General features: G+C 66.6%; 38 protein-coding genes and 2 tRNA genes. 20 read left to right on the top strand and 20 right to left on the bottom strand.

All coding sequences use genetic code 11. The features are described from left to right. Positions 1-333 precede the first annotated feature (333 nt). Both ABE485_RS22970 and ABE485_RS22965 read left to right on the top strand, forming a co-directional pair. Positions 334-2,400 carry a type IV secretion protein Rhs gene (locus ABE485_RS22970; protein ID WP_346517559.1) on the top strand — a complete coding sequence of 689 codons (2,067 nt, stop codon included), beginning with the start codon at positions 334-336 and terminating at the stop codon, positions 2,398-2,400. 46 nt (positions 2,401-2,446) lie between these two features. Beyond that, on the top strand, positions 2,447-2,950 hold the full coding sequence (locus ABE485_RS22965; RefSeq protein WP_346517558.1) for a hypothetical protein: 504 nt from the start codon (positions 2,447-2,449) through the stop codon (positions 2,948-2,950). Between the two features lie 66 nt (positions 2,951-3,016). Here the strand turns inward: ABE485_RS22965 and ABE485_RS22960 are convergent, their stop codons facing one another. From ABE485_RS22960 to ABE485_RS22935, 6 genes are all read right to left on the bottom strand, one after another. Further along, positions 3,017-5,323, bottom strand: coding sequence for a phospholipase effector Tle1 domain-containing protein (locus tag ABE485_RS22960; RefSeq protein ID WP_346517557.1), 2,307 nt, complete (start codon positions 5,321-5,323; stop codon positions 3,017-3,019). Next, a complete protein-coding gene (locus tag ABE485_RS22955; protein WP_346517556.1) occupies positions 5,316-6,095 on the bottom strand; it encodes a hypothetical protein in 780 nt (259 codons plus the stop codon). The genes ABE485_RS22960 and ABE485_RS22955 overlap by 8 nt, the downstream gene beginning before the upstream one ends. Before the next feature lie 103 nt (positions 6,096-6,198). Next, complete coding sequence (locus ABE485_RS22950) at positions 6,199-6,354, bottom strand: hypothetical protein (RefSeq protein ID WP_346517555.1); 156 nt, start codon at positions 6,352-6,354, stop codon at positions 6,199-6,201. Positions 6,355-6,428: 74 nt separating this feature from the next. After that, the gene (locus ABE485_RS22945; protein WP_346517554.1) at positions 6,429-7,409 is read right to left on the bottom strand and encodes a DUF4123 domain-containing protein; all 981 of its coding nucleotides are present in this window, start codon (positions 7,407-7,409) and stop codon (positions 6,429-6,431) included. A 5-nt stretch (positions 7,410-7,414) separates the two neighbouring features. Further along, positions 7,415-10,297 carry a type VI secretion system Vgr family protein gene (locus ABE485_RS22940; RefSeq protein WP_346517553.1) on the bottom strand — a complete coding sequence of 961 codons (2,883 nt, stop codon included), beginning with the start codon at positions 10,295-10,297 and terminating at the stop codon, positions 7,415-7,417. A 57-nt stretch (positions 10,298-10,354) separates the two neighbouring features. Further along, the gene (locus ABE485_RS22935) at positions 10,355-11,245 is read right to left on the bottom strand and encodes a hypothetical protein (protein ID WP_346517552.1); all 891 of its coding nucleotides are present in this window, start codon (positions 11,243-11,245) and stop codon (positions 10,355-10,357) included. A gap of 192 nt (positions 11,246-11,437) precedes the next feature. Between ABE485_RS22935 and ABE485_RS22930 the strand changes: the two genes are divergently transcribed. The 5 genes from ABE485_RS22930 (at position 11,438) to ABE485_RS22910 (ending at position 19,260) form a co-directional block, all read left to right on the top strand. After that, entirely contained in the window at positions 11,438-12,289 is an 852-nt protein-coding gene (locus tag ABE485_RS22930; RefSeq protein ID WP_430795460.1) for a M15 family metallopeptidase, read from the top strand. Then, positions 12,289-13,650, top strand: a complete 1,362-nt coding sequence (locus ABE485_RS22925; protein ID WP_346517551.1) for a hypothetical protein — start codon at positions 12,289-12,291, stop codon at positions 13,648-13,650. The genes ABE485_RS22930 and ABE485_RS22925 overlap by 1 nt, the downstream gene beginning before the upstream one ends. Before the next feature lie 64 nt (positions 13,651-13,714). After that, complete coding sequence (gene tssM, locus ABE485_RS22920) at positions 13,715-17,482, top strand: type VI secretion system membrane subunit TssM (protein WP_346517550.1); 3,768 nt, start codon at positions 13,715-13,717, stop codon at positions 17,480-17,482. Next, positions 17,479-18,462, top strand: a complete 984-nt coding sequence (gene tagF, locus ABE485_RS22915; RefSeq protein ID WP_346517549.1) for a type VI secretion system-associated protein TagF — start codon at positions 17,479-17,481, stop codon at positions 18,460-18,462. The genes tssM and tagF overlap by 4 nt, the downstream gene beginning before the upstream one ends. A gap of 3 nt (positions 18,463-18,465) precedes the next feature. Next, positions 18,466-19,260, top strand: coding sequence for an OmpA family protein (locus ABE485_RS22910; RefSeq protein ID WP_346517548.1), 795 nt, complete (start codon positions 18,466-18,468; stop codon positions 19,258-19,260). A 102-nt stretch (positions 19,261-19,362) separates the two neighbouring features. Here the strand turns inward: ABE485_RS22910 and tssA are convergent, their stop codons facing one another. Then, complete coding sequence (tssA, locus tag ABE485_RS22905; protein WP_346517547.1) at positions 19,363-20,490, bottom strand: type VI secretion system protein TssA; 1,128 nt, start codon at positions 20,488-20,490, stop codon at positions 19,363-19,365. 130 nt (positions 20,491-20,620) lie between these two features. Here tssA and ABE485_RS22900 point away from each other — a divergent pair, with 130 nt between their 5' ends. The 3 genes from ABE485_RS22900 (at position 20,621) to ABE485_RS22890 (ending at position 21,737) form a co-directional block, all read left to right on the top strand. Continuing rightward, positions 20,621-20,875 (top strand): hypothetical protein, encoded by a 255-nt coding sequence (locus ABE485_RS22900; RefSeq protein WP_346517546.1) that lies wholly within the window; start codon positions 20,621-20,623, stop codon positions 20,873-20,875. Positions 20,876-20,895: 20 nt separating this feature from the next. Next, the gene (locus ABE485_RS22895; RefSeq protein WP_346517545.1) at positions 20,896-21,165 is read left to right on the top strand and encodes a PAAR domain-containing protein; all 270 of its coding nucleotides are present in this window, start codon (positions 20,896-20,898) and stop codon (positions 21,163-21,165) included. Positions 21,166-21,275: 110 nt separating this feature from the next. Beyond that, positions 21,276-21,737, top strand: coding sequence for a cell division protein (locus ABE485_RS22890; RefSeq protein WP_346517544.1), 462 nt, complete (start codon positions 21,276-21,278; stop codon positions 21,735-21,737). 362 nt (positions 21,738-22,099) lie between these two features. On the opposite strand, the gene ABE485_RS22885 is transcribed toward ABE485_RS22890, so the two are convergent. After that, a tRNA-Lys gene (locus tag ABE485_RS22885) sits at positions 22,100-22,175 on the bottom strand. A 151-nt stretch (positions 22,176-22,326) separates the two neighbouring features. Then, positions 22,327-23,073 carry a 3-oxoacyl-ACP reductase family protein gene (locus ABE485_RS22880; RefSeq protein WP_346517543.1) on the bottom strand — a complete coding sequence of 249 codons (747 nt, stop codon included), beginning with the start codon at positions 23,071-23,073 and terminating at the stop codon, positions 22,327-22,329. 116 nt (positions 23,074-23,189) lie between these two features. On the opposite strand from ABE485_RS22880, the gene ABE485_RS22875 reads away from it, so the two are divergent. Beyond that, positions 23,190-23,837 carry a TetR/AcrR family transcriptional regulator gene (locus ABE485_RS22875; RefSeq protein WP_346517542.1) on the top strand — a complete coding sequence of 216 codons (648 nt, stop codon included), beginning with the start codon at positions 23,190-23,192 and terminating at the stop codon, positions 23,835-23,837. An 11-nt stretch (positions 23,838-23,848) separates the two neighbouring features. Then, entirely contained in the window at positions 23,849-25,432 is a 1,584-nt protein-coding gene (locus ABE485_RS22870; RefSeq protein ID WP_346517541.1) for a sensor domain-containing diguanylate cyclase, read from the top strand. Between the two features lie 25 nt (positions 25,433-25,457). Here the strand turns inward: ABE485_RS22870 and ABE485_RS22865 are convergent, their stop codons facing one another. Further along, a complete protein-coding gene (locus tag ABE485_RS22865; protein ID WP_346517540.1) occupies positions 25,458-27,536 on the bottom strand; it encodes an AsmA family protein in 2,079 nt (692 codons plus the stop codon). Between the two features lie 348 nt (positions 27,537-27,884). Between ABE485_RS22865 and ABE485_RS22860 the strand changes: the two genes are divergently transcribed. Continuing rightward, complete coding sequence (locus ABE485_RS22860) at positions 27,885-29,795, top strand: LTA synthase family protein (protein ID WP_346517539.1); 1,911 nt, start codon at positions 27,885-27,887, stop codon at positions 29,793-29,795. 87 nt (positions 29,796-29,882) lie between these two features. On the opposite strand, the gene ABE485_RS22855 is transcribed toward ABE485_RS22860, so the two are convergent. Next, positions 29,883-30,491 carry a DNA-3-methyladenine glycosylase I gene (locus tag ABE485_RS22855; protein WP_346517538.1) on the bottom strand — a complete coding sequence of 203 codons (609 nt, stop codon included), beginning with the start codon at positions 30,489-30,491 and terminating at the stop codon, positions 29,883-29,885. Positions 30,492-30,710: 219 nt separating this feature from the next. Between ABE485_RS22855 and ABE485_RS22850 the strand changes: the two genes are divergently transcribed. Next, positions 30,711-31,172 (top strand): YkgJ family cysteine cluster protein, encoded by a 462-nt coding sequence (locus ABE485_RS22850; RefSeq protein WP_346517537.1) that lies wholly within the window; start codon positions 30,711-30,713, stop codon positions 31,170-31,172. 30 nt (positions 31,173-31,202) lie between these two features. On the opposite strand, the gene ABE485_RS22845 is transcribed toward ABE485_RS22850, so the two are convergent. Next, a complete protein-coding gene (locus tag ABE485_RS22845; RefSeq protein WP_346517536.1) occupies positions 31,203-31,985 on the bottom strand; it encodes a helix-turn-helix domain-containing protein in 783 nt (260 codons plus the stop codon). A 109-nt stretch (positions 31,986-32,094) separates the two neighbouring features. Between ABE485_RS22845 and ABE485_RS22840 the strand changes: the two genes are divergently transcribed. The 3 genes from ABE485_RS22840 (at position 32,095) to ABE485_RS22830 (ending at position 33,376) form a co-directional block, all read left to right on the top strand. Continuing rightward, positions 32,095-32,535: a Fur family transcriptional regulator gene (locus ABE485_RS22840; protein WP_346517535.1), complete on the top strand. Its 441-nt coding sequence runs from the start codon at positions 32,095-32,097 to the stop codon at positions 32,533-32,535. Next, entirely contained in the window at positions 32,532-32,951 is a 420-nt protein-coding gene (locus tag ABE485_RS22835) for a hypothetical protein (RefSeq protein WP_346517534.1), read from the top strand. The genes ABE485_RS22840 and ABE485_RS22835 overlap by 4 nt, the downstream gene beginning before the upstream one ends. A gap of 134 nt (positions 32,952-33,085) precedes the next feature. Continuing rightward, positions 33,086-33,376, top strand: coding sequence for an MSHA biogenesis protein MshH (locus tag ABE485_RS22830; protein WP_346517533.1), 291 nt, complete (start codon positions 33,086-33,088; stop codon positions 33,374-33,376). Positions 33,377-33,411: 35 nt separating this feature from the next. On the opposite strand, the gene ABE485_RS22825 is transcribed toward ABE485_RS22830, so the two are convergent. Beyond that, on the bottom strand, positions 33,412-34,863 hold the full coding sequence (locus ABE485_RS22825) for a GntP family permease (RefSeq protein WP_346517532.1): 1,452 nt from the start codon (positions 34,861-34,863) through the stop codon (positions 33,412-33,414). A 4-nt stretch (positions 34,864-34,867) separates the two neighbouring features. Then, positions 34,868-35,914 carry a patatin-like phospholipase family protein gene (locus ABE485_RS22820; protein WP_346517531.1) on the bottom strand — a complete coding sequence of 349 codons (1,047 nt, stop codon included), beginning with the start codon at positions 35,912-35,914 and terminating at the stop codon, positions 34,868-34,870. Positions 35,915-36,203: 289 nt separating this feature from the next. Here ABE485_RS22820 and ABE485_RS22815 point away from each other — a divergent pair, with 289 nt between their 5' ends. The 3 genes from ABE485_RS22815 (at position 36,204) to ABE485_RS22805 (ending at position 42,738) form a co-directional block, all read left to right on the top strand. Beyond that, on the top strand, positions 36,204-37,925 hold the full coding sequence (locus tag ABE485_RS22815; protein WP_346517530.1) for an Hsp70 family protein: 1,722 nt from the start codon (positions 36,204-36,206) through the stop codon (positions 37,923-37,925). A gap of 8 nt (positions 37,926-37,933) precedes the next feature. Further along, complete coding sequence (locus tag ABE485_RS22810) at positions 37,934-39,304, top strand: TonB family protein (protein WP_346517529.1); 1,371 nt, start codon at positions 37,934-37,936, stop codon at positions 39,302-39,304. A gap of 539 nt (positions 39,305-39,843) precedes the next feature. Further along, entirely contained in the window at positions 39,844-42,738 is a 2,895-nt protein-coding gene (locus tag ABE485_RS22805; protein WP_346517528.1) for an autotransporter domain-containing protein, read from the top strand. 264 nt (positions 42,739-43,002) lie between these two features. Here ABE485_RS22805 and ABE485_RS22800 read toward each other — a convergent pair. The 6 genes from ABE485_RS22800 to ABE485_RS22775 all read right to left on the bottom strand — a co-directional run. Beyond that, positions 43,003-43,078: transfer RNA gene (locus tag ABE485_RS22800), tRNA-Lys, on the bottom strand. A gap of 133 nt (positions 43,079-43,211) precedes the next feature. Further along, the gene (locus ABE485_RS22795) at positions 43,212-44,009 is read right to left on the bottom strand and encodes a MetQ/NlpA family ABC transporter substrate-binding protein (RefSeq protein WP_346517527.1); all 798 of its coding nucleotides are present in this window, start codon (positions 44,007-44,009) and stop codon (positions 43,212-43,214) included. 55 nt (positions 44,010-44,064) lie between these two features. Then, the gene (locus tag ABE485_RS22790; protein WP_346517526.1) at positions 44,065-44,718 is read right to left on the bottom strand and encodes a methionine ABC transporter permease; all 654 of its coding nucleotides are present in this window, start codon (positions 44,716-44,718) and stop codon (positions 44,065-44,067) included. Then, positions 44,675-45,763 carry a methionine ABC transporter ATP-binding protein gene (locus ABE485_RS22785; protein WP_346517525.1) on the bottom strand — a complete coding sequence of 363 codons (1,089 nt, stop codon included), beginning with the start codon at positions 45,761-45,763 and terminating at the stop codon, positions 44,675-44,677. Before ABE485_RS22785 ends, ABE485_RS22790 begins: the two co-directional genes overlap by 44 nt. A gap of 224 nt (positions 45,764-45,987) precedes the next feature. Beyond that, positions 45,988-48,213, bottom strand: a complete 2,226-nt coding sequence (locus ABE485_RS22780; RefSeq protein WP_346517524.1) for a glycoside hydrolase family 31 protein — start codon at positions 48,211-48,213, stop codon at positions 45,988-45,990. Positions 48,214-48,482: 269 nt separating this feature from the next. Then, on the bottom strand, positions 48,483-49,658 hold a 1,176-nt coding region (locus ABE485_RS22775; protein WP_430795459.1), incomplete at its 5' end, for an FAD-dependent oxidoreductase.

The following is a 49,658-nucleotide window of genomic DNA, read 5'->3' as shown; positions in this document are numbered from 1 at the left end:
GGAGTCACTAGCTCCGGACCTGCCGGGACCACTGCGGATGCGGGAGCAAGCCCCCGCGCTGGAGAAAGCGCAAGCGCTGGCGCCAATGCCAGTGCTGGCGCCAGCGCCAACACGAGCGCCACTGCAAATACCGGCGCCACACCCACCGCCAGCGCAGAGACCCGCGCCGCATCCCAGGCAGGTGCGAGCGCAAACGCCGGCACCGGCGCCGCGCCCGCTGGTGCGTCTCCGGCCGCCGCCCCGTCCGTGACGCCAGGCGCCTCGGCGCCCACATCCGCGCCGGCCGCGACGGCCCCTCCCACCGCAGTATCTCCAGCCGGCAACCCCGACACCGTGCTCGGCAGCACGACCGCGCGCGCGGCCGGGATGTCCGACAGCGTGCCGGCCACGAGCGCCACCGACCTGTCGGTCGCAGGCGGCGCAGCCACGACAGCGGGCGCGACCGCCGGCGCAGCAGGCGCGGCCACCGCGGCCAGCGGTTCCGGCGCCTCCGGCATTGCCGCCGTGGCGGCTGGCGGCGGTCTCGCCACCTTCGCGCAGCAGGCCAGCGCGGCGTCGACCGCCATGTCCGGCGCGTCGACCATCCTGTCCAGCGGCGTCAGCGCCAACGTCGGCGCCGCCATCGTGCCCGTCATGACGCAAGCGCTGAACGCCGCCGGCGACCGCGCCGCCGCCCTGGGATCCGCCGTCGACACCCTGTTCTCGCTGCCCGACGTCAAGCAAGCCAACATCCCCGCCGTCGCCGGCGCCATCCTCAGCATGCCGGGGCTGTCGTCCTCGTCGGTGCCGGGCGTGATCGGCGCCATCCTGCAATCGCCCACGCTGGCCACCGAGACGCTGCCCAAGGTGGCCGAGGTGCTGATGAAGATCCCGGGCGTGGCGGACTCGCCGCTGCCACAGATCGCCCGCGATGTGCTGGACACCATTGGCCTGGGCCCCGTGGCGCGCACGCAAGGCACCAACCTGCCTGGCGACACGCCCGCGGCGGGCGACTCCGGCCGCGTGGTGCCCGGCGTATCGACGTATCGCGGCCGCCAGGACGGCGCACGCCTGCAGTACGTGAACCTGGAACGCGTGGACGAACGCTGGAACGACGGCAACGCGCTGACGACCACCGAGCGGCAAACCCGGCGCCCGCGCATCCACGTGGAGTTCAACCGCGCTGGCGCGCACCGCTTCACCATCACCGTCAAGGCCGACCCCGGCAACATCGCCTACTCCAACCGCGAACGGGGCCGCCGCGCCAGCTACCAGGAGCCGCACGCCAACCCGCGCAGCTATATCACGAACGCCGACGGCACGCGCATCGTCGATGACATCGACCTGCCCGCCGCCGGCCGCAACGTCTATCTGTTCGAAGTGCGCGACGAACGCGGCCAGCTGATCAAGACGGAGCGCGTCGAGACCGCACGACGCCTCTACATCCAGGAAGTCATGTGCATGAGCACGCGTCCGGCGGGCCACCTGGCCGACGTGACGCCGGTCACGGCCGAGTTCGCGCTGCATGGCATCGACATGATCCAGCTGCCGCGCCTGCAGTTCCGCGGCCGCTCGGCGGTGGACGCGGCCGACAACGTCGACGCCCAGCAAGCCATCATGGATGCCGTGCGCCGCGTATATGCCAGCTCTCCCGGCAAGCAGCGCGAGCCCTACACGCTGGTGGTGTGCCACGTCGACCGGCTGGCCGCGCCCGGCACCAGCGGCGACATGCGCCTGCCCGTGCCGGCCGGCCCCGGCGGACGCGTCATGACCGTGCCCATCGTCAACGACGACCGGACCCTTGCCAGCCTCTGGTACGAGTTCGACGACAGCGACGACTGGCTGGTCCACGCCCGCTACATCTATACCGATGCCTCCGGTGCGGAACGATCGATCCCCATCCCGCGGCACCTGATGACGCCCGTCCGCGAAAGCTCCGGCGCCGTCTTCTCGGTAACCGTCGACCTGACGCAGATTTCCTCCACCCCCTTGCGCGGCGTGCTCAACATCCAGTTCAACACGGTGGCCGCCAGCTACGCCGGCCTGGCCATCACGGGCACCAACCTGCTGTTCGTGTCCACGCTGGACCCGTACGAGCCCAACTCGCAGGCGTACCTGACGGAAACGCTGGCCCACGAAATGGGCCACTTGCTTGGCATGGTGCCCAGCGGCCCCGATTGGCCCGGCCTGCGCAACGAGGATCCCTCGGCCGACGACTCCAAGCTGGATCCGCCGCAGCACTTCTACTACAACATGGGGGGGCACTGCTACTTTGGCCTGCCCAACCAGAATGGACAGTACAGCGATGAGATCGGGCAATGCGTGATGTATGGCATCACCTGCGCCAACATCCACTTCTGCCCCAGTTGCAGCAAGGCCGTGCGCAAGGTGGACTGCTCCGAAGGCTGGACATCATTCTGATGACGACCTGGCTCGCGAAAAACCTGACGCCTCACACGAAATCGACATGCCCATCATGACTACCGACTGGATTGAGCCCGCCACCTTTGCCTCGGTGCCCTCGCATTCGCAGAAAGAGCACGCCTGCATGCCGCCGCTGCAAGGCTACGACGCGCAGATGCGCATCGCCGCGCCCTCGCGCGTGAAGATACGCGACGGCAACACGCTCACGATTCCCATCTGCGCGCGCGGCATCCTGCCCGTGGTCGACAACCCGCAACTGCCGCGCTTCGTGGCGGTGGATACGCGCACCGGCAAGGTGTATCGCGGCATTGCGTTCAACTACGTGCGTCCCAAGCTGCCCAACGTGTCGGTGGATCCGAGGGAGGGCGGGCCGCGCCCGCCAAAGATGGCCTTGCCCCCGGGTATGACGGTGGAAACGCGCTTCACCACCGACATGGCTGGCGTGCTGCACCTGCCCGCCACACCCGCGACGTATGAGGTCTATATCGAGGCCGAGGACGTGAAATCGAACACGGTGACCATCGAGGTCGAAGACGGCCAGAAATAACGGCCGACCGAAAAAAAGACGGCCCTGGGCTCCAGGGCCGTCATGCCATCGCCGCCACGCCGCCGCTCAGGGCCGCGCGGGCGTCATCTGCCGGATGTTCTGCTCGTTGCGTGCGGCCATGGCGTCCACCCGTTCCGCATTGCGCATGTCCTTGGCGCGCAGTTCCATCTCGGCCTTGGCGTCGGTCTTGCCGAACACATCCTTGTCGCGCACGCGGAAGTACATCGTGGTGCTGGCCAGCAGATGGTCCGGCCAGCTGCTCAGCATGGCGTCATGCACCAGCCAGTCGAACAAGGTCATGACCTTGGTCGGAAGCTGCGTCTTGCCATCCCGAGCTTCGCGCCAGACGTTCAACAGACGTTTCTGCACGGCGCGTTCAGCCTTCATGTCGGCAAGAGGATCGGGGAGCTTATCCACATAATCCGGATCGCCCGGCTTTCTCCCGTAGCGCATGTTTTCCATGACGACCGCATCCGGCCCCCAGCTTTCAATCGTGCGAAGCTGCTCCGGGTTGTTGCGCTCCATATCCTGACGACGCCGTTCGGTGTCGGCGTCTCGCTGCTCAGCCTCTTCAAGGCTCTTGTACTCCGCTTCCAGACGCTCCCACAACGGCTTGAAGCGCTGCGGCGGCGCTTCGCCCCGGCTGGCATTGGCCCGTTCGCGGCGCTCGTTGGCCAAGGCTTCCAGTTCCCGCGCGCGCGCCATCGTCTCGGGCTTGGCACGCTGCTCTGGCGACAGCATGGACAGGCGGCGCCGCTCTTCCGCGAGTTCCTGTTCGGGGGTGAAGAAATCCCGATCTTTGATCCATTGCTCAGCAGGGTCCGACATCCCCGCGCGAAACACGGGGTCCTGATATCGCACTGCCAGCCAGCGCAGGAAGACTTCCATGTGCGGCACGAAATCGCAGCCTGGTTCATATTTGACGAGTTCGCGATAGGCGGTGACCAGCTCCTGCACGTGGTAGGTCTGGCCTTCGTCTTCTATTGGGGTGGCCAGGCTCATCAAGTTATAGGCGGCGGGCAGCGTCTTGGCCAGATACTCCATGCTGTGAATTGCGGCTCCCTGTGAAATTGCCAGGTTCATCATCTCCCGAAGTGGTACACGAGATAAAGACGCGCGCGCTCCGAGCGATCCAGGAGGGGCCTCTCCGGTGACGTCGCCACTTGAACCGGGATACAGATACTGCAAACCGCGCGTCTTTTCCAACGAGTCCATGCGTTGATTGCGCCGCAGTTCGTGGGCCGCGGCGAAATGCACGGTCTTCTCAACAGCGGCGGGCACGGTTAACGTGCGGTCCTTCTGGGTCTGTTTGATGAGATCGGCAATCGGCAGGAGACTCAGGAACGTATTCTCGTCCATGATCGATGCGACCGAATCGAACAGGCCCAAGAATCGTATGCGTATCTCGGCATCGGGCGCACCATCCTTACCGAGGATGACAAGGTCCTGATCGTGGCGGCGTTTGTACTTCTTGACGATGTCGTTGACGAACTGCTTTGCAAGAATTCCGCCTCGCTCCGCGCCGAAGACAGATATCTCGATACGCACGACCTTCTCTGTCCCAGCGTTTGCAGCTTCGTAAGCCACCTTGAATTGGCGCTTTGCCGCGTCCAAGCGCGTGTCCACCCCTGTCCCCAACAAGTACGCGACACCGGCGTTGTCCCGTATGATCGGGGTGCCTTCCATTATCGTGGCCTTGGCGGCCTCTTTGACAGTAGTCCAGGCGACCTTCAACGGATTTTTTTTGAACCCGGCCCAGGCGCCTCGAACCGTCGCCTTCGCACGATCGCCAATGCGCTCCACATCCAGGGCATTCCATATCCGAACGGTTTTTTCAGGTAGCGTTCTAACGTCTTTAACGACGTCTTTGTATGCTTTGACCATCGGTTGATAAGAACCATTTTTTATGGACTCTTTCACCGCTTTGCGTGCTCGCCCCACCCCATCGACATCGGGCACCTCGTCAATACGCGTAATGTTCTGGGCTGCGCCTTTCACATTGGAAACAGCCTTGTCGGCCAGCTTCCCGCCGGCAACCGCCATCGCATTGACAAACTCATCCACCTTCGCGCCCTGGTTGAGTTCGACCCCAATGCCGGAATAGTAGAACCGCAACCAATGCTGCTTTTTCGGTCGCTCGCTGTCTTCCTCAGCGAAATGCGCCATCCATAGCCTGCTCACATTCGACAAGAAGGATGGATCGTCCTCATCCAGATCTTTATTGCGCCCGAATCCATCGAAGAAAAAGCCCATCCGCAGCGTCAGACCACATTCGGTGCAAGAATCCTTGGGATAAGCAGCCTCATTTTCCGCGATCGCTTTCAACACGGAGGCTGGCGTACGGTCCTGCTCAGGCAACTGAAATTTAGACATTCTTATCTCCAGGGGGAGTTCCACCGGCCTTCAGTTGTGCAATTTTTTCCTTGCTAAAAGACGTAACGGCCCGGCCGAAATCGCCGGGTTCCCGCTTCGGATCATTCAAGAGAGCTGCAATTTCGGTATCCGCATCAAAATTGGAGGCAACGGTGAAGTAGAGATACATGTACGCTTTCATATCCTCGGCGTCTTCGATGCGATAGCGCACCCACGCCTGCTTCGCGATCTTGGCGAGGACATAACGCAGTTCGTGTATGTCTTCGTAGTTCGTCAGTTCCTCTCGATGGTGTTCGTAAAGCCACCTTGTCGTATCAGGGATTGGAATTCTGACTTGGCCCAGGAGCTTTCGGCTCAACGCCAACTCCATATGTTCGTCAGGGTAAATGTGCAATTCCAGGATAACTGGCCCGTCGCCAGGAGGAGACTCCTGGGGTGGCAGATGCACCTTTGCCTCTTTGGTGAAGATCACATCATCGAATTTTCCGTCGAACATGTGTTTACGCATCAAATCGGCATCACCGCCTTTCCACTTAACTGTGAAGTCAGTGCCTTTCAGGGTGTAGCAACACGAGACACTACCTTCGCCTCCTCCCGATCGAATCATGCCGCTTCCCGCCACACCGCCGAAGCCATCTGCTATTCGAACGGATGTGAGGTCCCAGGGGGTGTAGTTGTAGGTAATTACGCTGACCCCTTCATAAGTTGCGTCCGCATTGCAACCCGTCACCAGGCCAACCCACATCAAAATTCCGATTAGTGCTTTACGCATCCATCACTCCCGCGTTGTGCGACACCAAGAAAAAAATCCTGGCCTCCTCATCTTGTCTCCCGGTGGGGCCCCCGATTCCCCGACGCTATGCGCGTCAGCGGGGTCAGACATTTTTATCTCCCGGCAGGCTGCCAGACGCCTTCAACTGCGCCAGTTTCGCTATCGACAGCGCCGCGACCGCGAGGCCAAACTCTTTACCGCCCGACGCCTCGACAATATGCACCTGCTCCAAGTCCCAAGGTGTGTAGTTGTAGGTCACTACGCTGATCCCCGGATAAGTCGGCTCCCCATTGCAGCCCGCCGCCAGGCCCAAGCAAAGCGCCCGCCAGCACGTTACGCATCGGCGCCATCCCGCCCTGCCCGATGCAGCGCCTGCACCTCATCCCACACCGCATCCGGCACGCCTTCCAACGCCCGCGCCAGCCCGCCCTCGGCACCCGGCCGATAGGTGCGCAGTCCCTCGCGGATCAAGGCGTGTTCATCAAAGCGCGGCGAGATCGCCACGCCCCAGGCCACGTAGTCGAACGTGTCCTTGTCGCCCGCCACACCGTGCATACGCGCACGTTCCAGCTGCGCTTCCACGCGCGGGACCAGTTCGTCCTGGCCCGGGTCACCGGGCAACAGGCCGGGATACAGGCGGCGCAGTTGCACCGCCAGCTTGTCCGGGTAGTCCAGATCGAACAGCATCTGATGCTGCTCGGGTGTGAATGGCTCGATACTGGCCGCACGCGCAGCAGGCAGCCTGCCGGCGCCCGGCAGTTCCGCCAGCGTGCCATCGCGCAGCGCATAGCGCAGCGTGACGAACGGTCCGGCGAAGCGCGCGCGCTGCTCGGGGTTCCAGACCTGCAACGCGCGCGCCAGGATGCGGCTGTCGTACCAATGCAGGAAGAACTCGCTGGCGTCCGGCAAGGCGTAGTCGCAGAAGGGGCCGAAGTGCGCAATCAGCTTCTCCAGCGGCACGGCCGACGCGAAACTCATCATCGCGTAGCGGCCGCCGGAACGTTCATGCAGCGCTTCCAGCACGCGCACCAGCACGGTATTGAAGCCCTCGTAGCGCGGCCCGCGCAGCACGCCTTGCGACGCGCCGTCGACTTCGATCAGCAGGGGCGCCACATCGCCGTAGATGTCCAGGCCGGTCTGCGCCCACACCGATCCGAAGCTCAGATCTTCCGTCGCGGTCAATCGCGCCAGCAGGTCGGGATGGCCACGGAAATCCACGATCACATACGCGCGCGCGGCCTCGCCGTAGGGCCCGCGGTGATGGGGCAATTCGGCGAACGTGGACAGCAGCGCGTCCTGCCAGGAGTAAGCCATCGCCGTCACGCCTTTTCGGTGATGGACTGCACGCTCTCCTGGGCGTCCAGAATGCAGGTCTTGCAGACCGTGAACTGCGGGAACGGGTACGGCATCTGCGTCGGCCCGGCGAATTGCTTGTTGCCCGTCTTGACGTCGATGCGGCCAGGGGCCGTCACGGTGATGTTGCCGCCTTCGATCACGATGCTGGCGCCCGCCGCGTTGGCGATGCGGATGCGCTGGGGCGAGGCGTATTCGATGCCCGCATTGGCGCTGACCATGCGCAGGTCCTGCTGCGCCTGCATCGTCAGCACGTCATGCTGCGAGATCACATCCACGTCGCCGGTGCCGGCGATCAGGTCCAGGCCGGATTCCGCGCCGCCCTTCTGCACGCCGGCCACGATGCCCAGCGCCTGGCCGGTATGCACGCGCAGCGAGCCGATGACGGCCAGATTGTGGTCCTGCCCCGAGGACCAATGCACCAGTTCGCCGGCCGCAACCTGTACGTTGCGCCCCGCCGCCTGCGTCAGCCCCGCGCGGCCCGCCATCAACACCAGCGGATCGGTCAGGTGCGGCACCTTGCCGTCGACCACTTCGGTGTGCTTGGCCGATGCGTCGCTGGCGGCGCCGCCCAGCGCATCGCCCGCCACCGTGCCCGACACCGCGTGCGCCATGGCGGCCAGCGGCGAACGTTCGCCATCCAACCGGCTCGCGCCTGCCGAAGCCGTGCCGCGCGCCGAGGCCAGCCGAACTCCCTGGTGCGCGCCGATCACGCCATCGAACGACTGCGCCATGATGTCGGCCTGCCCGGCCAGCGCCAGCGTCGCCGTCGCATCGCCCGCGGGCTCGCTGCCGCCGGCCGAATACGTGGTCAGCAGCACGCCGCCCCCGCCGCGCACCGCGCCGAACGCGTCCGTGCGCAGCTCCGCGCCCACGCCGCGCACATTGCCGCGATAGTTGCCGCTCTGGTGGATCAGGTGGCCCAGGTTCAATTCGCTGGCCGCCTGCGAGGACTTGATCTGCATGCGCAGCTGGCCGTCGCTGTCATCAAAGACGATCTGGTTGTAGCCGTCGCCGCCGAATTCCTTGCTCTTGAAGCCGCTCAACGCGGCCGCGTTGCGATGCTGATCGTCGCCGCTTGCCGCGCCGTGCCACGCGGGCGCGTTGCCGCTGGCCAGGTTGGCCTGTGCGCTGGGCTTGCCGTCGGCGGCAGCCGCGTACACCTCGGTGTTCATCGGTTCGCCCGCCTTGCCGCCAGGCGTGGAAGGAATGCCGCCTTCGCCGCGCCCGTTGTAGAGCGCGCCCACGACCAGGGGCTGATCGATGTCCTCATCCAGGAATCTCACCAGCACTTCCTGACCGATGCGCGGCACGAAGCTCATCCCCATGCCCGCGCCCGCCTGGCGCTGCGCCACGCGCGCCCAGCGGCTCTTGGCCAGCCCCTCGCCATCGGATTGCCAATGGAAGCGCACTCGCACATCGCCGCGCGCATTGCGGTGGATCTCGTCTTCGCCGCTGGCCTCGGTCGCACCCTCGGCGTTGGTGACGATGGCCGTGTGGACGCCGACGGCGGACGGCGCGCCCGCCAGCCTGGCGCCGCGCGCCGCCGCAGGCAAGGCGCGCCAGGGGCGGTCGCAGCGCACCGCGCGAAACCGGTTGGCATAGCCCACATCGTGCGCGCGCGCCATCACGGCCGCCTCGGGGCGTCCCTCGCCAATCGCGGCGTCGTCCTGATCCAGTGGCTGTCCGTCGCCCTGAACCACCTCGTCTTCAAAGCAGAGAAAGTCGTCCAGGGCGCCCAGCCGGTCCGCCAGGCTCGCGTCGTTCTGGCCAGGCAGATTATTGATGCCCGCATGTTCCACGCGATCCAGCGCAAACACGGGTTCGAAGCCCGACTCCCCCGATGGCCCCAGCGGCGACATATCCTGCAGCGTAAAGCGCGTGCCCGAACGGAAGGTGCGCACATTGCCGCGCCCGACAAAGGTCTCGGCGCTGGCCTGCACGGCCTGCATCAGCAAGGTCGCCTGGAACTGGGCATGCGCCTGGTTCATCAGCCCGCCGTGTCCCAACGGTTCAAACCATTCCAGCCCGCCGCTCTCGTCCTCGGAACCGCTGGCGGGGCCGGCCAGCGCCTGGCCCGTGATGGCATGCTTGCCGCTTTCATGCCATGCCAACACCGTCACTCTTTCCACCGCGCGGCGCAGTTGGCGCGCGATGACCTGAACACCATCGCGCGATTCCGTCGCGTGGGCGCGCTGGAACCGCACGCCCGCACCCGCGGATTCGGCGTCTTCGGCCAGATCGCGGCTGTCGGCAAAGATCAAAACGGCGTGGCGCGCGGGTGTGCTGTCGTCTTCGACAGTCGTCCAACCCAGTCCGGCTTCGGCCAGCAGGCGCGAGAGGAAGGCGTAATCGGTTTCGCGGTATTGCGTGGTGTAGGTCCGCGCCGGCAGGTCGGCCAGGTGGTTCTCGACCTCGGCGGACACCTTGTAGGTGTAGCCCTCGTAGCCGTCCAGCACATGGCGCACGATGTCCAGGACCGGCTGGTTCTCGTAGATGCGGCTGTCGCGGCGCTGCGTGGCGAGCCACAGCCACGGCGCCAGGGTCACGCGATAGCGCGCCATGCCCGCATTGCCGCCCAGCAGTTCGGCCGCGCGCACCACGCCGCTGCGGCCGATCTCGGTGCCATCGGCGCGCGTGCTCCACAGCGTGGCGGGCCGCGACACCATGTCATTCAAGTCCAGCGCGGCGTCTTCGGCCAGCGCCACCACGCGCATCTCGCCCAGCGTGGACAGGCCCTCGCGCGCGACCCAGCCTTCGACTTGCAAGGACGACACCGCGCCCTCGCCGTCGAGCCGGTAAAGACGGGACTCGGCGCTGAAACTGCCGTTGCTTGCGTTGACAGCCATGGAACAAAAACCTCGTGGGGACGTGGGCAATACCGGCCGATTCCGGCCGGGAAGAATTCAGGGTTCGATGTTGGCCTGCGGCGTGGGGCATTCCGCTGCGGTGCCCCACTGGCCCGCGCACACGCGCAGGCGGCATTGCTCGCTCTCGATAAAGCTCAGCCTGCGGCATTCCTTCAGTCGCTCGGACAGCGGCGAACCCGGCATCTCGCGCATGAAGATGCCATCTGTCTTGTAGACGCGCGTCCCCGGCGGCGATGCGGGCGGCAAGCCATAGTTCATCAGCGCCGACAACAGCGCGGCATCGGTATCGGCCGGCTTGGCGGTCTTGCGCGGCGCCGTGGCGGCGGGCTTGGCCGCGCGCGGCGCACTGGCATGCTGCGCAAGTTGTTGCGCGGCCTGGCGCGTGGGACCGGGCGCAGGCGCGGCGGCGGCCGGCGACGGCGTCATCGCCAGCACGGATAAGGGATTGGTCGGCTCGCCTTGCGGATCGGGTTCGCCACGGCCCACGTCCGCATCGCGCGCGGGCGGCGCTTCATCAACGATGGAGGCCACCGCGGGCGGCTGTTGCAGGGCGCTGAGCGGGTTATCGACGGCAGCAGATGACGATGGAGAAAGCGATGCTTGCTGCCGCGGAGCGGCGGGAGCCGGCGCGGGCGTGGCGCCGGGCGCGACCGCAGGGGCCTGCGCCACCATGGGCGCAGCGCCTTCTTCGTGTATCACCCAGGTGATGCCGCCTGCCAATAGCGCCAGCAGCAACGCCAGCGCCGTCCAGCGCCGCGCGCGCGAACGGCGCGGCCTTGCCAGATGTTTAACCTCCGCTTCCGGCGCGCGTCCTTCGAGTGCGGCCAGGATACGCGACGAGTCGGCCTCACCCCTTGCGGCAGGCGAAGCGCCAAGCAGAGTCGGCGCGGTCATCGTGGGGCGAGCTTCTTCTTTCTCTTCTGCCATGCGGATTCCCGTGTCAGCAGGAGGCGAGTGCAGCCCCCCTGTAACCAAGCCCGACGAGAATACCCGATAGGCTTATTTCGATCATTGCTCCTTGTTACGATTCCTAAGGGTCGGACGCTGTTTGCAACGCCGGATCGCTTGCCTCATGCGCGAATAAAACAAAAGATTACGCCTTCACATGAGGGACCTATCTTGCTGTTGCTACTGCCCCTGTATTTTTTACTGGCGGTGGGCGTCTCCGCTCTCCTGTTTTTCCCCGCGTTGCGCCAAGGCGCCGTCCGGGGTGTGCGCGCGTGCGTAGAGGGCGTGGCGCGGGGCGCAACGCGTGGCGCGAGCCATGCCGGAGGGGCCGTGGGCGGCACGGCGGGCGCGATCAGCAAGGGCTTCGGCGCGTCGATGGACTGGGTGGGAAGGTATCGCTGGCAGGTGGCGATCGGGCTGACAGTTGTATTGCTTCCGTCACTTTTCGCTTTCGTCATGCGACACAATCACACATTCGTTTACAGCACCTCGACGACCGGTCCGGACCGCCGGATCCAGGCCTTGCTGGAGGGCGAAAGACTGGCTCCGCCCCCTGCCCTGCCCCCCGAAGCCTTCACCACGCGCGAGGTCGAACTGGTGCGTCCGAAGCTGGGCGGCGCGAGCCGAAACTGGGATCTGCTGGATGCCGATTTCCGTCAGCGGCTGCTGCTGGCCTACCGCATCATGCGCGAGCAGCACGGCTATGAAATGGCGCTCATTGAGGGCTACCGCAGTCCCGAGCGGCAGGAAGAACTGGCTGGCATGGGATCGCACGTGACGAACGCCGGCGCCTTCCAGAGTTATCACCAGTTTGGCCTGGCGGCGGACAGCGCGTTCTATCGCGACGGCAAGATCGTGATCTCCGAAAAAGACCCATGGGCCATGCGCGGCTATGAGCTGTTCGGCCAGACGGCGGAGCTCGTCGGCCTGACCTGGGGCGGCCGCTGGAAGATGATGGACTTCGGCCACGTGGAATTGCGCCGGCCTGGCGTCATGCAAAAAGCACGGGAGGCCGCGAAGTAATGGCTCGCGTGTTGAAAAAGGGATTGCTCGTCCTGGCCCTGTTCGCCGTGGTGTGGCTGGCCGTCATCATCTGGTGGCAGGAGTCGCGCACGCTGCCGACCGGCGTGGACATCGGGCTGTATCTGTTTGCGTTGCCGCTGGCGCTGCTGGCCGCCTTCTGGATGGGTGCGCGTGTCGTGCGCAGCGCACGCGCGCCCAAGGCGGCGCCGGCACAGGCCTCGACAGAGGCGCTGGCCGATGCGCCGGCACGCCCGGCCGAGCTGCGGCTCATTGCGGTCGCCGCGCGCGCCGCCGCGGGCCCCGATGCCCCGGCCATCGCCGAGGCCCTGGCCGAACAGAAGCGCCCCGATCTGGACCCCGAACTCAAAACGCCGCAGGGCTTTCCGATCTTTGCCGCTCGCGTGCCCGGTATGGACGAGATGGAGCTGTATGCCGCCGCGCGGGACCTGGGCGCGCCTCCCGACGCCCTGGCCATGGCCACCCTGCGAGCCACGGCCCTGCTGGCCGATGTCGCGCGTGCGCTGACCCAGGACGCGCATGCGCGCGTTACCGAACTGGACGTGCCCGCGCGCGAAGCAGACTGGCCCCCGCTGCATTTCGACGTGATGATGCCGGCGGACTGGTCCGAAGCGGCACGCCGGCGCACGCTCGCGGCTGTGCGCTCGGCCGCCGGGACCTGGCCCGATACCCGCATCAGCACCGCCGAACACCTGGCGCACGACGCCATGGCCGCCGACCTCTTGTTGCGGCGGTTCGCCGCCGAACCGCCCGACGCCCACGCCGAACCGCAATGGCGCATCGTGCTGGCCGCCGACAGCTATATCGACGCCGAGCAGGTTTCCCATTGGGACGGCTTGTCCTTGCTGTTGACGCACGCCAATCCGCACGGCCGCGTGCCGGGCGAAGCGGCCGCCGGCCTGCTGCTGGGGCCGCCGGATGCGCGCGCCGACCTGCGCGTCACGCTGTCGCCCGTGGCGCACCGGCAGAAATCGGCCGACGCGCGCGGCGCCCTGGCCGAAGCGCCGCTGGTGGACCTGGCGCGCGGTCTGCTGGAAGCCGCCAATGTCTCGCCCGACAGCGTCGCCCACATCGTCAGCGATGCCGATCACCGGGGAAGCCGCCCCCTGGAACCGCTGAGCGTGGCCTCGCAATTGTTCGCCCACCTGGATGCCGGCAAAGACTGCCTTGCCGTCGGCGTGGCCTGTGGCCACACCGGCGCCGCGGCGTCGTTGCTGACGCTGGCCGCGGCCTGCGAAACCTGCATGCAGTTCGACCAGCCCGTGCTGACCCTAACCCTGCAAGACCCCGCATTGCGCGCTGCCGCGCTGGTCTCCCGACCCGCCGCCAGCGCCACCGCCTGACCCCATAAAAAAAGCGAAAACCATGCGTAGCCCATCAGGATTGCTTTCTCGATTTTCCAGCGCCATGAGCGACTTCCGCTATTGGAGCGGCCGCGCGTTCGCCAACCCGCGCACCTTCATGTTCATCGGACTGATTGCGCTGATCGCTTTCCTGTTCCTGTTCGCCGACACCATGCAGATCGCCATGGCCTGGGCCGGCGCGGCGCTGGGCGTGCTGCTGCTCCTGTGGCTCTGCGTCTACCTCTGGCGGCGTCGCCGCACGCGGCGCGCCAACCAGAAGCTGGGCGACATGCTGGAGCAGCAGGTGCAGACGGGCGCCGCCGCCAGCCCCGCCGCCAACCGCAGCGAAATCGACGCGCTGCGCACCCGCCTGACGCAGGCCGTTCGCACCATCAAGACGTCCAAGATCGGCCAGACGTCCGGCAACGAAGCCCTGTACGAACTGCCCTGGTACATCGTCATCGGGAACCCCGCCGCGGGCAAGAGCAGCGCCGTCATCAATTCGGGCCTGCAGTTCCCCTTCGCCGACAAGAACGGCGCCGCCGTGCGTGGGGTGGGCGGCACCCGCAACTGCGACTGGTTCTTCACCACGGAAGGCATCCTGCTGGACACGGCCGGCCGCTATTCGGTGCACGAAGAAGACCGCAACGAGTGGATGAGCTTTCTGGATCTGCTCAAGCGGCATCGCCCCAAGGCCCCGATCAACGGCATCATCGTGGCGGCCAGCATCAGCGAACTGACGGACGCCGGCCCGGAGTTCGCCATCAACCTGGCCAAGAATCTGCGCCAGCGCGTGCAGGAACTGACGGACAGGCTGGAAGTGTTCGCGCCGGTATACGTGATTTTCACGAAGGCGGACCTGATCGCGGGTTTTTCCGAATTCTTCGCCGATGCCGATGCCCGCGAGCGGGACCGCGTCTGGGGCGCGACGCTGCCGTACGGCGCCGACGAAAGCCGCGATGTGCTGACGCTGTTCGACGAGCGCTTCGACGAACTCTATGAAGGCCTGAAGGAAATGGGCACGGCGCAGATCTCGCTGCGCCGCAGCGGCGCCCTGCCCCCGGGGCTGCTGACGTTCCCGCTGGAGTTCGCCGGCATCAAGCCGGCGCTGCGCACCTTTCTGTCCACGCTGTTCGAAACCAATCCGTTCCAGTACAAGCCGGTGTTCCGGGGCTTCTACTTCACCAGCGCGCTGCAGGAAGGCGCCTCGCGCAGCACCTCCACCGACAAGCTCGCGGAGCGCTTCGCGTTGCGCCCGGCCTCGCGCGAAGCGGCACGCAGCGTGACGTCGCACAATGGCTTCTTCCTGCGGGACCTGTTCTCCAGCGTGATCTTCGCCGACAAGAAGCTGGTGCGCCAACACGCCAGCCCGAACAAGGTTCGCATGCGCTACCTGACCTTCTTCGGCCTGGTGCTGGCATTGGGGCTGGTGCTGGGCGGCTGGAGCTGGTCTTACCTGGGCAACCGGCAACTGGCCAGCAATGTGCAGGCCGATCTGGACAAGGTGGTGCGCCTGCAAAGCGAGCGCACCGACCTGCAAAGCCGCCTGGAAGCCATGGAAATCCTCCAGGACCGCATTGAGCAGCTGGACCGCTATTCGACGAGCCGGCCGCTGTCCCTGGGACTAGGCCTGTATCAGGGCGACGTGCTCAAGCAGCGCCTGCTGGCCGAGTACTACAACGGCCTGCGCCAATTCATGCTGGTGCCGGTCAAGGCCAGCCTGGAGGACTATCTGGGCCGCGTGGACGTGTCGCAGGCGGCCGCGGCGGGCGCAACCCGTCCGACGCCCCCGCCGCAAGCCCAGCCGGTGCGCGCCAATGCCGGCGACACGCTGTTCCAGGACGCCTCGCCCACGAACGTCGACGACGCCTATAACGCGCTCAAGACGTACCTGATGATGGCCAACCGCGAACACGTGGACCCCACGCATCTGTCTGACCAGATCACCCGCTTCTGGCGCGGATGGCTGGAAACCAACCGGGGCGCCATGCCGCGCGACCAGCTGATCCGCAGCGCCGAGCGCCTGATCTCGTTCTATGTGGCGCGCGCGGCCGATGCGGATTGGCCCCAGATCGAAACCAACCTGGCCATGGTGGAACGCACGCGCGGCAACCTGCGCAGCGTGATGCAGGGCATGCCGGCGCGCGAACGCGCCTATGCCACGCTGAAGGCGCGCGCGGCCACGCGCTTCCCCGCGATGACGGTGGCGCGCATCATGGGCGAGGCCGACGCCGCCGTCGTGGCCGGCAGCTACGCGGTGCCGGGCACGTTCACGCGCGAGGCCTGGGAGCAATACATCGAGCCGGCCATCGGCGAAGCCGCGCGCCGCGAAGTGCAGACCAGCGACTGGGTGCTGGGCGTGAACGCGCGCGACGACCTCACGCTGGAAGGCAGCCCCGAGCAGATCCAGAAGAGCCTGGCGACGATGTACAAGACCGAGTACGCGCAGGAGTGGCAGAAAATGCTGCGCGGCGTCACGATCAAGCCCTTTACGAGCTTCGATCAGGCGGTGCACGGCATGAACCGCCTGGGAGACCCGCAGAACTCGCCGCTGGTCAAGCTCATCAACACCACGTATGAACAGACGTCGTGGGACAACCCGTCGCTGATCAACACCGGCATCTCGCAGGCGCAGACAGGGGTTGTCGCCTGGTTCAAGCGCGTGATCCTGCGCCAGGGCCAGCCCAAGCCGACCGAGGCGGCGCCCGGCGGCGAACAGATCCCGATGGGGCCGGTGGGCCGCGAGTTCTCGGACGTGGCGCGCCTGGTGGTCACGCGCGACAACCAGTCCCTGATGGGCAACTACATGAATGCCCTGTCCAAGATCCGCACGCGTTTCAACCTGATCAACAACCAGGGAGATCCGGGCCCTGGCGCCTTGTTGCTGATGCGCCAGACGCTGGAAGGCAAGGATTCGGAACTGGCGGACGCGCTCAAGCTGGTGGACGAGCAGATGCTCGCCGGCCTGACGCCGGCGCAACGCGAGACGCTGCGCCCGCTGCTGGTGCGCCCGCTGATCCAGGGCTACGCGGTCGCCATGCAGCCGGCCCAGACCGAGCTGAACAAGGTCTGGAACGCGCAGGTCTACCAGGGCTTCACGCAGAACCTGTCGGAGAAGTATCCGTTCTCGACCAAGGCCGGCATCGAGGCCAGCGGCGAAGAAATCGCGCAGGTATTCGGACCACAGGGCAGCATCGCCAAGTACGTCAATGAAACCCTGGGGCCGCTGACCGTGCGCCGCGGCGACATCCTCACGGCCCGCACCTGGGGCGACATGGGCATCGATCTGCAGCCGTCGTTCACCGCCAACTTCGCGCAATGGGTCGCGCCGCTGTCGGGCGGCGCTGCCGGATCGGGCTCGGCCAGCCAACCGCAGACGCTGTTCCAGATCCAGCCCAAACCGGCTGGCGGCGTGACCGAGTACACGATCGAGATCGACGGCCAGCAACTGCGCTACCGCAACACGCCGCCGCAATGGGTCAACTTTGTCTGGCCCAACGCGCAGGGCGCGCCCGGTGCGCGCATTACGGCCACCGCCTTCGACGGCACCGTGGTCGAAATCGTGAACGAACCCGGCCGCTTCGGCCTGGAACGCCTGATTTCAGGCGCCCAACGCAAGCCCAACCCGGACGGCAGCTTCGAGATGAGCTGGACCAAGTCCAACATTACCGTTCCGGTCCGGCTGCGCATCATCAGCAACGCGCAAGCGGCCAGCGCCGGCGGCGCCGAGCCGGGCAGCCAGGGCCTGCGCAACCTGCGCCTGCCCGCCACGGTCGCGGGCGCGTCCCCTCAACCCTCCGTCGCCCCGACGCCTGCCGGAGCGCAGCAATGAGCAACCCGCAGTCCCCCATGTTCCGTACGGCCTACTTCGGCAAGATTCCGTCGCGTGGCGACTTCGTCAAGAACACCTCGCATCCCCAGCTGATGGCGACGCTGGACGCCTGGGTGGCGAACACGATGGAGATCCTGGCGCAGGACCCGCACTGGAAAACCCTCTACGACGAGGCGCTACCCGTGCCGTTCGCGGTGCTGGGCTCGCGCGGCAAGCTGGCCATCGCGGGTCATCTGCAGCCCAGCCGGGACCAGTCCGGACGACGCTTCCCGTTCATCAGCGCGACTTCCGTGGAAGTGTCGCGCCCGCTGGACTTCATCGCGCGCAGCCCGCTGGCCTTCAGCCGCATGTGGAATCGCATGGGGACGGCGGCCTCGCAGCTCATGCAGGAAGGCGACCCTGCCGCCGCGCTGCAAACGCTGAATGACCTGGAGGGCGAAATCCGCACCGCCGCCGACGACGGCTTCGACGCCTTCATCGACCTGCAGACTATCGAGCGCGTGGAAGCGATGCTGCGCGGCAACGGCCACGCAGCCAACATGCACGACATCGTGCTGGCGCTGGGCATCCTGCTCGCGCCCGTCATGTCCAGCGGTTCGTCGCAGCTGGATACCGGCCTGGCGCTGCCGCTGCCGGACGACCCGCTTTACATCAACCTGGTGGCGACGTACTGGATGACGCTGATTGCGCCGTTCCTCAATCGCGCCGACTTCGAGATCGCCATGTTCATCGGGCAGATCGCGGGCAAGCACAGGCTGGTGGTGGGCTTCCGCGGCGCGTCGCCGCAGACGCTGGCGACCTTGCTGTCGACGCCGCAGACCCTGTCGCAGCACTACATCGTGCTGGAGGACGCTCCCTGGGTGCGTGACCACGTCAGCGCCAGCCACGGCCTGGCCAAGCTGTCGAGCTATCTGGATCAACCGCGGCTCTCCCTGCGCCAGGCGCTGGAGACCTTCCGCGAAGTCTTTATCGGAGCCTAGGACATGCGCACTCTCTCTCTGGTCCTGGCCGCGGCCTGCTCCTGGTCGGCCTACGCCCAGGACGCGGCCACGGTGGTGCCCGCCAATGTCATTCCCCAACCTGGCCAGGTGGTCGCCAGCGGCGCGGTGCCGGACGAAGCCACCAAAGCCGACGTGCTGCAACGGCTGCAAAAAGTGTACGGCGTGGGCAACGTGATCGACCGCATCGACGTGGGCGGCGTGGTCGCCCCGCCGAACTGGTCGCAGCACGTGGGCAAGCTGCTGGACAGCCCGCTCAAGCAGATCAACCGCGGCCAGCTTGAAATCGACGGCACGCAGATCCGCCTGCGCGGAGAGGTGGACAACGAAGCCTCGCGCCAGCAGATCGCCAGCACCTTCGCGACCTCGCTCAACCCCACCTACAAGATCGTCAACGGCTTGCGCGTGTCGGCCGGCAAAGACGAGCAGGACGTGCTGGACAATCTGCTGAGCAATCGCGTGGTGGAGTTCGAGACCGGCAGCACCCGCCTGACGGCACGCGGCCGCGAGCTGCTGGACCGCGTGGCCGACGCAGTGCCGAAGCTGCGCGCCGACAAGATCCAGATCATCGGCCACACCGACAGCTCGGGCAGCCGCAGCACCAACCTGGCGCTCAGCCAGGCGCGCGCGGACGCGGTGCGGGATTATCTGGTGGACAAGGGCCTGCCGGTATCGCGCTTTGAGGCAATGGGCGCCGGCCCTGACCAGCCGGTGGCAACCAACGCCACGCCGGAAGGCCGCGCCAAGAACCGGCGTATCGAGTTCCGCGCGGCGCGTTAAGGCCGCGCGCGCCGGACGGCGCCGCCGAGCCCTCCCGGCCATGTCGGGGCATGGCGCCAGGCCCGGCCGGCAGCGTTGCCGGCGCGCCGGCTGCCTGGCGTTTCAGCTTCCCTCGCCGGCCTTCTTGATACCGAGCAGTTCTTCCAGGCCCGAGAGGGTCTCGTCGTTCTTGACCACGGTGCGCAGCCACAGGTGCAAGGACATTTCGCCCCAGCTCGCCGCCTTGTCGGCCAGATAGGCGACCGGACTGTGCGGCTCGGTGCGGCGAAAGAAATCGGCCACCTCGCGCAGCTGCGCCAGCGCCTGCTCGCGGGTCTGGATCGGCCCGCGCGCGGCGGCCGGCGGGGCGCCATGGACCGGCGCATCGACAACGGGAAAATGATCGGCGGCAGGCAAGGTGGGCTCCACTCGGACGGGAACGGCGGGCGCGGAAGATGCCGGCGGCGGCGCGGCCGCCAGGTCGGCGCGGACCAGCAGGCCGGCGTCGCGCGCGAACCGGTGCGCCAGTTCCGTGACATTGCGCAGCGATTCGCGGACGCGGGAGAACGCCGGGCTGTCTTCGCCCAGCCGCTCGTCCAGCGTGCGCTCCAATTGTGCAAGCGCCTGCGTGCAACCCTCGAGCTGCGTATCCAGCTCGGAATAGAACGACGGCGGCGTATCGCGTCGCGCGGCATCGAAGCGGTCGAGCGTCAGCTTGCCGCGCGTCAATTCATTGGCGTTGTCCGGCGTGCGCTTCACGGCATTGGCCAGCTGGCTTGCCGCCTCCCAGAGCACCGCGCCGTAACGCGCGCCATCGGCCTGGGTCAGCGGAATCTCGCCGATGAGCTGCTGCGAACGCGACAGCAGCCACGCCAGGTTGCCCACGCGCTGCTGCACGTCGCCATCTTCCGGCACGGGATGCAGGCCTTCCCAGTAATCGCGGCACAGGCCGTCGATCAGCAGGTAGCCATCGCGCAGGCCCGCAAACCCGCGCGTCTTGGCCCAGGCCTCCGCCAGCCACGACGCGATGCGGATGTCCTTGCTGCGTTCGCGCAGCACGGTGGAGCAAATGCGCGCCACCTCCGGCCAATCGGCCTCTTTCAGGTCGATGACCCAATCGCCCTGGTCGAGTTGAGGATCATCATGCCGACGCGCCTCGCGGATCGCGTCGAATTCGGGCGAAAACACCAGATCGACGCCGCATGGCGCGTCGCCGGGGATCGGTTGCAGCAAGGCGTTGATGTCGGTCATAGGCGCAAGAATGTAAGTAGGCGCAAATCATCCCACAACTGTTTACGTATAACGTTCAAAGATGACACGTCCTATTACAAGGCGCATCACGATGCTTCGCTATGATTTGCGCTCCTACCCAGGAGCATTCATGACGACCAAATCGATCCGCATGCTGCCCGACGGGCACTTCATCGCAGGCACCCCGCGCCGCGCGCCCGATGGCACCATCGTCGGCGGCGACGGCCCGATCACCCGCGCGCCGGACGGCACCTATGTGGCAGGCAGCCCTCAACGCGCCCCCGACGGCAGCTACAGAGGCGGCGGCGGTCCCGTGCGCATGGCGCCCGACGGCACCTTCGTGGTCGGCCCGGCCCGGCTTGCACCGGACGGCACGTATCTGTAAAAAAATATCTGGCACCCAACATGTCCCAACGCTCCGTCATTCGCAAGGGCGATAAAACGTCGCACGGCGGCGTCGTCGTCACCGGCGACGAAACTGTCGTCATCTTCGGGCATCCCATGGCGCGCGTCGGCGACCGCGTCACCTGCCCCAAATGCGGCGACACGCACACCATTGTCGAAGGGGTGCAGAACGTCAGCTCGGACCGCATGACCGCGCTAGAAGGCATGCGCACGTCCTGCGGCGCCACGCTGATCGCCAGCCAGCACTTCTATCAACTGGAATACGGTTGAGCGACGGACGCGGCATTCATCGCATTGCCGCGCCCGCCGCGCGCGGGATAAGCCGCTACACTGGCGAATCGTTCATCTGCGCGTTCGTCTGATCTGGACGCGGATCCCGCATGTCGTTGTTTCGTTCCCGGCGTGTCTTGCTGTGGTGGCTGTACGCCGCCGCGCTGGCGCATCTGATCGCCGGCATCGCCCTCTCGTGGGGCGGCCACACCGTCCTGTTCGACGGCTATCTGCGCGGCATCGAGCAGGCCTTCTGGCCAGGCGCCACGCCTCCGCAAGCGCGCAACTCGCTGGTCTGGTGGCTCGCCATCTTCGGCGCCACCGTGCAAAGCTACGCGGTCTACATGCTGGCCCTGATCCATGTCGCGGCCCGCCACCGCATCGCCAGCATCTGGCTCTGGCTGAGCGCCGGCCTGCTGCTCTGGGCGCCGCAGGACACGATGATCGCCTGGCGGGCGGGAATCCCTTCGCACTTGTGGATCAACGGCGCCGCACTGCTGGCGCTGATCATTCCCATGCTCGCCCTGTACCGCATCGACCGCGGCCACGCCCGGCAACCCGCGCATGCCTGAGCGCATGTCGCCCGCGCACCACCCCCGCGCCCTCGTTCACGACCTTTCTTGGCAAGACAGATGCGCAATTCCGCTGCGGGCCGCGCAAGCAGGCCGACCTCACGCGGCCGCATCCGCGGCTGCACCTGCACCTGCAAGACGTGGTGATGCGCGGATTCAATCCGTTCTATCGCCTGATGCAGCCGGTGTTCAAGGCGCTGGCAGGGATTCAGCTGTACGCGGTGTATGGCCTGACCGTGCAGGACTGAAGACGCGCCGGCCTCACGCCAGGGCGGCGTGACCAAAGCACGAGCCAAAGCAAAAAGCCCACCGTTTCCGGTGGGCTAGTCGCTAGGATTTTCCAAGAGAAAATCCAGGAATTCTGGTGGGCTGTGAGTGGCTCGAACACTCGACCTACGGATTAAGAGTCCGCTGCTCTACCAACTGAGCTAACAGCCCTGCAATTCACGCATTTCCGATCTGCTTCTTGCGACTTACTGCTTTGCCGCTGTTGCGTTTCGTTATGTGTGTGCTGCGAAGAAGAAAGATTATATGTGGCTTTTTTTGTTTGCGCAAGTCGCGTTGGAAAAAAACTTTCAGAGAAGCACCATCACGCCGCATATCCGCCATCGACCGCGAGGCTTGCTCCCGTGACGTAGCGTCCGTCGGGGCCCGCCAGGAAGGCGACCATCCCGGCGATGTCGCGGCTTTCACCATAGTGCGGCAAGGACAGCACCGCCACCAGGTCCGCCGCCCGGTCGCCATCGGCCGGATTCATGTCGGTGTCGATGGGGCCGGGATGCACGACGTTCGCCGTGATGCCGCGCGCGCCCAGGTCACGGGCCAGGCCCTGCGTCAGTCCGACCAGCGCCGACTTGCTGGCGGCATACAGCGCCACCCCGGCGCGGCCGGCCCGCCCGGCCAGGCAGCTGCCGATGTTGATGATGCGCCCGCCGTCCGGCATCGATGCCTGCGCCGCCCGGATGGCGACGAAAGGCGCACGCACGTTGATGTCCATCGTCCGCTCGTAGTCTTCAAGGCTGGTGTCGCCGACGGCGCCGGCCAGGAAGATCCCGGCGTTATTGACCAGCACCTCCACCGGGCCGAGTTCGCGGATGGTGTCTTCCACCGCCAGCCTGACCGCGTCAGCGTCCGCGGAATCGGCCTGGAACGCCCGCGCGCGGCGCCCCTGCTCGGTCAACTCCTGCACCAGCGCGCGTGCGCCCGCCGCGGACGACGCGCTCACGTACGTAAACGCCACATCCGCGCCGTCGGCGGCCAGGCGGCGCACGATGGCCGCACCGATTCCACGGCTGCCGCCGGTCACGAAAGCCACTTTTCCCGTCAGATTCTGCATTGCTCGTCCTAATTTTGTAGTGATCAACACAAATATAATCGCTGCGTACGGGCCCGGCCGTCAATGATTTTTTTATCGATCAACACAAAATATGGCTCGCGAGTAAAATCGCGGGCATGGCAGAACGTGGGCGCCCCCGGAACTTCGACCGGGCCCAGGCCTTGCAAAAGGCCATGGAAGTCTTCTGGTCGAAGGGATATGAAGGAGCATCGCTGGCCGATCTGACGGAAGCGATGGGCATCAACTCGCCCAGCCTCTACGGCGCGTTCGGCTCCAAGGAAAGCCTGTTCCGGGAAGCCGTGGCGCTTTACCGCGAAACCGAGGGCGGGTCGGCCCGGCGCGCGCTGCTGGCCGCGCCCACCGCGCGCGAAGCCATCCAGTCCATGCTGATGGCCTCGGCCGAACGCTTCACCGCGCCCGGACTGCCGCCCGGCTGCATGATCGTGCTGGGCGCCCCCGCAGGCTGCGTGAACCATGCCGGCGTCAGCGACTTCCTGGGCGACAACCGTCGCGAGATGCAAAGCCGCATCCTCGCCCGCCTGAATACGGGCGTCCTGCAAGGCGAACTGCCCGCCGGCACGGACCTCAAGGGGTTGGCCGCCTTCTACACGACGGTCCTGCACGGCATGTCCATCCAGGCCCGCGACGGCGCCAGCCGCAAGACCCTGCAAGCCGTGGCGCGGCAGGCGATGTGCGCGTGGGACTTCCTGGCCGGCGACGGCGCGCCGCCGTCCGGCGTTCCTCCGGGCCGTGCCCGCAACTGACGGACGCCGTCATGTTCCGCGTCGACCTGCGGCATCTCATCCTGTGGATCAGCCTGCTGTCGGTCATTTTGGTCCTGGCGGGCGGCCTGCACGCCAGCTACCTGGTACAGCGCGACCTGCTGCTGCACAACGCGATGGAAGCGAACCGCATCTACGCGTCCAAGCTGGCCCTGACCTCAGACGCCCTGCTGAACGATATCCGGCGCTATCTTTCCTATAGCGCCGACATGCTGGCCGACATGGAGACCCATCCCGAATCCATGGCCGCCGAAACGCGGCGCCAGGAGCAGCAGCTGGGCCACTTCAATTCCAGCTTCGTCGCGTCGCCGCAAGGCAAGGTGCTGGCGGTGTCGAGCTCCTATCCGCAACTGCAGGGACAGCAACTGACCAGCGATGCGGTCGGGGAAGCGCTGGCGGCCAAGGGGCCGACGATCAGCGAACCCTTCCAGGCCCGCAATGGCCGCTGGCAGATTCTCTACACCCAGCCCATCTTTTCGCGCGATTATCGCTACCTGGGATTCATTGCCGGATCCCTGTACCTGCACGAAGACAACGTGCTGGACCGCCTGCTCGACCAGCACTTCTATCGCGACGAGTCCTTTCTTTACGTGATCGACCGCAAGGGCACGCTGATCTATCACCCCGACCGTAGCCAGCTCGGCAAGACCGCACCCGACAATGAACTATTCGCCGCGGCCCGGCGCGGCGAGACCGGCGAGAAGCGCTTCATCGACAGCGAAGGCCGCGACATGCTGGCCGGCTACGCGCCCGTACCCAGCACCGGCTGGAGCATCATCGCCCAGCGCCCGGTCGCCAGCACGCTGCAGCCATTGGGCGACCTGCTCATGGCCACCGCCCGCAATACCCTGCCGCTGCTGCTGCTGTCGGTGGCGCTGATCTGGCTGCTGTCGCGCTGGATCGCCCGCCCGCTGGGCGAAATGGCGAGCATCGCCAAACGCATGCAGGATCCCGATTCGGCAGACCGCATCCGCGGCGTGCGCTCCTGGTATTTCGAGGCCGCCCAGCTCAGGCGCGCGCTGCTGATGGGATTGGCGTCGATGCACCACAAGCTCAGCGACCTGCGCCGCGAATCCACGACGGACACCCTGACGGGCCTGCTGAACCGCCGCGGACTGGACGAGTCGCTGGCGCTGCTGGAGGCGGAAGCCTCGCCCGTGGCCGTCGTCGCCATCGACATCGACCATTTCAAAAGCATCAACGACCGTTTCGGCCACGCCGCGGGCGACCAGGCGCTGCAGGCGCTGGCAGACGTGATGCGCGAAGGCTCGCGCGGCGGCGATGCGCTGGCGCGCACCGGCGGCGAAGAGTTCGTCATGCTGCTGCCGGGCGCCAGCATGACGGCGGCCATCTCCATCGCGCAGCGCCTGCGGTCGCGGCTGGCGTCGCGGGAATCGCCCGTGCCCGCTCCCATCACCATCTCGGTGGGCGTGGCGCATTACCCCGAACACGGAAAGAGCCTGGAGGCCGTTTTCCAGCGCGCGGACCAGACGCTCTACTACGCCAAGAACCATGGCCGCGATGCGGTCTGCATCGCGGACGACGCCGCGCAGGATGGCTCGCGGCTGGTGTCCTAGGGCCTGTCAGCGCCAGGGCTGAACCCTACTTCCCCTTGGCGGGCGCCGGCGCCTTCGGCGGCTTGCGCATTTCTTCCAGCAGCGGACCGCAGGCGTTGTCGTCCGTGGTGCTGGGCGCGATCAGCGCAAGCAGGCCGGCGGCCGGGGTCAACAGCACCCCCAGCGCGACCATGCCCGCACCGCGCGCGGCCAGCGGCGCCACGTGCACGCCCACGTCGGGCGACCCGAAGGTGCCGCGCACGTACAGCGGCGAACGCAGCGAGAAGATGCGGAATCCCTTGCTCTCGGGCGAGATGTCCATGTCCACGGTCTCGTCCTTGAAGTTGGCCATGCCAGTGATGTTGATCAGCGCGTTTTCGGTGTCGAACACGAACACGCGCGGCGTCATCACGCCGTTCTTCATCTCCAGGTCGGCCGCGCCGCAATTGATCTTGACCTCGTCGTCGCCGAACAGCTTGGACACCACGTAGTTGCCCACGTTCAGCCCCGCGATCTCCATCAGGCTGCGGCTGATGACGCCATCGTTGACCAGCATCTTCACGTCGCCCGTCGCCGTCCCGAGCAAGGCGGCGACCGAGTTGCCCGAACCGCTGACTGCAAGGTCTCCGTTCAACTCGCCCAGCGTCTTCTGCATGGCTTCGGTCGCCGGAAACAGCTGTTTGAGCCGCAGACGGCGGGCATGCATCTCGACGCGGCCAGTGAGGGGCGCGCCGGATCCGTCCAGGCGCGCCGTGGCGCTCATTGTCCCGCCCGCCATGCCGAAGCGCAGCGGGTCCAGCGTGAGCTTGCCGTCCTGCAGCACCACGTGCGCGGACAGGTCCGACAGCGGCAGCTTGCTGTCGTGAACAATGCGCGCGGCCTCCAGCGTGACGTCGGCGTCCATGTCGCGCCAGCGGTCGGTGCGGAAGGCCTGCGTCGGCAGCACCTTGCCGCCCTTGGGCTTGGCCGGCGCATCCTTGGCCTTGTCCGCGGCAGCCGGCGTACCGCCGCCGGACGGCACACCGATCAGGGGCCCCAGGTCGGCCATGCGCAGCAGCTTGGACGACAGCTTGCCGGTCAGCTTGGGGCGCGGCGCTCCCAGGGCGAAGCTGATGTCGCCATGCAGGTCGCTGTTGCCGACCTTGCCGTTGAAGCCCTTGTAGTCGAACACCGCGCCCCCCGGGTTCTGCAGCTTGGCCACCAGATGCCCGTCCGTGGAGTAAGGCGGCGTATCCGGCAGGGTCACGCCGGTCAGCGGATAGAGCTGCGCCATTGACGCGCCCGAGAGCTTCAGATGCAGGTCCAGCGCGCCAAGGTTCACCGGGTCCGTCAAGGTGCCGGCGACCGACGCCCGCGTGCCGCCGATGGCGACGTCGGCCTGCAAGGGGAAGGGCTGGCTGGCGTCCTGCAGGGCCAGCATGCCCCCGACCTTGCCTTCTCCCTTGGTGGCCAGCCCCTTGAACTTGCCGTCGACCTTCCAGCCGAACACGTAATCGCGGGGCTGCCGCGCGGATGCATCCTGCGGCACGAAGGAAGCCCCGGCCACGTCCGCGAATGGCACGGGCTTGCCCAGGGGATCCACCAGCACGGTCAGGTCGGCCTTGAGCACTTCGTCGACCAGTCCGATCCGCCCCTTGTCGAAGCCGATTTCATTGATGTCCAGCACCCAGGGCGAAGGCTCTCCGGTTTCCGGCAGCGTAAAGACCCAATTGGCCCGGCCGTCCGCCAGACGTTCCAGGTCGGCGGACGGCTCGGTCAGCTGGATCCGGCGGATGACCACGCGCTGGCGCAGCAGCGGCAAGGGCGCCAGGCTGAACTCGCCACGCTTGAGCGTGGCGAAATGGGGCGCTTTCGCCCACGGCGCGTTGCCGACGGAGATATCGTTTGCAATCACGCGCGGCCAGGGCACCCAGGCGCGCCAACCGCCCTCGTCGGGCTGGCGCTGCCATTGCACGCTGAGATCGCCATTGATGGCAAACGGGCGGCCGATGGCGGCGCTGGCCCGTTCGTTGATCATGGGCTTGGCGCGGTTCCAGTCGAAAGTGGAGATCACCACCACCAATACCGCCACCATGAGGGCAATGCCCCCTACAATCCCGATCGCTATTTTTCTTGTTCGCGTCATGGTTACTATCCTTGGCTCTGCAGCCGGCTAACCGGCTGCCGGCCCTTGTTGCCACTCAAGGGTATCGCGGCCCGCAGCGCCAGTCGGGCGTGGCGACGCCATAATGTGTGCGGATCTTTCCGTGTGGGCAAGCGGGTATCCCAGGCTGGCGCACTTGCCCGCGGGATCTGCGCAGCACGAAGCGTGCCCGCCCTGGCCCCCAGCTGTTACAAAGAGAGACGACTGGGCCTGCCCGGATCAGGCCGAACCGCGCGTCTTGAGCGAATTTTTGACGCCGGGCCGGTTCCAATGGCCGATTGATGGATTCCGCCCCTGCCGGGCCGGACAGCAGAACAACCTGGAGGCCCGATGCGGCATTCAACCTTGATTTTCGTGTTGGCCGCGTTTGCGCTGCTGACGCTCAGCCGCCTGGCGCTTGCGGCGTGGCAATGGCAGCGGGTGCGCAATGCCGGCGGCCTCCTGCCGTTGCTGTGGCGGGGGTTGCGCATCGACGCGCACCAGATCGCCGTGCTGGCGGCGCTGCCGGCGGTGCTGTCGCCATTGCTGGGCCACATCCCCATCGCCGCCTCGGTTGCCGCCGTCTGGTATCTGGTCGCATTCATTCTGCTGGCCTTCCTGGAAGTGGCGACCCCGCCCTTCATCGTGGAATACGACTCCCGCCCCAACCGGCTGTTCGTCGAGTACCTGAAGCACCCCCGCGAAGTTTCCGGCATGCTCTGGCGCGGCTACAAGGGCGCACTGGTGGGCGGACTGGCCGTGCTGGCGCTGATCGGCTGGGGCGCGTACGCCCTGCTCGGCCATGCGCGCCCCGATCCCCAACTGACCTGGTGGCAGATGCCGCTTGCCAGCGTGGCCATCCTGGCCGTGGTCATCCTGGCCATTCGAGGCACCCTGGGCCATCGGCCCATCAACCCGTCTTCCGTGGCGTACAGCTCGGACGGCATGCTCAACACCCTGGCGCTGAATTCCCTCTATAACGTCTTCTATGCCGTCTACAGCATGAAGAACGAAAAGTCGGCGTCGGCGGTGTACGGCGGCATGGACGACGGCAAAATGCACGACTTGGTGCTGGCGCAAGCCGGCCTGCCCAATCCGCCGGCCAATCCCGACTACCCCAGCCTGCACCGCCAGCCGGCCACCCGCAAGACGCCCCGTCCGTTCAACCTGGTAATCATCCTTGAGGAAAGCCTGGGCGCGCAGTACAGCGCGGGCCTGGGCGGCGCCGACCTGACGCCCGAGCTGGACGCCCTGGCGCGCGAGGCCTGGACCTTCACCCGCGCCTATGCCACCGGCACGCGCTCGGTGCGGGGCCTGGAGGCCGTGACCACGGGCTTTCTGCCCACGCCCGCGCAGGCCGTGCTGAAGCTGCCCCGTTCGCAGCGCGGCTTTTTTTCGCTGGCCGACCTGCTGGGCCGCCACGGCTACCATTCGCGCTTCATCTACGGCGGCGAATCGCACTTCGACAACATGAAGGGCTTCTTCCTGGGCAACGGTTTCAGGCAGATCGTCGACCGCTCCGATTTCGTCGACCCCGCCTTCGTGGGCACCTGGGGCGCCTCGGACGAGGACATGTTCAACCAGCTTGACCGGCTGCTGCGCGAAGACGGCGACCAGCCCACGTTCACGCTGGCCTTCAGCGTGTCCAACCATTCCCCGTGGGAGTATCCGGCCGGCCGCATCCAGACCGACGGCAACCCCGCCACGGTGGAAAACACCGTGCGCTACGCCGACTGGGCACTGGGCCGGTTCTTCGAAAAGGCCAAGGAATCGCCCTATTGGGAAAACACGGTATTCCTGGTGGCGGCGGACCACGATTCGCGCGTGTTCGGCGCCAGCCTGGTGCCGGTGCGCCACTTCCATATCCCCGCGGTGATCCTGGGCGCCGGCATCGCCGCGCGCCGCGACGACCGCCTGATCAGCCAGATCGACCTGCCTCCGACCCTGCTGTCGCTGATCGGGGTGGACACCGAACACCCGATGATCGGGCACGACCTGACGCGCAGCACGCCGGGCCGGGCCATCATGCAGTACGACAACACCTACGGCTACCTGAAGGAAGACGACCTGCTGGTGCTGGCGCCCAACAAGCCGCCGGTGCAGTACCGCTACACGGCGCCGGAAGATTACGCATCCGTGCCGCTGGACGAGGCCCTGGCCACCGAAGCGCTGGCCCACGCCCTGTGGCCCAGCTGGGCCTACCGCGAAGGCCGCTACAGCCTGCCGGGGAACACCACCCAGCTTCCGGGCGCGGAAGGCTGAAGCAGAAACCAGCCCGGCGCGCGGCGGGCTCCCGCGCGTCCATCAAGCGGCAGCGCCCCCTGAGCGCCGCCGCCGGCCCGCTAGGCGTCACCCCCGTGGCCGCGCGAATGCCTTGCGCTTTTTTTCGCTGAGGGCGTGGCAGTGGCAGTCCGGGTGGTGGTCATTGACCATGCCCACGGCCTGCATGAAGGCATAGACCGTGGTGGGCCCGACGAATTTCCAGCCCAGCTTCTTGAGCGCCTTGGACAAGGCGACGGCCTGTTCCGAAGACGACGCGCCATACGTCGACGGCCCGCCGGGCGGCGCTTCGAAGCGCCAGAAATACGCCGCCAGCGAGCCCTCGTGCTCGATCATTTCCAGCGCGCGCGCGGCATTGTGGATCATGGCTTCGATCTTGCCGCGGTGGCGCACGATGCCCGCGTCGGCCAGCAGCGCCAGCACTTCCTTTTCGCCGTAGGCCGCCAGCCTGGCCGGCTCGAAGTTGGCAAAGCCGCGGCGGAAGGCCTCGCGCTTGGACAGGATGGTGCGCCAGCTCAGGCCCGCCTGGAAGCCTTCCAGGCAAAGCTGTTCGAACAGGGCGCGGTCGCCGCCTTCAGGAAGGCCCCATTCAGTGTCGTGGTACGCCATGTATTCGGCGGAGGTGTCCACCCAGCCGCAGCGGGCCAGGCCATCGGGGAAATCGGTTCTTGCGTTCAAGGGGAAGGCTCCAGGCGGCTGACGGGCTACCGATGCTAACTCAGCAACGTCCCTGAAAAAAGTCGTGGCGGCCGCAGTTCGAATCCAGCTACTATTTCCGGCCTGATCCCGCGCCGGCCCTGATCGCGCGCGCCCCCGGATCAGCTCGGCGGGCCGCCCCGGTGCAGCCCCGTCCGCGGCATTGCGGGGAGCCGGACAGGCTTTCGGATCCCTCCCCCCATGTCCCTGTCAGACACCACGCTCATTTCGTTCGTTTCGCCCGCCGTCCTGGCCGGCGACGATCCCGCCGCCAACCCGTGCCTGGACTGCGGCGCATGCTGTGCGCACTTCAGGGTGTCTTTCTACTGCGGGGAACTGGCCGGCGAGAACGGCGGCCAGGTGCCCCTGGACCTGGTCACCCAGATGAGCCCGCTGCGGGCCTGTATGAAGGGCACGGAAATGGGCGGCGGCCGCTGCATCTCGCTGCGCGGGGAATTGGGCAAGCCGGGCATCCACTGCGCCATCTACGAAAACCGCCCCACGCCCTGCCGCGAGTTCGATATCTGGATGCCGGACGGGTCGCCCAATCCCGACTGCCAGCGGCTGCGACTGGGACTGGGCCTGCCCGCCGTGCCGCCCCGGCCCGATGCCGAGAACGACCCGCAGGGTCCCATGCATCCGGACCAGCCGGCCGCGGCCTGACGTCCTGCGGCCACGAAACGCCCTTCGGCCTTACGCGCGCCCCGCGATATAGCGCGTCGGGCTCATGCCGAACGCCGTCCTGAAACTGCCGATGAACGCGCTGGTGCTTTCATAGCCCACGGACAGCGCCACCTGCGTCACGGACCCGCCCCGAAACAGCATTTCCAGCGCCCGCAGCAGGCGGGCCTGCTGCCGCCACTGCCCCAGGGTCACGCCGGTCTCCTGCCGGAAGCGGCGCATCAGCGTGCGCGACGACATGTTCAGGCGCTGGGCCCACTCATCGATGCCCGCGGTGTCGTCCGGCGTGTCCAGCAGCGTGTTGGCCAGGTCCTGCAATCGCGGATCGGCGGGCATCGGCAACGGCACGGACGCTTCCGCGCCGCGCTGCCTGAGTTCCTCCAGCAGCACCTCGAACAGCTGGGCCTGGTAGGCGGGCGGCGTGTCATGCCACGCGCCGCCGGTGAACCGGTCGATCAACGCCTCGATCAGCTTGGACGACGGCCACGACCGGCAGTGCGGCGGCAAACGTCCGCAGACGTCCGGGTGGACGTGCAGGAACGACCCGCGCGCCTCGCCGAACCAGCGTGCTCCATGCTGCACGCCGGGCGGTATCCAGCCCAGGCTGCCGGGAAGCACCGTCAAGACCCTGGCGCCCGACTGCACCATGATGAGACCCTCGTGGACCAGCACCAGCATGCCCTCTTCATGGGCGTGCGCCGGCACCGCGATGCCTTTGGATTCGCGGCGCCTGCGCACGCTGAACGGCGTCAGCAGGACGTCGGGCAACGCGGGAGCGGCGGCCGGATGAAGCATGGTTGGCAGGTTTGAGCTACAGGTTGACGGGTTCCCGTTAGCGGGTCCATTTGAAAATGTACATCATTCTCATCAATCGGGTATCAGCCCCCCGAACGGAGAATTTTCAATGGACCACACACGGCTGCGCGATGCCGGCATCAAGGCCACCTTCCCACGACTGAAGATCCTGGACATCTTCTACCGCCATGCCGATCAGCACATGAGCGCTGCGGACATCTACCGGAACCTCATCTCGGACCGCAGCAATATCGGCCTGGCCACGGTTTATCGCGTGATCACGCAACTTGAGCACGCGGGCCTGCTCAAACGCACACAGCTCGATACGCACACCACCGTATTCGAGCTCAACGACAAGGGGCACCACGACCATCTGGTCTGCACGCGCTGCGGGCAGATCCGGGAGTCCAGCGATCCCGCCATGGCGCAACTGGTCAGGAAGATCGCCAGGCGCTGCGGCTTCGAGCTGGATTCCTACAGCCTGGTGCTCTACGGCAGTTGCGGCTGCGCCAGGGAGGCGCCCGCCGCCCCTCACGGAGAATTCGAATGAACCACGATCAGTTTTTCTTCCACGACCTGTCCCAGTTCCCCATCGTGACGTCCCGCCACGGCGGCGCGCCTCTGGGCTACTCGGCCAGCTGGATCCGCGAAATGGAAATGCTGGTGGACAACCCGCGGACCTTCGTCATGGTGGTGCCCGACATGCGGATCGAGGCTTCCCATGAAGACCGCAAGGCCATGATCGAATGGCAGACGACCAACATGCCGCGCCTGAAGGCGCGTTGCCGCGCGTTCATCGCCGTGGAGCGGGACTCGCAGGCGCTGGACAAGATCCGCAAGCGCGGCGAAAAGATGGCCCGCGCCTTCGGCATGCCGTTCCTGGCGGTCGCGACGGCCGGAGAGGCCGTCCAGTGCGCCCGGGAACTGCTCGGCCAGGCGGGGCCCGGCGGGTTCAATCTGGACTAGGGGTTGACCCTGCCCGGCCCGGCCCGCGCCCGCGTCCGCGTCCGATTTAAGAGTTGGCGCGCCGCGCCGTTGTTCAAGGCAGGCGCCGTCATCGCGGCGGCCTCTCATCCCCCCTTGAATCCGCCGCTCCCCGAATGAACCGCGCCCTCGCCTGCAACTTTTGCCAATCGACGCTTGTCCAGGGCGCGGCGCTGCTCGAGAAAAACGGCGCGGCGATCTGCAAGCATTGCGTGGACCAGTTTTCCGCGCTGTTCGCCGAACGCGCCTGGGCCATGGCGGCGACCCCGCAAGAGCAGCTTGACGTGCTGCTCGAGGAAAGCCGGCGAGCCCTGGAGCAAAGCGAAACGCTGGCGGAAAGGGCCCGCTGCTGCGGGCTGAGCCTGAACGAACTGTCCGCGGCGCTGCCGGCGCGCGCGCTGTCGTGAACCGAACCCGCGGACCGCGTCCCTCCGGCGCTCCGTCAGAACGAACCTAACGCGCCTCCCAGCGCGATGACGGCGGCCAGCCCGATGATGGGCCCGACGATCCCCACCACGACGATGTTCATGTAGCCCTCCCGGTGCGTCGAACCGCAGACGGCCAGAAGCGTCACGACCGCGCCGTTGTGGGGCAGGCTGTCCAGCGTGCCCGCCCCGATCACCGACACGCGGTGCATCAGCGCCGGGTCGATTCCCAGGGTGTGGGCCAGCTCCATGTACGTGGCGGCCAGCGACTGCAGGGCGATGGTCAGCCCGCCCGAGGCCGAACCGGTCAGCGCCGCGAGCACATTGGTGGCCACGGCCAGCGACACCAGCGGTCCGCCCTCGATGGACAGCACCCAGTCGCGCACCGCCGCAAACGACGGCAGCGACGCCACCACCGCGCCAAAGCCCACCAGGCTGGCGACGCTCAGCAGCGGCAGCGCCGACGCGTTCACGCCGGCGTCCATGGTGTCGCGCAGCGACGGCAGGCGCCGGTAATTCAACACCACCAGCACCGCGATCGCCGCCAGCAGCGCGGTGATCACCGACCAGACGCCGCCGACCGCCGCCAGGCTCGTCCCGCCCCAGCGCGGCTCGGCCAGCCACGCCGTGTCCATGCGCGGCAGCACGACCAGCGTCATGAGCAGGTTCACGAGGATCACGACCACCAGGGGAATGGCCGCCACCAGCGCCGACGGCGCATCGGCGCTGCGCTGGCCGTGATGGATTTCGGCGGGATCGAACTCGCGGGCCACCGTGGCGCGCTCGCGCACCACCACGTCTTCGGAGACATCCCCGGCCATGCCCGGCGGCGCCACGTAGCCCTCGCCCGCGCGCCTCGCCGACGCTTCGGCGCGCGACAGCCACCACAGGCCGAACCCCAGCATGATCGCGCTGGCGATGATTCCCAGGCCAGGCGCGGCAAAGGGCGTGGTTGCGAAAAACGGCATGGGGATGGCGTTCTGCACAGCCGGCGTGCCCGGCAGGGCCGACATCGTGAACGTGGACGTGCCAAGCAGGATGGCCGCGGGCATCAGCCGAACCGGGATGGCCGCCGCCTTGAACAGCGCGTGCGCCATGGGCGCCAGCACGAAGAAAGCCACGAACAGGCTGACGCCGCCGTAGGTCACGATGGCGCCCGCCAGCACCACCGCCAGGATGGCCCGTTTGGCGCCCAGCTTGCGCGTCATGAAGTTGGCGATGGCCGTGACGGAACCGCTGTCGTCCATGAGCTTGCCGAACAGCGCGCCCAGCAGGAACAACGGGAAGAACTGCGCGACAAAGCCCGCCGCGCCGCCCATGAAGGTCTGGGTCCAGTGAGCCAGCAAAGGCTCGCCCGACGCGGCGGCGGTCACGATCGCCGCCGCCGGCGCCAGCAGCAGGATGCTCCAGCCGCGATACGCCAGCCAGATCAGCAGAACCAGGGCAAGCAGGATTCCGAAGAGGCCCATGATGTCAGACCTCGCCCAGCATTTCGTCGATGTCCAGGGTCGACCGCTTGCCCAGGTCATGGCCATGCGTCGTCAGGAATTCATCGGCCGCCTTTCTGCCCTCGTCGCGCAGCATGCGCAGGAATTCCCACTCGGCATTGAGCTTGGACGAGTAGCCCAGCTCCACCATTTTGTCGGACGAGACCCGGTGGATGCGCATGTTCGCCCACATGGCGCCCTCCCCGTTGCCCGGATCGGCCACCTGGCGCAGCAGCGCGATCATGCGCAGTTCCTTGAGCAGCGGCGCATTGAACGTCACTTCGTTCAGGCGGTTCAGGATTTCTCGGGCGCTGCTGGGCACGCCAGGGCGCTCGACCGGATTGATCTGCACCAGGATGGTGTCGCGCGATTTGCATTCGCGCACGAGCGGCGTGATGGTCGGATTGCCGCTGTAGCCGCCGTCCCAGTAGGGATCCCCGTCGATCATCACGGCGCGGAACATGGTGGGCAGGCAGGCCGAGGCCAGCAGCACGTCCGCGGTCACCTCGGCATTCTTGAACACCCGGCCTCGGCCCGTGCGCGCGTTGGTGGCCGTGATGAACAGATGGATGGGAGCCTTGGCAAGCTCGTCGAAGTCGATCGCTTCCTTGAGGATGTCCGAAAGCGGATTGAATCCCGACGCGTGCAGGTCATAGGGGGAGAACACGCGCGAAGCCAGCTCGTAGGCGACGAACAAGGGCGACCGGTCGAGCGACCAGGTGCCCGTCAGCACGTCGAACGGACTGCGACGAAACGGACTGAATGTTGCCGCGCGCGACACCCGGCGCCAGAAATCCTCGAGGGCGGCGCGAGCACCGTCGGCGCCGCCGCGCGCATGGCCCAGCACCAGCACGGCGGCGTTCATCGCGCCGGCGGACGTGCCCGAGATGCCGTCGATGCCCAGCCAGGACTCTTCCAGCAAACGGTCCAGCACGCCCCAGGTGAACGCGCCATGCGCGCCGCCTCCTTGCAGGGCAAGATCGATCAACAGGGGATCGCGCGCAGTCGCTGAAGCTTTGGATCGGGCCACCATGGAACTCCTTGCGGGGAAGGCAGGGGTCGTGCTTGCGATCGAAAAAAGACAGCCGACATGAACGATGCTGCAGCGCACATATCGCTAGGACGTTATACGCGATGCCCGATGCCCGGGCAACACTGCGCGCGGCCTTCCCCCAAAGTCCGATGGTCCTGGGCGACAAGCCATCCCCCGCCGCGGCCCGAACGCCATCCCTCATTTCGAACAAGCCGCCATGACGTTCGGCCACGACGCGGGTATATTCCCGCATGACAAAACATTTCCATTTCTGTTAATACCGCACAAAATGATCGTCGGCATAGATTTGGGCACGACCAACAGCCTCATCGCGTACTGGAAGGATGGCGCCGCCCATCTGGTCCCCAATTCGCTGGGCGACACACTGACGCCTTCCTGCGTCAGCCTGGATGAAGACGGCACCGTCCTGGTCGGGCGGGCGGCGCGCCAACGGCTGCAAAGCCATCCGGGGCAATCCTCTTCCCTTTTCAAGCGCCACATGGGCAGCGACAAGGAATTTCGCCTGGGCAAGCAGCGCTTCCGGGCCGAAGAGCTGTCATCGCTGGTCCTGCGCGCGCTCAAGGAAGACGCGGAGGCGCATCTTGGCGTACCGGTCACCGAGGCGGTCATTTCGGTTCCCGCGTATTTTTCCGATGGCCAGCGCAAGGCCACGCGGGCCGCGGCCCAACTGGCCGGATTGCACGTGGAACGCCTGATCAACGAACCCACCGCGGCGGCCCTCGCCTACGGCCTGCACCAGCGCGACGGCGAATCGCAGTTCCTGGTGTTCGACCTGGGGGGAGGCACCTTTGACGTCTCCCTGCTGGACATGTTCGAGGGGGTCATGGAAGTGCGCTCCACGGCGGGCGACAACTTCCTCGGCGGCGAAGACTTTACCCTGGCCGTCACGCGCTGGTTCTTCGACGCTTCCGGCATCCCGGCCAAGGCGCGCGACGACGCGCAGTTCATGGAGCACCTGACGGCGCACGCCGAAGCCGCCAAGCGCCGCCTGGGCGAAGAGGCGTCCGCCGAGCTGGCCGTGGAATGGCGCGGCAAGCCGTACTCGCTGACGCTCTCCGACAGCCGCTACCAGGAACTGGTCGAACCCCTGGTCGCCCGACTGCGAGCGCCGCTGGAGCGCACCTTGCGCGACGCCGGCGTGCGCGCCGCCGATATCGACGAAGTGGTGCTGGCCGGTGGCGCGACGCGCTCGCCGATGATACGCAACCTGGTCACGCGCATGTTCGGGCGCTTTCCCTCGGTGGCGTTCAACCCCGACGAGGTCGTGGCCCTGGGCGCTGCGGTCATGGCGGGGCTGAAGGCGCGCGACGAAGCGCTGCGCGAAGTGGTCATGACCGACGTCTGCCCTTACTCGCTGGGCGTCGAAGTCGTGCAGCCGCTGTCGAACGGCGGCATGGCCGAGGGGCATTTCTCGCCCATCATCGAACGCAACACCGTCATTCCGGCCAGCCGGGTCTCCAACTACGCCCCCACGCAGGACCGTCAGGCGGAACTGGTGCTAAAGATCTACCAGGGCGAATCGCGCCTGGTGCGCGACAACATCAAACTGGGTGAACTCCACATCCCGCTGGACCGCGGCCCGCGCGAAGAGGGCCTGGTCGACGTGCGCTTCACCTACGACGTCAACGGCATTCTGGAGGTCGAGGCGACGCGCCTGCACACCCAGCAGACCTACCGGCTCATCATCCGCGGCAACGAGGACTCGCTCAGCGACGAACAGATCGCCGCGCGCTTCGCGGCGCTGGCCGAATTGAAAATCCATCCGCGCGATTTGCTCGAGAACCGGACGCTGCAGGCGGAAGCCGAGCGCGTGTACACCTTTCTGCGCGACCACGAGCGCGAACAGATGGCCCACGAGATCCGCGAATTCGAAGCCGCGCTTTCGCGCCAGGACAATCGCGTCACCGCCCAGGCCCGCGCGCGCCTGCGGGAAGCGATCACCTATTTCGAACGCGCCAAGGTGTTCTTCCCTGAAACGGATCCCGGCTGAGGCTATCCATGTTCGACGTGCTTGGCATTGCGCCCACCCGCGACTCGAAGGCGATCCGGCGCGCTTACGCGGCCGCGCTCAAGCTGATAGACCAGCAAACGGAGGCCGAGGCGTTCGAACGCCTGCGCGCCGCCTACGAACGTGCGCAGGAATGGGCCGGCCGCCAGGCTGACGACACGCCCCCTGCCAGCGCGCAGGCGCACACCGGCGCGCCCGTCAGTCCGTATCCTCATCCGCAGCCGCCCTCCGCCCCGCCCGAGCCTCCCGCCGTCGACTTCCGCCTGCAGCAACCGCAGGTCAAGCTCCGTACGCAAACGGACGGATCCGAGAACTCGCGACGCATGGCCCGCCAGCGCGCCCGCGCCATCGACAATTGGGTGCAGGCGCTAATGCGGGCGCAGGATGACCAGTTGCCCGACCTCTGGCGCCGGATGCAGGCAGACCCGGCGCTCTCGCACCTGGACGCCGCCGATGAAGTGTCCGCCGCCCTGCTGCACGCGCTTTCGCAGCACCCCGACGGCCGCATGCAACTGCTGAAGGACGCCACCGCGCGCTTTGGCTGGGACCGGGCCGTCCTTCAGTTGCAGGGGCGCCGCGCCACGCCCCACCTGGTCGAACAGCTGGATCGGGAGCGTGCGCTCTGGAAGTGCCACCAGCGCGCCTATCGCAACACCCATGAACGCGCGATCAAGCTGCTCAGGCGCAAGGCGAACCCGTCCTGGCGGGTGGCGCGGCGGACAATCCCGCATATCCACCGGTTGCGCAGCCAAGTGCCGCTGTGGTTCGCGCTGCAAGTGCCGCCCGGCCGCCAGGAAGCCTTCTACGACGCGGCGATGCGCGTACCGCGATGGGCGGTAATGCTGGACTCGGTAATGGCCTTCGTTCGGCGCTGGTGGTGGTTCGGGCTGGTCGCCGCCGTCGCCGCGGCGGGATTGCTGGAAGAACACAACAAGGCGCAGCGCAAGCAGCAGGCGCCTGCGGGTACGCCAGCGCAAGCGCTGGCGAATCCGCTGAACAAGAATGTGGATGATCGGTACAGGCTGCGCCTCCAGACCTCGCAGCCCAACGGCTCGCGCGTTTATCTCATCGAAGACGCGCTGGCGCCATCCGGCCTGAATTTTCCACGGCGTCTGATCGTGCCACCCGCAAGGTATCCGGCCGCGGCCAATCTGAAGCGCCATGAGGGCACGGTCGTGATCGCCGTGAACGTATCGATAGGCGGCGCCATCAACGCCTGGGTCGCCCGGTCATCGGGCAGCCCCGACCTGGACGGCGCCGCCATGGCCACCCTCCAGCGCGCCTACGCCGAAGGCGAGTTTCCCGCCTCGGGCATCGTGGTGGAGTTTCCCATCACCTTCAAGCTCTCGGACAAGAAATAGCAGCCAGACGGCCATCCCGGCCGCCAGGCTTTCTTTCGCGTTTCCTCCACCTGGGCCGATAGGCGTTGAAAGCCCGCCGGCGCACTTCGATTCGTCTCCACGCCCGGCGCCGCCATCCGGCCTGATTTCCCAAGCCGCCAGAATCAGTGCAGCCCGCGTCTCGCATACTGCGCGCACTGCCGCCCATTTATTTCACCAAAGCGATTAGCCGCGCGAAAAACCCGGAAGAACCCTTAGCACTCATCCGCGCCGCTTTAATAATATCGTTTGTATCAATGCGTGCCATTTTTATAATAAGGATGGTATCCACATCAACCATTTAGATAATAAATACACCTTAGATTCCAACCACTTATACATACAGGATGGTATCCATATATTAATTCTTGGTATTACAAAAAAATCGGTATACAGTGCGTCCTTTTTTTCAAAAGCACATTAAGTCCACGCATATTGTTTTGTTACGTCGCAACACCTTTACTGCAATTCAGTAATGCCTGGACATCAAATTAATAATCAAGAGAAAAAGGACCCACGTTTTGATATATGGCACCAAGAAGTGGCTGACAGCGACGGTCGCCCTTAGCACCACCTACTGCGGCGGCGTCATGGCCGCGGACCTGACCGTTGCCTCGGGCGCCACGCAAGTGTTCGACGGCTCGGCAAGTTTCCCCGGCGGGGTTGACGTCAACGGCGGCACGCTGGTGATCGGCGGCAACGGCGGCGGAGCGGGCGTCGCGCTTGGGGGGAATGTCAACGCCACCTCGAATGGCACGGTAGCGGGCTTCGGCTCCATCAATGGTGATCTGAATGTGAGCGGCAACGCGCGCGTTGCGCCCGGCTACTGGGTCGACACGCCCACCGGCGTTTCCAACGGCAACCTCGTGGTCAACGGCAACCTGTCGATGAACAATGCCGTGTTCGATTTTGAGACGGGCTATGCCGGACTGCCCATCACGCAGCCTGGCACCGGCGACAACATCACCGTGGGCGGCAACGTCGCGCTGAATAACGCGACCCTGAACGTGTCGGTGAATACGCTGGGCACGAACGCCGGCTTCTACCGCATCATGTCGTACGGCGGCACGCTGAGCGGCAACGGCCTGACGCTGGGCACGGTCACCGGCGACTCCACGCCGGCGGCGACGATCCAGACGCTGACGGACGACAAGCACATCAACCTGATCCTGGGTCCCAGCACGACCAACCTGTGGAACGGCAATGGCGTCGCGTCCGCCACGCGCGCCGGCGGCGGCGATGGCACATGGAGCGCCGCGAGCGCCAACTGGAACAGCCCCACCAATGCCACCGGCGCGCTGCCCGATGGCGGGTACGCCATCTTCACCGGCGCGGCGGGCACCGTGACCGTCGACGGCGGCGCGGGCCCCGTGCGCGTGTCGGGCCTGCAGTTCGCCACCGACCGGTATCGCCTGCAAGGCGCTCCCATCACGCTGGTCGGCAGCGGCGGCAATCCGCCCGTCATCGTCGTCGGCGACGGCACCTATGCGGCCGGCCGATTCGTCGAGATCATCGACAACCCGCTGCAAGGCACCGAGGGCTTCGTCAAGACCGGCGTGGGATCGGTGATCCTGAACGCCGACAGCAGCGGCCTGACCGGCCCCATCTTCATCGCCGACGGCGCACTGGAGATCAACGGCAAGTTGAACGGCCCCATGGATATCGGCCGCGAAGTCGTGCTGGCGGGCGTCGGCCAAGTGGGCACCACCACCCTCTACCCCACGGCCGTCATCTCTCCCGGCAATGATGGTTCGCCCATCGGCACGCTCACCGTCAACGGCAACCTCGCCTTCGGCCAGAACACCATCTATCGCGTGCACGCCGATCCGGCCAGCAGCGCCAGCGACCGCATCCACGTCACCGGCGTCGCCACCCTGGACGGCACCGTGGCGCACGTGGGGCCCAACGGCAACTATGCGCCGCGCACGACCTACAACATCCTGACGGCGGACGGCGGCATCCAGGGCACGTTCACCGGCGCCTCCAGCGCGTATGCGTTCCTGACGCCCACGCTCAGCTACGACGCGAAGAACGCGTTCATGACCCTTACGCGCAACGACGTGCCGATCGGCAGCGTCGGCGACACGGACAACGCAGGCAACGTGGGCAACGCGCTGGACCAGGAAGATCCGCCCGCGAGCGGAAATGGTTCCTCGTCGGCGGGCAACGGATCGACCTCGACCGGGAGTGGGTCCGCGTCGGCCGGCAACGGATCGACCTCGACCGGCAGCGGTACGACCACGACCGGCAACGGATCCTCGTCGGCCTCCAGCGTATCGCCGTCGACGGGCACCGACTCGCCGGTGATCGGCAGCGGCATTGCATCCGGCCAGGACACCGGCGCTCGCCAGGTGACGACGGCGGTCCTCTCCATGACGCCGGAGCAGGCCCGCTCGGCCTTGAAGATGCTGTCGGGCGAAGCGCACGCAAGCACCTCGAGCGTGCTGCTCAGCCAGGGAGATGCGGCGCGCACCCTGCCGCTGGCTCATCTGCGCGGCAACCTCGACGCGCCCACGCGCCCCGGAAAGCCCACGGCCCAGTTGGGCTCGCCGTCCTCCGACGCCCTGCCGCAAAGCGGCGCATCGCCGGTCTGGGCGCAGGTCTTCGGCAACTGGAGCAAGTTCGGCAGCGACGGCAACGCGTCCAGCGTCAATCAATCCGCCGGCGGACTCTTCGTGGGCGGCGACGGCACGGTCGGTGACGGCTGGCGTCTCGGCGGCGCGCTCGGCTACACGGGCAGCCACAACTCGATCGCCGACGTCTCGTCGCGCACCAGCGTCGACAGCTACACCGCAACCGTGTTCGGCGGAAAGAACTTCCAGGCCGGTCCCGGCCAGATCCGCTTCATGGCCGGCACGGCCTACACCTGGCATGACATCGACACGAAGCGCAATGTGGCGGCCGGCAGCCTGAACCAGCGACTCGAGTCGTCCTATCACGCTTCGTCGACGCAGGTATTCACCGAACTCGGCTACAACCTGCCGCTGGGCGATGCCTACAGCATCGAGCCCTACGCCGGCCTGGCGTGGAACCAGCTGCGCACCCGCGGCTTCTCGGAATCGGGCGGCACCGCCGCGCTGCACGGCGAAAGCAATTCCGACGACGTCACCAGCACCACGCTGGGCCTGCGCAGCGCGTGGCAGTTCGGCTCCGACCAGGCGCCCGGCCGCCTGACCGCGACACTGGGCTGGCGCCACGCGATGGGCGACGTGAAGCCCAAGCAGCAACTGGCCTTCGAGGGCGGCAGCACGTTCTCGGTAACGGGCGTTCCGATCGCGCGCGATGCCGCAGTGATCGGGCTTGGCGCCGAGGTGGCCATTACGCGCAACACCACGGCCGGCGTGGCCTACGACGCGCAGTTCGGCGGCGGCAACCGGCAGCAGTCAGGCCTGTTGAGGCTGTCCACGCGGTTCTGAGGTTTCTGGTTCCGAGGCTTCCAAAAGGTGCGCGGGTGTCGCAATCGCGGCGCCTGCGCACCGCGCCGGCTACAGCTCACTGTGAACGCCAGATCGGCTTCACAGACCGGCTTCACAGACCGACTTCACAGACCGGCCATCAGATCCTCCGCCAGTCTCGCCACATCGCGAACCCAAAGAAAAACGCCGCTGTCGAATATCGACAGCGGCGTTTTTTCTTGCACAGACCAGATACGTCGGCACCTGATGCTGCATGTATTGGGGTGGTGGGTTGTGCGAGACTCGAACTCGCGACCAACGGATTAAAAGTCCGCTGCTCTACCGACTGAGCTAACAACCCGACCGAAGCCCGAAATTATGGCGGATTTCGTGGGGCTTGTCAAAAAATGACGGCCGGTCACAACCTTGACGCCGTTCGTCCCAAGAAAAACGGCCGCTCGCGGCGGCCGTTTCCGGGATGCGGGAATGCCTGCTTACCAGGCAGCCACCACGGCGCCCTTGTACTTGGTCTCGATGAACTGCTTGACGGCCGGGCTGTGATACACGGCGACCAGCTTGGCGAACTCGGGACGGTCCTTGTCCTTTTCGCGCACGACCAGCACGTTGGCGTAAGGCGAATCCGGCGATTCCTGCGCAATGGCGTCCTTGGCGGGATTCAGGCCGGCTTCCAGCGCAAAGTTGGTGTTCACGGCCGACGCGTCGGTGTCGTCCAGCGAACGCGGCAGCTGGGCGGCGTCCAGTTCGATGAAACGCAGCTTCTTCGGGTTCTCGATCACGTCGATCGGCGTGGCCTTCAGGCCGGCTTCCGGACGCAGCTTGATCAGGCCGTTGGCCTGCAGCAGCAGCAATGCGCGGCCGCCGTTGGTGGGATCGTTCGGCAGCGCGATGCGGGCGCCTTCCTTCAGCTCGGACAGGGACTTGATCTTCTTGCTGTAGATGCCGATCGGGAAGATCACGGTCTTGGCGATGCTGACCAGCTTGTAGCCGCGGTCGGCATTGGCGTTGTCCAGGTAGGGCTGGTGCTGGTAGCTGTTCACGTCCAGGTCGCCCGACGCCAGCGCCACGTTCGGCTGCACGTAGTCGGAAAATTCGATGACCTGGATGTTCAGGCCCTGCTTGGCGGCTTCGGCCTTGACCACATCAAAGATCTGGGCGTGCGGGCCGGCGGTGACGCCGATCTTCAGCGGCTTGTCCTGAGCCAGCGCGGGCTGGGCGAAAACGGCGGCGCCCAGGGCGAACGCGGCCAGCGACTTCAAAACCTTGATGCTCATGTTGCGATATCCCGAATTACGGAAGTAGAAAGAGAATGAACCTGCGCCAGAAAAATCAGCGATGCGACATGCGGCGCACGAAGCGGTCGCCAAGGCTCTGGATCGCCTGGACCAATACGATCAGCACGATCACGACCGCGGCCATGACGTCTGACTGGAAACGCTGGTAGCCGTAGCGGATGGCAAGGTCGCCCAGGCCACCGCCCCCAATGGCGCCGGCCATGGCCGAGTAGCCGATCAGGCTGACGACGGTGACGATGGTGGCGGCGATGAGGCCGGGCAAGGCCTCGGGCAGCAGCACCTTCATGATGATCTGCATGGGCGATGCGCCCATCGCGCGCGCCGCGGTGATCAGCCCGGGATCCACTTCGCGCATGGCGTTCTCCGCGATGCGGGCCATGAACGGAATCGCCGCGACCGACAACGGCACGATGGCCGCGGTGGTGCCGATGGAGGTCTGCGCGACCAGGCGCGTGAACGGAATGATGGCGACCATCAGGATCACGAAAGGGACCGAACGCGTGGCGTTGATCACCGCGCCCAGCACGTGGTTGACGGGCTGGTTTTCGAGCATGTTGCCGCGCGCGGTCACGGTGAGCGTCACACCCAGCGGGATGCCGATGATCACCGCGATGGCGCTGGCCACCCCGACCATCAGCAGGGTGTCAAGCAGCGACGTAATAAGCAGGTCGATCAGTTGCGGACTCATGAGCTATTTCTTCAACGGTGATGTCACGGGCGTTCAGGGCGGCGATGGCGTCCTTGAGCGCGGCGGGCGCGCCCTGGGCCAGCACGAACATCGTGCCCACGGCCACGCCCTGGATGTCTTCGACGCGCGCCTGCACCAGGCCCACGTCCAGGGAAAACTGCCTGGACAGGTCGGACAGGAATGCGCCCGACGCGTCGGTGCCGGTCAGCGACAGGCGCAGGAGGCGCACGGCCTGGCCCGGCTTGGCCGCGGCGAGCGCCTGGATGCGTTCCTTCACGGCGGCCAGCGTGGCGTCGGTGAGATCGGAGGCGGTTGCCGCCGACACCATGTTGCGGGTCACTTCGTGGCGCGGCTGCGCGAAGACTTCGCGCGTGCTGCCGACTTCAACCACTTCGCCCTGCGACAGCACGGCCACGCGGTCGCAGACTTCGCGCACGACTTCCATCTGGTGGGTGATCATGACCACGGTCACGCCGGTCTTGCGGTTGATGTCGCGCAGCAGGGCCAGGATGTTGTGCGTGGTTTCGGGATCCAGCGCGGACGTGGCTTCGTCGCTCAGCAGGACGTCCGGATCGTTGGCCAGGGCGCGGGCAATGCCGACGCGCTGCTTCTGGCCACCGCTGATCTGGCTGGGATAACGGTCGCGCAGGTGCTCCAGGCCGACCAGCGCGAGCAGGCGCTCCACGCGCGCCGGAATCTCGGCCTTGGACACGCCCGCGATTTCCAGCGGCAGGGCGACGTTGCCGTACACCGTGCGGCGCGACAGCAGGTTGAATCCCTGGAACACCATGCCGATACGGCGGCGCTGTCCGCGCAGCTGCGCTTCATTCAGGCCGGTCAGGGCCTGGCCGCCGATGGCGATGGAGCCTTCGTTCGGGCGTTCCAGCAGGTTGATGCACTGGACCAGCGTGCTTTTTCCGGCCCCGCTGGGGCCGATGATGCCAAAGACCTCGCCCTGCTCGATATGCAGGTTGATGCCTCGCAGCGCCTGGAATTCTCCGTGCGGCGTGGCATAGGTCTTGGATAGGTTCTCGATGTGAATCATGGCAAGCGATTTTGTATCTTTTCTCTTCTAAAGAGAACGACCGTTTTTTCCATTTTTAATAACTACAAGTAATATAAACCGCAGCAACCGCCCTGGGAGTACCGCCACGGAACCGCTCCGCGCCCCTATCCGGCGCGCAAGCCAAAGACACAAAGGGCAGCCGGGAAGGAAAGCCTTCCTGACTGCCCTTTTTTGACGGCGGCCGGCTTGCGGCCCCGCCGGGTTCAGCGCGCGCGCGAAATGCGGACTTCCGCCCCGCGGCGCTTGACCTCCAGACCCTCGGACGGCGAAATGCGCAACCCTTCCAGGCCCTTGATATAGCTGGAACCCTGCATCTGCATCACGCGGATCTTGTTGCGCATGACGACCGGGTTATGCACCGGCATGCCGAACATCCAGACCTCGTCCAGGATGCGGGCCGAGTTGAACTCGCCCGTATGCTGCGCGGCCGGCCCGAGACAGAGCATGTGCCCTTCGCGGCCGAAAACGGGGAACTGGCCCGGTTCGCAGTCGATCGTCCAGGTGGTGCCGCCTTCGTAGCGATGGCCGGTGTTCAGGTCCCACCAGGCCTCGCCCTTGGGCAGATACACGCGCACCTGGTTGCCCGGTTCGGTTACCGGCGCAACCAGCAGGGCCGGGCCCAGCAGGTATTGCAGGTCCCATTCATGGGCATGCGGATCGTTCGGGAACGACAGGGCCATCGAACGCTGCACCGGCAGGCCGGTGCGGGCCGAGTCCTCGATGGCGCCCAGCACGTAGGGCACCAGGCGGTAGCGCCATTGCAGCCAGGTCTTGGCGTGAGCCAGGGTTTCGTCGCCGAAATCCCAGGGCATCAGGCCTTCCACGCCCTGGAAGGAGAAGTTGGCCGAAAACACGCCGGCGGTCAGCCAGCGCAGATACAGCTCGGGGGTCATGCCGGAACGGTCGCGCGAGGCCGACCCGATGCCATGCACCTGCACGGGCACGCCGCTGGCGCCGATCGACAGCGAGGTGCGCAGGGTGTGGCGCAGGCCTTCCCAGGTATTTTCAACCTGGGGCCCGACTTGCCACGGCAGCCGTTGGGCGGCCGGGAACAGGTCGGCGCTGGGCACCACGCCTTCGGGCGGCACCTTCAGTCCGGCAACCGCGTCGAACAGCGCGCGACGCACGAGCAGCGGATACATGCTGCGCAGGGCCGGGCCGGTTTCGCCGTTGCGGGCGGTCACGCCGTCCGGGATGGCGATCTGGGCGTCGCAGGCCGGCGCATCCAGGCCGTCTTCCACCAGCTGGCGGTGGCGTTCCACCCACAGGTTGTAGATGTCGCGATAGGTCAGGTCCAGCAGGCCATACGGCTGCCCGGAGGTGGCGGCATTGCCGTCGAACACCTGGGCGGATCCGTCGTCCTTGGCCAGCAGCCAGCCGCGGTCTTCGAGTTCCTCGAACAGCGGGCTGGTCTTGAGGACGCCCGGGAAACCGGAGGCCGCCACGTGCACGTTGTGCTTGTGGAACAGCGCCAGCATCTGCTTGGCGTCGGGGAATCGCTGGGAATCCCATTCAAAAACGGTCTTGTCGGCCTGGAATCCCCACGCCGCCGGTTGCGCCAGGGTGACCGCGTCGACGGGAATCTGGTTTTCGCGCATGCGCGCCACCAGGGCCACCGTCTGCGTCGGCATTTCGCCCGCGGCCTGCTGCAGCCACGCGCCCATCGCCCACAGCACGGGCTGGCCGGCGCGGCCGGTCAGCGCGGTGTACTGATTCAGGATTTCGGCCGGCTCGCCGGCGAACAGGAAGAGGTCCAGGACCGCGTCGTCCACGGTCAGCACATAGGCCGAATCCGCGGGGGCCACGCCCACCGAATGCTCGACCCGGCGCATCGTATTGACGTAGACGCCCCAGCCGCGCGGACTCCACGCTAGCGGAAGGGCGCGGTGCTCGGGGTCGTCGGAGACGACCGATTCCTCGCGGCGGTTCAGGTCGCCCGGGGTTTCGCCCAGGCCAAACACGCGCTCGCCGGCCGCCAGCGCAAAGCCGGCGGTCCATACGGCGTCGTCGGCCTGGTCCAGCGCGTTGTGCCCGAAAGCGGGCGCATGCGCGGAGACCTCGGATTCGAAGACCCGCTCTTCGTTGCGGTACAGCGCCACGCGGACAGGATTGGTCTGGATCTCCAGGGACACGTCGCCCTGGGTGATCCGCCAGCCATCGCCACCCTCGCGGGGCGCGATGGCCGCTTCGCTCACGGCCTCCTGGCGCGCAAGCAGCATTTCCGCCACGGCGCGCGCACGCGCACCGGGCTTATCGTCATTGAAGTGGTTCGCCTCGCCGCAGCGCAGGCGAAAAACACCCGGCGCATGCGCCTCGACTACCAGGTGCAACCCATCGCCCGCGTCGAAATCGATGCGACTGGGGCGGGACGTCAGCAGCTCGATGTTGTCGAGCTGGGTAGTATGGGCAAAGTCGAACTTGGGCGGCACAGAGCATCCCCCGGCTTAAGCCAAAAACCATCAAAAGACGCTATTTTGACGGATTTGAGCTTTGAAATAAACTCGGTCCCTCTTTTGGACGGTAATCTCATCCAAAAAAGGGGCATAAAGCCCTTGGCCAGCGGCCGGGAACGCAGACGCCGCCGAGACGCGAAAACGCCGACTCGGAGGTCAAATGCGGCCTATTCGCGCCAAATTCCGGCATTTTTTACAATTCTACGCCAGCCGGGCTTGGCTCCCGGCGCGCGCATAATTTTTTTTCATCGCGGTGAAATCATTCGGGCCAGATCGGTCTCGAGCGGCGACGGTTCGCCCATGAGACGCGCCGCGATCAGGTCGCCCATCAGCGCCGACCACGACAGCCCCCGCGACGCATAGCCCGCAGCAAGCCACAGTCCCGGCGCGTGCGGCAGCTCGCCGACGGCCGGCAGCCGCCCCGGCAGGACCGCGCGCCATCCCGCCCAGCCCGGCAGGCTGCCCGGCACCAGGGAGTCGAACTCGGGAAAGCCCCCACCCAGCAGCCCGGCCGCCTTGCCCAGCGTGACGCGCTGGCCTTCCGCCCCGATCCGCGCCTCGGCGGCATCGTGCACATAGGTGCTGCCGACGACGCAACCGGCCCCGACGTCGGGCAGCAGATAGCCTTCGCCCCCCACGATGCACCGCGGACCGCCCGCCAGCGCCCTCGCCGGCACCAGCGTGACCTCGCCGGCCAGCGCATGCATCTGCGCCATGCGCGGCAAGGGGGCCAGCAGCCCGCTGAAGGACAGCACTTCGCGCGCGCCGGCGGCATTGGCAAGAATCACGGTATCGGCCTGCGCCAGTTCGGCGCCCGATTCGTCCAGCACTTGCCATCCCTGCCCCGCCGGCGCCACCCGCGCCGCCTTGCCCGGCAGGATCGTCACTCCGGGCGTGGCCAGCAGCGCTTCGATCAGCAGTCCGGGCTGCACCAGCATGCCCTGCGAGAAAAACACCCCGCCGCGCGCCACCGGCAGGCCCGCCAGCGCGCTCGCCTCGTCCTGGGTTACCTGGCGCACCCAGTCGGCCGGAAACGCCAGCGCCTCCAGCGTGCCGGCCAGGGCCGCCGACCTGCCCGCATCGCGCTCCAGCTGGACAGTGCCGCACACCCGGGGCGCCGCGCCCCCCGGCAGGCCGCGCCAGCGGGCCAGGGCCCGCCCGCTGCCCGCCCGCGACAGGCGCGCGCGCGCGTTGTCGTCGCGCGCCACCACCGGCGTCAGCGCCGCGGCCAGGTGGCCCGCATGCGCCGGCGCGCCGTGCATCCGCCCGGCGCCCAGCACGGTGACCCGCCAGCCTCGGCCGGCCAGCGACTGCGCGATGCCCGAGCCCCCCAACCCCCCCCCCCCCAAACACACCATCCGCCCCCCCCTACACGGCGCGGGAGCCCACCAATTGCCCCCCCTTCCCGGCCACCCCCCCCG

This window comes from Achromobacter spanius (genome assembly GCF_039673305.1).
Taxonomy (GTDB): domain Bacteria; phylum Pseudomonadota; class Gammaproteobacteria; order Burkholderiales; family Burkholderiaceae_B; genus Achromobacter; species Achromobacter spanius_F.
The sequence above is the reverse complement of the archived record's forward strand: the minus strand, read 5'-3'. Positions and strand labels throughout refer to the sequence as shown.

What these genes read in the sequence shown, in the direction of transcription:
- ABE485_RS22965 (WP_346517558.1), top strand. Translation starts at nt 2,447, where the DNA reads ATGCCCATCATGACTACCGACTGGATTGAGCCCGCCACCTTTGCCTCG.
- ABE485_RS22960 (WP_346517557.1), bottom strand. Translation starts at nt 5,323, where the DNA reads ATGTCTAAATTTCAGTTGCCTGAGCAGGACCGTACGCCAGCCTCCGTG.
- ABE485_RS22955 (WP_346517556.1), bottom strand. Translation starts at nt 6,095, where the DNA reads ATGCGTAAAGCACTAATCGGAATTTTGATGTGGGTTGGCCTGGTGACG.
- ABE485_RS22945 (WP_346517554.1), bottom strand. Translation starts at nt 7,409, where the DNA reads ATGGCTTACTCCTGGCAGGACGCGCTGCTGTCCACGTTCGCCGAATTG.
- ABE485_RS22940 (WP_346517553.1), bottom strand. Translation starts at nt 10,297, where the DNA reads ATGGCTGTCAACGCAAGCAACGGCAGTTTCAGCGCCGAGTCCCGTCTT.
- ABE485_RS22935 (WP_346517552.1), bottom strand. Translation starts at nt 11,245, where the DNA reads ATGGCAGAAGAGAAAGAAGAAGCTCGCCCCACGATGACCGCGCCGACT.
- ABE485_RS22925 (WP_346517551.1), top strand. Translation starts at nt 12,289, where the DNA reads ATGGCTCGCGTGTTGAAAAAGGGATTGCTCGTCCTGGCCCTGTTCGCC.
- tssM (WP_346517550.1), top strand. Translation starts at nt 13,715, where the DNA reads ATGAGCGACTTCCGCTATTGGAGCGGCCGCGCGTTCGCCAACCCGCGC.
- tagF (WP_346517549.1), top strand. Translation starts at nt 17,479, where the DNA reads ATGAGCAACCCGCAGTCCCCCATGTTCCGTACGGCCTACTTCGGCAAG.
- ABE485_RS22910 (WP_346517548.1), top strand. Translation starts at nt 18,466, where the DNA reads ATGCGCACTCTCTCTCTGGTCCTGGCCGCGGCCTGCTCCTGGTCGGCC.
- tssA (WP_346517547.1), bottom strand. Translation starts at nt 20,490, where the DNA reads ATGACCGACATCAACGCCTTGCTGCAACCGATCCCCGGCGACGCGCCA.
- ABE485_RS22900 (WP_346517546.1), top strand. Translation starts at nt 20,621, where the DNA reads ATGACGACCAAATCGATCCGCATGCTGCCCGACGGGCACTTCATCGCA.
- ABE485_RS22895 (WP_346517545.1), top strand. Translation starts at nt 20,896, where the DNA reads ATGTCCCAACGCTCCGTCATTCGCAAGGGCGATAAAACGTCGCACGGC.
- ABE485_RS22890 (WP_346517544.1), top strand. Translation starts at nt 21,276, where the DNA reads ATGTCGTTGTTTCGTTCCCGGCGTGTCTTGCTGTGGTGGCTGTACGCC.
- ABE485_RS22880 (WP_346517543.1), bottom strand. Translation starts at nt 23,073, where the DNA reads ATGCAGAATCTGACGGGAAAAGTGGCTTTCGTGACCGGCGGCAGCCGT.
- ABE485_RS22875 (WP_346517542.1), top strand. Translation starts at nt 23,190, where the DNA reads ATGGCAGAACGTGGGCGCCCCCGGAACTTCGACCGGGCCCAGGCCTTG.
- ABE485_RS22870 (WP_346517541.1), top strand. Translation starts at nt 23,849, where the DNA reads ATGTTCCGCGTCGACCTGCGGCATCTCATCCTGTGGATCAGCCTGCTG.
- ABE485_RS22865 (WP_346517540.1), bottom strand. Translation starts at nt 27,536, where the DNA reads ATGACGCGAACAAGAAAAATAGCGATCGGGATTGTAGGGGGCATTGCC.
- ABE485_RS22860 (WP_346517539.1), top strand. Translation starts at nt 27,885, where the DNA reads ATGCGGCATTCAACCTTGATTTTCGTGTTGGCCGCGTTTGCGCTGCTG.
- ABE485_RS22850 (WP_346517537.1), top strand. Translation starts at nt 30,711, where the DNA reads ATGTCCCTGTCAGACACCACGCTCATTTCGTTCGTTTCGCCCGCCGTC.
- ABE485_RS22845 (WP_346517536.1), bottom strand. Translation starts at nt 31,985, where the DNA reads ATGCTTCATCCGGCCGCCGCTCCCGCGTTGCCCGACGTCCTGCTGACG.
- ABE485_RS22840 (WP_346517535.1), top strand. Translation starts at nt 32,095, where the DNA reads ATGGACCACACACGGCTGCGCGATGCCGGCATCAAGGCCACCTTCCCA.
- ABE485_RS22835 (WP_346517534.1), top strand. Translation starts at nt 32,532, where the DNA reads ATGAACCACGATCAGTTTTTCTTCCACGACCTGTCCCAGTTCCCCATC.
- ABE485_RS22830 (WP_346517533.1), top strand. Translation starts at nt 33,086, where the DNA reads ATGAACCGCGCCCTCGCCTGCAACTTTTGCCAATCGACGCTTGTCCAG.
- ABE485_RS22825 (WP_346517532.1), bottom strand. Translation starts at nt 34,863, where the DNA reads ATGGGCCTCTTCGGAATCCTGCTTGCCCTGGTTCTGCTGATCTGGCTG.
- ABE485_RS22820 (WP_346517531.1), bottom strand. Translation starts at nt 35,914, where the DNA reads ATGGTGGCCCGATCCAAAGCTTCAGCGACTGCGCGCGATCCCCTGTTG.
- ABE485_RS22815 (WP_346517530.1), top strand. Translation starts at nt 36,204, where the DNA reads ATGATCGTCGGCATAGATTTGGGCACGACCAACAGCCTCATCGCGTAC.
- ABE485_RS22810 (WP_346517529.1), top strand. Translation starts at nt 37,934, where the DNA reads ATGTTCGACGTGCTTGGCATTGCGCCCACCCGCGACTCGAAGGCGATC.
- ABE485_RS22795 (WP_346517527.1), bottom strand. Translation starts at nt 44,009, where the DNA reads ATGAGCATCAAGGTTTTGAAGTCGCTGGCCGCGTTCGCCCTGGGCGCC.
- ABE485_RS22790 (WP_346517526.1), bottom strand. Translation starts at nt 44,718, where the DNA reads ATGAGTCCGCAACTGATCGACCTGCTTATTACGTCGCTGCTTGACACC.
- ABE485_RS22785 (WP_346517525.1), bottom strand. Translation starts at nt 45,763, where the DNA reads ATGATTCACATCGAGAACCTATCCAAGACCTATGCCACGCCGCACGGA.